Origin of the sequence: Janthinobacterium sp. LPB2021202312-11-4 (assembly GCF_037049705.1) — a bacterium.
Classification (GTDB): Bacteria; Pseudomonadota; Gammaproteobacteria; order Pseudomonadales; family Pseudomonadaceae; genus Aquipseudomonas.
The window spans coordinates 57,672-114,276 of the sequence record NZ_JBAGKV010000006.1 but is presented as its reverse complement, the minus strand read 5'-3'; the positions used below and the strand labels follow the sequence as shown (position 1 = coordinate 114,276).

General features: G+C 59.5%; 59 protein-coding genes (2 of these 59 only partly in view). 6 read left to right on the top strand and 53 right to left on the bottom strand.

Features of this window, described 5'->3' with window-relative positions; genetic code table 11:
• Positions 1-375: the 3' end of a LysR family transcriptional regulator gene (locus V5E99_RS08870; protein ID WP_499802111.1), read on the top strand. 552 nt of this gene lie to the left of the window's left edge; the window shows 375 of its 927 coding nt (coding positions 553-927); its start codon lies off the left edge, out of view; the stop codon is at positions 373-375.
• Here V5E99_RS08870 and V5E99_RS08865 read toward each other — a convergent pair.
• The 3 genes from V5E99_RS08865 to V5E99_RS08855 all read right to left on the bottom strand — a co-directional run bounded on the left by V5E99_RS08865 (position 372) and on the right by V5E99_RS08855 (position 2,416).
• Positions 372-734: a diacylglycerol kinase gene (locus V5E99_RS08865; protein ID WP_046029258.1), complete on the bottom strand. Its 363-nt coding sequence runs from the start codon at positions 732-734 to the stop codon at positions 372-374. The genes V5E99_RS08870 and V5E99_RS08865 overlap by 4 nt on opposite strands.
• A 75-nt stretch (positions 735-809) precedes the next feature.
• Entirely contained in the window at positions 810-1,460 is a 651-nt protein-coding gene (erdR, locus tag V5E99_RS08860) for a response regulator transcription factor ErdR (RefSeq protein ID WP_010462704.1), read from the bottom strand.
• Between the two features lie 197 nt (positions 1,461-1,657).
• Positions 1,658-2,416 carry a tRNA-uridine aminocarboxypropyltransferase gene (locus V5E99_RS08855; RefSeq protein WP_499802110.1) on the bottom strand — a complete coding sequence of 253 codons (759 nt, stop codon included), beginning with the start codon at positions 2,414-2,416 and terminating at the stop codon, positions 1,658-1,660.
• Here V5E99_RS08855 and V5E99_RS08850 point away from each other — a divergent pair.
• On the top strand, positions 2,415-3,032 hold the full coding sequence (locus V5E99_RS08850; protein ID WP_499802109.1) for a PA3611 family quorum-sensing-regulated virulence factor: 618 nt from the start codon (positions 2,415-2,417) through the stop codon (positions 3,030-3,032). The two genes, V5E99_RS08855 and V5E99_RS08850, sit on opposite strands and share 2 nt — an antisense overlap.
• Here the strand turns inward: V5E99_RS08850 and V5E99_RS08845 are convergent, their stop codons facing one another.
• On the bottom strand, positions 3,033-3,227 hold the full coding sequence (locus tag V5E99_RS08845) for a hypothetical protein (protein WP_499802108.1): 195 nt from the start codon (positions 3,225-3,227) through the stop codon (positions 3,033-3,035). It lies immediately after the preceding gene.
• 349 nt (positions 3,228-3,576) lie between these two features.
• On the opposite strand from V5E99_RS08845, the gene V5E99_RS08840 reads away from it, so the two are divergent.
• Complete coding sequence (locus V5E99_RS08840; protein ID WP_499802107.1) at positions 3,577-4,695, top strand: LOG family protein; 1,119 nt, start codon at positions 3,577-3,579, stop codon at positions 4,693-4,695.
• 50 nt (positions 4,696-4,745) lie between these two features.
• Here V5E99_RS08840 and recX read toward each other — a convergent pair whose 3' ends face one another.
• The 22 genes from recX to V5E99_RS08730 form a co-directional block, all read right to left on the bottom strand.
• Positions 4,746-5,213 carry a recombination regulator RecX gene (gene recX, locus V5E99_RS08835; RefSeq protein ID WP_499802106.1) on the bottom strand — a complete coding sequence of 156 codons (468 nt, stop codon included), beginning with the start codon at positions 5,211-5,213 and terminating at the stop codon, positions 4,746-4,748.
• An 8-nt stretch (positions 5,214-5,221) separates the two neighbouring features.
• Complete coding sequence (gene recA, locus V5E99_RS08830; protein WP_007907270.1) at positions 5,222-6,274, bottom strand: recombinase RecA; 1,053 nt, start codon at positions 6,272-6,274, stop codon at positions 5,222-5,224.
• An 83-nt stretch (positions 6,275-6,357) separates the two neighbouring features.
• Positions 6,358-6,858: a CinA family protein gene (locus tag V5E99_RS08825; protein ID WP_499802105.1), complete on the bottom strand. Its 501-nt coding sequence runs from the start codon at positions 6,856-6,858 to the stop codon at positions 6,358-6,360.
• 79 nt (positions 6,859-6,937) lie between these two features.
• Positions 6,938-7,456: a lysis system spanin subunit gene (locus V5E99_RS08820; protein WP_499802104.1), complete on the bottom strand. Its 519-nt coding sequence runs from the start codon at positions 7,454-7,456 to the stop codon at positions 6,938-6,940.
• Positions 7,438-8,001 carry a glycoside hydrolase family 19 protein gene (locus V5E99_RS08815; protein ID WP_499802103.1) on the bottom strand — a complete coding sequence of 188 codons (564 nt, stop codon included), beginning with the start codon at positions 7,999-8,001 and terminating at the stop codon, positions 7,438-7,440. The genes V5E99_RS08820 and V5E99_RS08815 overlap by 19 nt, the downstream gene beginning before the upstream one ends.
• Positions 8,002-8,051: 50 nt before the next feature.
• The gene (locus tag V5E99_RS08810; RefSeq protein ID WP_499802102.1) at positions 8,052-9,068 is read right to left on the bottom strand and encodes a hypothetical protein; all 1,017 of its coding nucleotides are present in this window, start codon (positions 9,066-9,068) and stop codon (positions 8,052-8,054) included.
• A gap of 9 nt (positions 9,069-9,077) precedes the next feature.
• Positions 9,078-9,290, bottom strand: coding sequence for a tail protein X (locus V5E99_RS08805; RefSeq protein WP_499802101.1), 213 nt, complete (start codon positions 9,288-9,290; stop codon positions 9,078-9,080).
• A complete protein-coding gene (locus tag V5E99_RS08800) occupies positions 9,283-9,666 on the bottom strand; it encodes a phage tail protein (protein WP_499802100.1) in 384 nt (127 codons plus the stop codon). The genes V5E99_RS08805 and V5E99_RS08800 overlap by 8 nt, the downstream gene beginning before the upstream one ends.
• Positions 9,666-12,047, bottom strand: a complete 2,382-nt coding sequence (locus tag V5E99_RS08795) for a phage tail tape measure protein (protein WP_499802099.1) — start codon at positions 12,045-12,047, stop codon at positions 9,666-9,668. The genes V5E99_RS08800 and V5E99_RS08795 overlap by 1 nt, the downstream gene beginning before the upstream one ends.
• Before the next feature lie 128 nt (positions 12,048-12,175).
• A complete protein-coding gene (locus tag V5E99_RS08790) occupies positions 12,176-12,775 on the bottom strand; it encodes a phage tail assembly protein (RefSeq protein WP_499802098.1) in 600 nt (199 codons plus the stop codon).
• A 90-nt stretch (positions 12,776-12,865) separates the two neighbouring features.
• Complete coding sequence (locus V5E99_RS08785) at positions 12,866-13,372, bottom strand: phage major tail tube protein (RefSeq protein WP_499802097.1); 507 nt, start codon at positions 13,370-13,372, stop codon at positions 12,866-12,868.
• Positions 13,372-14,538 carry a phage tail sheath protein gene (locus V5E99_RS08780; protein ID WP_499802096.1) on the bottom strand — a complete coding sequence of 389 codons (1,167 nt, stop codon included), beginning with the start codon at positions 14,536-14,538 and terminating at the stop codon, positions 13,372-13,374. Before V5E99_RS08780 ends, V5E99_RS08785 begins: the two co-directional genes overlap by 1 nt.
• A gap of 2 nt (positions 14,539-14,540) precedes the next feature.
• Positions 14,541-14,723 (bottom strand): hypothetical protein, encoded by a 183-nt coding sequence (locus V5E99_RS08775; RefSeq protein WP_499802095.1) that lies wholly within the window; start codon positions 14,721-14,723, stop codon positions 14,541-14,543.
• A 96-nt stretch (positions 14,724-14,819) separates the two neighbouring features.
• Positions 14,820-15,245, bottom strand: a complete 426-nt coding sequence (locus tag V5E99_RS08770) for a hypothetical protein (protein WP_499802094.1) — start codon at positions 15,243-15,245, stop codon at positions 14,820-14,822.
• Between the two features lie 10 nt (positions 15,246-15,255).
• A complete protein-coding gene (locus V5E99_RS08765; protein ID WP_499802093.1) occupies positions 15,256-17,586 on the bottom strand; it encodes a phage tail protein in 2,331 nt (776 codons plus the stop codon).
• On the bottom strand, positions 17,587-18,222 hold the full coding sequence (locus V5E99_RS08760) for a phage tail protein I (RefSeq protein WP_499802092.1): 636 nt from the start codon (positions 18,220-18,222) through the stop codon (positions 17,587-17,589). It lies immediately after the preceding gene.
• Entirely contained in the window at positions 18,219-19,214 is a 996-nt protein-coding gene (locus V5E99_RS08755; protein ID WP_499802091.1) for a baseplate J/gp47 family protein, read from the bottom strand. The genes V5E99_RS08760 and V5E99_RS08755 overlap by 4 nt, the downstream gene beginning before the upstream one ends.
• Positions 19,211-19,543: a hypothetical protein gene (locus tag V5E99_RS08750; RefSeq protein WP_499802090.1), complete on the bottom strand. Its 333-nt coding sequence runs from the start codon at positions 19,541-19,543 to the stop codon at positions 19,211-19,213. The genes V5E99_RS08755 and V5E99_RS08750 overlap by 4 nt, the downstream gene beginning before the upstream one ends.
• Positions 19,544-19,553: 10 nt before the next feature.
• Positions 19,554-20,165 carry a phage baseplate assembly protein V gene (locus tag V5E99_RS08745; protein WP_499802089.1) on the bottom strand — a complete coding sequence of 204 codons (612 nt, stop codon included), beginning with the start codon at positions 20,163-20,165 and terminating at the stop codon, positions 19,554-19,556.
• Positions 20,166-20,168: 3 nt separating this feature from the next.
• Positions 20,169-20,681: a hypothetical protein gene (locus V5E99_RS08740; protein WP_499802088.1), complete on the bottom strand. Its 513-nt coding sequence runs from the start codon at positions 20,679-20,681 to the stop codon at positions 20,169-20,171.
• Positions 20,682-20,728: 47 nt separating this feature from the next.
• The gene (locus V5E99_RS08735) at positions 20,729-21,079 is read right to left on the bottom strand and encodes a phage holin family protein (protein WP_499802087.1); all 351 of its coding nucleotides are present in this window, start codon (positions 21,077-21,079) and stop codon (positions 20,729-20,731) included.
• Between the two features lie 505 nt (positions 21,080-21,584).
• The gene (locus tag V5E99_RS08730; protein ID WP_499802086.1) at positions 21,585-22,397 is read right to left on the bottom strand and encodes an XRE family transcriptional regulator; all 813 of its coding nucleotides are present in this window, start codon (positions 22,395-22,397) and stop codon (positions 21,585-21,587) included.
• A 118-nt stretch (positions 22,398-22,515) separates the two neighbouring features.
• On the opposite strand from V5E99_RS08730, the gene mutS reads away from it, so the two are divergent.
• Complete coding sequence (gene mutS, locus V5E99_RS08725) at positions 22,516-25,095, top strand: DNA mismatch repair protein MutS (protein ID WP_499802085.1); 2,580 nt, start codon at positions 22,516-22,518, stop codon at positions 25,093-25,095.
• A gap of 142 nt (positions 25,096-25,237) precedes the next feature.
• Positions 25,238-25,561 (top strand): ferredoxin FdxA, encoded by a 324-nt coding sequence (gene fdxA / locus V5E99_RS08720; RefSeq protein WP_007908827.1) that lies wholly within the window; start codon positions 25,238-25,240, stop codon positions 25,559-25,561.
• A 540-nt stretch (positions 25,562-26,101) separates the two neighbouring features.
• Here fdxA and rpoS read toward each other — a convergent pair.
• From rpoS to V5E99_RS08680, 8 genes are all read right to left on the bottom strand, one after another.
• On the bottom strand, positions 26,102-27,109 hold the full coding sequence (gene rpoS / locus V5E99_RS08715) for an RNA polymerase sigma factor RpoS (RefSeq protein ID WP_054047143.1): 1,008 nt from the start codon (positions 27,107-27,109) through the stop codon (positions 26,102-26,104).
• A 105-nt stretch (positions 27,110-27,214) separates the two neighbouring features.
• A complete protein-coding gene (locus V5E99_RS08710; RefSeq protein ID WP_499802084.1) occupies positions 27,215-28,105 on the bottom strand; it encodes a peptidoglycan DD-metalloendopeptidase family protein in 891 nt (296 codons plus the stop codon).
• A gap of 212 nt (positions 28,106-28,317) precedes the next feature.
• Complete coding sequence (locus tag V5E99_RS08705; RefSeq protein WP_499802083.1) at positions 28,318-28,995, bottom strand: protein-L-isoaspartate(D-aspartate) O-methyltransferase; 678 nt, start codon at positions 28,993-28,995, stop codon at positions 28,318-28,320.
• Entirely contained in the window at positions 28,995-29,744 is a 750-nt protein-coding gene (gene surE / locus V5E99_RS08700) for a 5'/3'-nucleotidase SurE (RefSeq protein WP_499802082.1), read from the bottom strand. Before surE ends, V5E99_RS08705 begins: the two co-directional genes overlap by 1 nt.
• A complete protein-coding gene (truD, locus tag V5E99_RS08695; protein ID WP_499802081.1) occupies positions 29,732-30,790 on the bottom strand; it encodes a tRNA pseudouridine(13) synthase TruD in 1,059 nt (352 codons plus the stop codon). Before truD ends, surE begins: the two co-directional genes overlap by 13 nt.
• Positions 30,787-31,260, bottom strand: coding sequence for a 2-C-methyl-D-erythritol 2,4-cyclodiphosphate synthase (ispF, locus tag V5E99_RS08690; RefSeq protein WP_499802080.1), 474 nt, complete (start codon positions 31,258-31,260; stop codon positions 30,787-30,789). Before ispF ends, truD begins: the two co-directional genes overlap by 4 nt.
• 43 nt (positions 31,261-31,303) lie before the next feature.
• Positions 31,304-32,143, bottom strand: coding sequence for an S-formylglutathione hydrolase (gene fghA / locus V5E99_RS08685; protein WP_499802233.1), 840 nt, complete (start codon positions 32,141-32,143; stop codon positions 31,304-31,306).
• Between the two features lie 14 nt (positions 32,144-32,157).
• Positions 32,158-33,267, bottom strand: coding sequence for an S-(hydroxymethyl)glutathione dehydrogenase/class III alcohol dehydrogenase (locus V5E99_RS08680; protein WP_499802231.1), 1,110 nt, complete (start codon positions 33,265-33,267; stop codon positions 32,158-32,160).
• Positions 33,268-33,377: 110 nt separating this feature from the next.
• Between V5E99_RS08680 and V5E99_RS08675 the strand changes: the two genes are divergently transcribed.
• The gene (locus tag V5E99_RS08675; RefSeq protein ID WP_499802079.1) at positions 33,378-34,274 is read left to right on the top strand and encodes a LysR family transcriptional regulator; all 897 of its coding nucleotides are present in this window, start codon (positions 33,378-33,380) and stop codon (positions 34,272-34,274) included.
• Positions 34,275-34,386: 112 nt separating this feature from the next.
• On the opposite strand, the gene ispD is transcribed toward V5E99_RS08675, so the two are convergent.
• From ispD to uppS, 19 genes are all read right to left on the bottom strand, one after another.
• On the bottom strand, positions 34,387-35,094 hold the full coding sequence (ispD, locus tag V5E99_RS08670; RefSeq protein WP_499802078.1) for a 2-C-methyl-D-erythritol 4-phosphate cytidylyltransferase: 708 nt from the start codon (positions 35,092-35,094) through the stop codon (positions 34,387-34,389).
• Positions 35,091-35,369 carry a cell division protein FtsB gene (gene ftsB / locus V5E99_RS08665; protein WP_008028992.1) on the bottom strand — a complete coding sequence of 93 codons (279 nt, stop codon included), beginning with the start codon at positions 35,367-35,369 and terminating at the stop codon, positions 35,091-35,093. Before ftsB ends, ispD begins: the two co-directional genes overlap by 4 nt.
• A gap of 171 nt (positions 35,370-35,540) precedes the next feature.
• Positions 35,541-36,830, bottom strand: a complete 1,290-nt coding sequence (gene eno, locus V5E99_RS08660; protein WP_499802077.1) for a phosphopyruvate hydratase — start codon at positions 36,828-36,830, stop codon at positions 35,541-35,543.
• A gap of 156 nt (positions 36,831-36,986) precedes the next feature.
• Positions 36,987-37,832 carry a 3-deoxy-8-phosphooctulonate synthase gene (kdsA, locus tag V5E99_RS08655; RefSeq protein WP_499802076.1) on the bottom strand — a complete coding sequence of 282 codons (846 nt, stop codon included), beginning with the start codon at positions 37,830-37,832 and terminating at the stop codon, positions 36,987-36,989.
• A 5-nt stretch (positions 37,833-37,837) separates the two neighbouring features.
• The gene (pyrG, locus tag V5E99_RS08650; protein WP_499802075.1) at positions 37,838-39,469 is read right to left on the bottom strand and encodes a CTP synthase; all 1,632 of its coding nucleotides are present in this window, start codon (positions 39,467-39,469) and stop codon (positions 37,838-37,840) included.
• 274 nt (positions 39,470-39,743) lie between these two features.
• A complete protein-coding gene (gene tilS, locus V5E99_RS08645) occupies positions 39,744-41,072 on the bottom strand; it encodes a tRNA lysidine(34) synthetase TilS (RefSeq protein WP_499802074.1) in 1,329 nt (442 codons plus the stop codon).
• A 126-nt stretch (positions 41,073-41,198) separates the two neighbouring features.
• Positions 41,199-42,146, bottom strand: coding sequence for an acetyl-CoA carboxylase carboxyltransferase subunit alpha (locus V5E99_RS08640; protein WP_149657372.1), 948 nt, complete (start codon positions 42,144-42,146; stop codon positions 41,199-41,201).
• Positions 42,147-42,297: 151 nt separating this feature from the next.
• Positions 42,298-45,819, bottom strand: a complete 3,522-nt coding sequence (dnaE, locus tag V5E99_RS08635; RefSeq protein WP_499802073.1) for a DNA polymerase III subunit alpha — start codon at positions 45,817-45,819, stop codon at positions 42,298-42,300.
• A 76-nt stretch (positions 45,820-45,895) separates the two neighbouring features.
• Positions 45,896-46,534 (bottom strand): ribonuclease HII, encoded by a 639-nt coding sequence (gene rnhB / locus V5E99_RS08630; protein WP_499802072.1) that lies wholly within the window; start codon positions 46,532-46,534, stop codon positions 45,896-45,898.
• Positions 46,531-47,661, bottom strand: a complete 1,131-nt coding sequence (lpxB, locus tag V5E99_RS08625; RefSeq protein WP_499802071.1) for a lipid-A-disaccharide synthase — start codon at positions 47,659-47,661, stop codon at positions 46,531-46,533. Before lpxB ends, rnhB begins: the two co-directional genes overlap by 4 nt.
• A gap of 2 nt (positions 47,662-47,663) precedes the next feature.
• Positions 47,664-48,440 (bottom strand): acyl-ACP--UDP-N-acetylglucosamine O-acyltransferase, encoded by a 777-nt coding sequence (lpxA, locus tag V5E99_RS08620; RefSeq protein ID WP_499802070.1) that lies wholly within the window; start codon positions 48,438-48,440, stop codon positions 47,664-47,666.
• Positions 48,437-48,877, bottom strand: coding sequence for a 3-hydroxyacyl-ACP dehydratase FabZ (gene fabZ, locus V5E99_RS08615; RefSeq protein WP_008028982.1), 441 nt, complete (start codon positions 48,875-48,877; stop codon positions 48,437-48,439). Before fabZ ends, lpxA begins: the two co-directional genes overlap by 4 nt.
• Before the next feature lie 108 nt (positions 48,878-48,985).
• Positions 48,986-50,041, bottom strand: a complete 1,056-nt coding sequence (gene lpxD / locus V5E99_RS08610; RefSeq protein ID WP_499802069.1) for a UDP-3-O-(3-hydroxymyristoyl)glucosamine N-acyltransferase — start codon at positions 50,039-50,041, stop codon at positions 48,986-48,988.
• 3 nt (positions 50,042-50,044) lie between these two features.
• Positions 50,045-50,548 (bottom strand): OmpH/Skp family outer membrane protein, encoded by a 504-nt coding sequence (locus tag V5E99_RS08605; RefSeq protein ID WP_054047181.1) that lies wholly within the window; start codon positions 50,546-50,548, stop codon positions 50,045-50,047.
• Between the two features lie 45 nt (positions 50,549-50,593).
• A complete protein-coding gene (bamA, locus tag V5E99_RS08600) occupies positions 50,594-52,984 on the bottom strand; it encodes an outer membrane protein assembly factor BamA (RefSeq protein ID WP_499802068.1) in 2,391 nt (796 codons plus the stop codon).
• A 74-nt stretch (positions 52,985-53,058) separates the two neighbouring features.
• Positions 53,059-54,411: a sigma E protease regulator RseP gene (gene rseP / locus V5E99_RS08595; protein ID WP_499802067.1), complete on the bottom strand. Its 1,353-nt coding sequence runs from the start codon at positions 54,409-54,411 to the stop codon at positions 53,059-53,061.
• A 54-nt stretch (positions 54,412-54,465) separates the two neighbouring features.
• Positions 54,466-55,656: a 1-deoxy-D-xylulose-5-phosphate reductoisomerase gene (gene ispC / locus V5E99_RS08590; protein WP_499802066.1), complete on the bottom strand. Its 1,191-nt coding sequence runs from the start codon at positions 55,654-55,656 to the stop codon at positions 54,466-54,468.
• Complete coding sequence (locus V5E99_RS08585) at positions 55,653-56,459, bottom strand: phosphatidate cytidylyltransferase (RefSeq protein WP_499802065.1); 807 nt, start codon at positions 56,457-56,459, stop codon at positions 55,653-55,655. The genes ispC and V5E99_RS08585 overlap by 4 nt, the downstream gene beginning before the upstream one ends.
• Positions 56,459-56,605 carry the final stretch of a polyprenyl diphosphate synthase gene (uppS, locus tag V5E99_RS08580; RefSeq protein WP_499802064.1) on the bottom strand. The gene runs 609 nt beyond the window's last position, so 147 of the gene's 756 nt are visible here — the last part of the coding sequence; its start codon lies beyond the right edge, outside the window; it ends in the stop codon at positions 56,459-56,461. Before uppS ends, V5E99_RS08585 begins: the two co-directional genes overlap by 1 nt.

Sequence of the window (56,605 nt, the reverse complement as noted above, 5' to 3'; positions counted from 1 at the left end):
GAGCTGAGCCACGAGGCGTGGATTCTGCGCGAACAGGGTTCAGGCACGCGCCTGACCTTCGACCAGGCCATGCGTCACCATCGCAGTGCGCTGAACATACGGCTGGAGCTGGAGCACACCGAAGCGATCAAACGCGCGGTCGAATCCGGCTTGGGGATTGGCTGCATTTCGCGGCTGGCGCTGCGTGATGCGTTCCGTCGCGGCAGCCTGGTGGCGGTCGAGACACCGGATCTGGACCTGGCGCGGCAGTTCTATTTCATCTGGCACAAACAGAAATTTCAGACGCCTGCGATGCGCGAATTCCTCGATCTGTGCCGCGCCTTCACCGCCGGGGTTCAGCGCAGCGACGAGATCGTCCTGCCGACCATCGCTTAAAGCAGAATCACCGCCCACACCAGCGCGATCATGCTCAACGCCACGAACTGCGCGGCGCTGCCCATGTCCTTGGCATTCTTGGACAGTGGGTGCAATTCAAGGGAGATACGGTCGATAGCCGCTTCTACCGCCGAATTGAGCAATTCGACGATCAAGGCCAGCAAGCAGACGGCAATCAACAACGCCTGCTCAACGCGACTGACGTTCAGGAAAAACGAAATCGGGATCAGGATGACGTTGAGCAACACCAGTTGCCGAAAAGCCGCTTCGCCGGTGAAAGCTGCGCGCAAGCCGTCCAGGGAGTAGCCGGAAGCGTTGAGAATGCGTTTTAGGCCGGTCTGGCCTTTAAAAGGTGACATAGAGTAGGCAACTGAACCAAAAGGAGTGGGAAAGCTAGAGCAAGCAAAGTCAAAAAAGCGTGAATACGCGGCGCTTTAATGGCTCGAAATTGACTCAAGTTGTTGCAAGAGCAGGGCTGCCTGGGTCCGGGTCCGCACGTTCAGCTTGCGGAAAATTGCCGTTACATGGGCCTTGATCGTCGCTTCCGACACACTCAGCTCGTAGGCAATCTGCTTATTCAGCAACCCTTCACAGACCATCGTCAACACCCGGAACTGCTGGGGCGTCAGGCTCGCCAGCCCTTCGCTGGCCGCCTTGGCTTCAGCCGAAACACTGACCGCTTCGAAGGCCTGGGGTGGCCAGAAGACGTCGCCATCGAGCACCGCACGCACAGCTTTTTGAATAACGCTCAGGTCGCTCGACTTGGGAATGAAGCCACTGGCGCCGAATTCACGGGACTTGACCATGATCGAAGCTTCTTCCTGGGCCGAGACCATCACCACCGGAATCTGTGGGTACTGACCGCGCAACAGCACCAGCCCGGAAAAACCGTAGGCCCCCGGCATGTTCAGGTCCAGCAGCACCAGGTCCCAGTCGGACTTTTCGTCCAGACGGGTTTCCAGTTCGGCAATGCTTGCTACTTCCACCAGGCGCACATCCGGGCCGAGGCCAAGGGTCAGGGCCTGGTGCAAGGCACTACGAAAAAGTGGGTGGTCATCGGCAATCAGGATTTCGTATGTGGCCATTTTTCAAATGATCCTGTTTTTCAAACAACTCGAGGTACAGCCACGGAGCTGCACCAACAGGGCACGTTCAACGCCAATCACATGACAAAACGGCGTTTCAAACATTGGCCGCGCCCTAATCGGCGCCAAGCATGCCCAGCGAAGCCGGGGTGGTCAAGTTGCGTGGCCGGTACAGTTCTTTGCAGTATGGGTGACAATCAGCCGATGACCGGTGCCGGATTTTGCACGAAGGGCAGCAGCTCGGCGTGGGCCGGTGTCGCGACGTTCATATCCAGCTGATGTTTGGCATCCAGATAATGTTGACTGAACACGTCGAAATAAGCGTCCAGGGCCGAGGCTGCGTCGGTATCGCCCGCCAGATCCAGGCACAGTGCCGCCACTTCGGCTGTGCACAAGTGCTCGCTGCGGGTCGAGCGGCGCAAGCGATAACGGGAGAGTTTCTCGGGCAACAGGCTGAGGATCGGCAACCGGTCAAAGTACGGGCTCTTGCGGAAAATCTTCCGCGCCTCGGTCCACGTAGCGTCCAGCAAAATAAATAACGGGCGTTTGGCGCTATCGGGCGCAACCGTGTTGGTCACACGTTCGGCCTCAACGTACTCACCCGGAAACACCAAGTACGGCTGCCATTGCGGGTCGGCCAGCAGATCCAGGAGTTGTTGATCCACCTCGGTGCGCGACCAGATGAACGCATGGTTATCGCGGACCACGTCAGCAATCAGCCAACCGGTATTGCTCGGTTTGAACACTTCTTTATTGGTCATGATCAGGCACACCCCGGAGCGGGCCTCGACCTGGGGGCGCCAGGCGCACAGGCAATGGCTCTCGATCACCCGGCAGGCACGGCAACGCGGAGCTCTCCAGCCCCGGGCCTGAATCGGCTTGATGCCGTCCTCTTCACGCTCGTCGCGCAAGCGAGCCACAGCGTTCAGTGCAAAAGGTGCTGGGGGACGGCTCATGGCAGGCAACGCCGGGCAGGACGGTATATCGACACGAAAACACACTCGGCAAGGCAGAAAGTGCCGGCAGTTTACCAGAGCGGCCGGCGCAAGCCTGTACCGTCCGGGCCTGCTCCCCTATAATTCGCCGCCACTGAACGCACAGTCATGTGGCTGGTCGAACCACCAGTCACTGAACCAGGAGAGTTTCATGCTGCGCCTTATCGTTCCCACCGCTGCCATTTTGCTGGCGTCGTCCTTCAGCGCTCAGGCTGCTTCCTTAAGTGAGCAGAATCTCAACAGAGAGCTGCGAAACGTCGCCGCACAAAGCAGCGCCGGCACGCCCCGGGCGATCAACGAAGACATTCTTGATCAGGGCTACACCGTTGAAGGCAGCACGTTGATCAACCACCTCAGCGTTCAAAGCAGCCATGCCGAACAGATGCGTGCCGACCCGAAAGCGGTGTACTTCCAGCTGGGAGCCTCTGTCTGCAACAACCCATCGTTCCGCAAACTGATGGCCAAGGGCGCGGTCATGCGTTACGACTTCACCGAGGTGAAGACCAACCGCGCGGTCGGCTCCGCCAGCTATCAGGAATCGGATTGCCCGAAAGCAACGCCTGCGAAGAAAAAGTAATCAACGAGCGTTAGCGCGCCGCTGTTCATCCTCGGCGCGCAGCTCTGCCAGCAAGGCCTGCAAGTAACGCGAACGGCGCTCGCCGCCGCCAAGACGTCGGCAGCACTCTTCTTCAAGACTCAAATGATTGGTCTCGGCTGACGACTTCAACAACCGATACAACTGGGTATCGATTTCCAGAATCACTCTGGCCATGGTTTCCCGCCTCCCTGCACCCTCGAATCCCTGAACCGCATGAACCTTGCGCACTGCCGTTGACGCAAAGTTGTCGTGTCACGCCTGTAACTTAGTAAATCAGAGCCGCAGCCACCGGGCTTGCCTTCAGACGAGCGGTGAAACCACCTTGCAAATCGTCAATAACCGGTTGCCAGGAAAGACTTTGCGGCGCAATGATCAAACCAGCGCAATTGATCCCGAGGGACTAGATTTAGCGTATTCACAGGGTCTTTCAGGCCGAAAAGGAGCGGCCCGTTGTACGTTTGTTGTTGCGAAGGTTTTTTTCATGCGATGGAAAAAACACAGCCTGCATGCAAGGAGAAGTTGAATGCCTTACCAACCGAATGACCTCCTCAGCCGTCATTTTGAAGAAAGCGGCCACGACCTCACCAGCAAGGTCGAAGAGCAACTCAACCTGGTTTCCCCCAACAGCCCGAATATCCCGATTTACCGCGACATGATCCTGACCGTGCTGCGCATGGCCCAGGAAGATCACAACCGCTGGAACGCCAAGATCACCCTGCAGGCCCTGCGCGAACTGGAGCACGCTTTCCGTGTGCTGGAACAGTTCAAGGGCCGACGCAAAGTCACGGTCTTCGGCTCCGCCCGGACGCCGGTCGAACATCCGCTGTATGGCATGGCCCGGGAGCTCGGCGCCGCGCTGGCGCGCTCGGACCTGATGGTGATCACCGGTGCCGGTGGCGGGATCATGGCCGCAGCCCATGAAGGCGCCGGCCTCGAACACAGCCTGGGGTTCAACATCACGTTGCCCTTCGAGCAGCATGCCAACCCGACGGTCCAGGGCACCACCAACCTGCTGTCCTTCCACTTTTTCTTCACCCGCAAGCTGTTCTTCGTCAAGGAAGCCGACGCGCTGGTCCTGTGCCCGGGCGGTTTCGGCACCCTGGACGAAGCGCTAGAAGTGCTGACCCTGATCCAGACCGGCAAAAGCCCACTGGTGCCGGTGGTGTTGCTGGATACGCCGGGGGGCAAGTTCTGGCAAGGCGCGCTGGATTTCATCCACCATCAACTGGAGGAAAACCGCTACATCCTGCCGACCGATATGAAACTGGTGAGCCTGGTCTACAGCGCCGAAGAGGCGGTGGAGCAGATCAATCAGTTCTACAGCAACTTCCACTCCAGCCGCTGGCTCAAGCATCAATTCGTGATTCGCATGAACCACAAGCTCAGCGACGGCGCGCTCGAACATATGCAAACGGCCTTCGCCGACCTGTGCCTGAGCGATCACTTCCATCAGCATGCGTACAGCGGCGAGGAGCACGATGAGCCGCAGTTCAGCCATCTGGCCCGACTGGCCTTCACCTTCAATGCCCGTGATCACGGGCGTTTGCGGGAACTGGTGGACTACATCAACCTGCCGGAAAACTGGGCCAAGTCCAAACCCCAGGCGCAGCAGCGCACCCGGGAACCATCCAAGGTCACGTAAACACAAGGCAAAAAAAAACGGCCCGCTATCGAAATAGCGGGCCGTTTTATTTAATCGTCCATCCCTCGACCGCTGAACAAGCGGTTGATCATCTCCATGGAAAAACCCCGATAAGCCAGGAAGCGCCCTTGCTTGGCACGCTCGCGCATGTCTATCGGCAAATGCCCGGCAAATTTGCGTCGCCAGGTATCTTCCAGTTGTTCCTGCCAGTTGATACCGCTCTCGCGTAGGGCGAGCTCGATGTCAGTACGTTGCAGACCGCGCTGACCCAACTCTTCACGAATACGCAAAGGGCCGTAACCGGAACGGGCGCGGTAGGAAACGAAGCTTTCGAGGTAACGGGTTTCGGACAGCAGGCCTTCTTCCGTCAACCGGTCAAGTGCAGTGTCGATCATTTCAGGGAGGGCGCCGCGCTGACGCAGTTTACGCGTCAGCTCGACTCGACCGTGCTCGCGTCGTGCGAGCAGGTCCATTGCGGTTCGCCGCACCGCGACGAGTGTATCGAGTACGGCGGTCATCGGATCAATCAGATATCAGCGTCAGCCAGGTCATCAGCAGTCTCTTTGACTGGCGATGCTTTGACGTCAGGCGCTGGGGTCAGCAACTTGTCGCGCAGTTGCTTCTCGAGCTTCGCGGCGATTTCCGGGTTGTCTGCCAGGAACTTGGCCGAGTTGGCCTTGCCCTGACCGATCTTGGTGCCTTCATAGGCATACCAGGCGCCGGATTTTTCGACGAAGCCGTGCAACACACCCAGGTCGATCATCTCACCGTTGAGGTAGATGCCTTTGCCGTAAAGAATCTGGAACTCGGCCTGACGGAACGGCGAAGCGACCTTGTTCTTCACAACCTTGACGCGGGTTTCGCTGCCGACAACCTCGTCACCTTCTTTCACCGCGCCAGTACGGCGGATGTCCAGACGAACCGAAGCGTAAAACTTCAGCGCGTTACCACCGGTGGTGGTTTCCGGGCTGCCGAACATCACGCCGATTTTCATACGGATCTGGTTGATGAAGATAACCAGGCAGTTGGCGTTCTTGATGTTACCGGTGATTTTACGCAGCGCCTGGGACATCAGACGGGCTTGCAGGCCCACGTGCATGTCACCCATTTCGCCTTCAATCTCGGCCTTTGGCACCAGCGCGGCGACGGAGTCGACGATGATCACGTCAACCGCGTTGGAGCGCACCAGCATGTCGGTGATTTCCAGGGCCTGCTCACCGGTGTCCGGCTGGGACACCAGCAGATCGTCGACGTTGACGCCCAGTTTGCCGGCGTACTCAGGGTCGAGGGCGTGTTCGGCATCGACGAATGCGCAAGTCGCGCCGGCTTTTTGAGCCTGGGCGATCACGGACAGTGTCAGCGTGGTTTTACCGGAGGATTCAGGACCGTAGATTTCAACGATACGGCCTTTTGGCAGGCCGCCAATGCCAAGCGCGATGTCCAGACCCAGAGAGCCAGTAGAGATGGCCGGGATCGCCTGACGGTCCTGATCGCCCATACGCATTACGGCACCCTTGCCGAATTGACGTTCGATCTGACCCAGGGCCGCAGCCAAGGCTTTCTTCTTGTTGTCGTCCATTAAAGTCCTCACGTAATCAATAAGGCCTGACGGCCAACACCTGTATAAGTAGCCAGTATTATTCCACAGCGTTTCAGGATCGCCTACCCCTGATTTGAGATTTCTCCAGTGGCATGGCGCAGCAGCCCCTCTAGCGCGGCCTTCACCGTTTGTCGGCGGACCTCATCGCGGTTGCCGGGGAAGTGCTGGACCTCACTGAACAGCGCTTCCCCGACGCCCCAGGCCAGCCAGACGGTGCCCACCGGTTTGCTCGCAGAACCGCCATCCGGCCCCGCCACACCGCTGACCGCCACGGCAAACCGCGCGTGACTTTTGTCCTGCGCGCCCCGCACCATGGCCTCGACCACCTCGCGACTGACCGCCCCCACCGTCGCAAACAACTCGTCAGGCACATTCAGTTGCAAGGTTTTCTGGCGGTTGGAGTACGTCACATAACCGGCCTCGAACCAGGCCGAACTCCCGGGAATCCGGGTGATGGCCTCGGCGATGCCGCCGCCGGTACAGGACTCGGCCGTGGTGACATGAGCATTGAGAACCTGCAGGCGTCTGCCAAGTTCAGCGGCCAGCTGGGTGATTTCTTTCACGGTCCTCTCCTGATCGGGCTGAATGGAACCACCGTACACGAGCCAATCGCGCTGACAAGCCGCAGGTTCGATCAAAATGTTAGCGCGCCAGGGCCCTGATATAGGCCTGACAGGCCTGCAAGGCAATCAATCCGCTGTCTCCGGCGTCGGTGATGGCGATAATTCGTTGAGCATGCGCCGGGTCAAGTCGGGCACGCGGGGCGCCATGATCCACGCCGCGGGCGTCGGTGGCGGCTGGCATTGCACAGGTTGAGGCAATGTCTTGGGCATCGACGAGGACTGACAGGCGCACATCAGCAGTGGCAAGACGATCGCGCAGGCGACCTTGATCACGTTGGGCATCGCTCAGCGCTCGATAATGGGTTTGTTCACTGGCCGACAGCCGTTGCTCCAGGGCCAGGCGCTTGTCCTGTTCGGCTTGTTGTTGCGTGGCGGCCACCAAGGTCAGTTGATTCAACGTCTCGGCCTGCAAGCGGGCCTGCTCCGCCAGTTGCCGGCCATAGCGCCAGTCCTGAAAGTGCCAGGCCAGCGCTGCCGAAAATCCGGCCAATACCAACAGGCCTATCCCTCGCCAGGACATCAGGCCGAAGGCTGGCATAGCAGCGCCCTCGCCCGCGCCCAGAGTTGCAGGCGATCCTCGAGCCCATTCAGACCGCCGTTGATCCGCCGGGTGATGCTGTTGAACTGATCGCGGTCCGCCAGTTCATTCAAACCGTTGCGCTCCCAGAACCAGGCTGCCGATTCGGCGGCCCACTGCGGTTGCTCCAACAGTTCCGGCAGCGACAGCAAGCGCTCGTCGCCGAACAGGCCGAGGCTGCACTCACGGTAGTTGTTACGCCCGGTGATCTGAATCAGGCCACGGCCCCGGTATTTTTGACCGTCACCGTCGGACTCCGGCGTGTTGCCCAAACGCAAAGCCAGTGCGCCAGTGTCATATTTGCTCAGGTATTGGTCATTGCCCAATTCCCGCACGTAGTGCAACTGGCCCGACTCGTGGCCGACTTGGGCGAGGAAAGCAGCGATGCGCTTGGGGGTGTTGATCGAGCGATGAGTCATTGCGTTATTAAGGGCTGAAATGAAAACGCCCGCTTGGGTGCGGGCGTTGGGAAACAGTTGCTGCAATTGTGCTGAGGTGAGGGGCATGGTTTGAAAGCGCTCCTGAAATCGAAGGACAAGGAATATCGTGCACACCGTTACTGCGCGGGGTCCAGGCAATGGGCTTCAACGATGCACCGATAGCTTTCCTTGCGGGTGCCACTGGCGGTCAATTTGGTGACCGACCATCGGCCCTGCATGATCCGTGGCCAACTGGCGTCGAGGTGAATCACCCCCTCCGCCGCCAAATCCGGATGCCCCGGGCAACTGATGCTCAGGGCGAAAGCATCGCGCTCCAGCCGGCGCAACTCGCCCTCGGCGGCGGCCCTGGCCTGGTCTTCATTCTGGCAGCGTCGAGGAAACGTCTGGAACGGCGCGAGCCCCAAGCGAAACTCACGCTCCTTACCGGCCGCCGCGTCCCACCAGGTGGCGATGCACCCCTTGAATTTCGATCGAGCCTTTTCCTCGATACTGGCGCTGATAAAAGCCTGGTCGCCTGGGCGGTTGTTCTTTGTCACCGAGAGCAATACTTCGGTCACAGGCTTGCCGGAAATCGACTTCAGTTGACCTCCGGTGGCCAACACATATAAGCCTTTCACCGGTTTTGTGAGGGCGCCATTCATGCCGGCGAGGCGGGTCAGAAAGCTCATGTCCGATTCATTGGATTGGTCGATGTGCTCAACCTTTATTGACTCGAGATCAGGTGCCACCCGCGGCGAAAACCCATGTTTCATGGTCAGTTCGCGAAACAGCGCGCCGAGTGTCGTGGGACCGTAGCTGGCGGATCTGCGCTGCCTGAAGCCGGTCTCGTCGTGCTCGCTGAAAGGCGCCGACATGGCGATCAGCGACAACTGCAAGGGATACAGATGAGGGGTGCGCTGGGTGATAACAAACACCCCCTTGTCGACCAACCCCGACTCTTTGTAACCCACCAGAAAGCCAATCCTGCCGCCGAGGCTGGGCAGCCCTTCAAGACCGTCGATATCGATAAGTAGCTTGATCTGATCGGACACGATCCCGGAAGCATCAATGTGCTCCCACTGCACCAGTCGCTCGTTGAGCAGCGCAGCATTGGCCCCGTAGATTTCCACGGCGGGTGTAAATCCAAGCGTCATAGATCCTCCTTAATCCCAGGCCGAAACCGGCACGATGGCGGTCGTTTGCGTCGTGATCTCCGGCAGCACCACCCAGATTCCCGCCGGCAGCACCGCGCCCTGTTCGGCAAGGGTCGGGTTCAGGCGCCAGAGCGCCTCTTCAGCGGTATCGTCACTGCGGCCAAGCTCCCGAAACAGCAATAGATTGACCGAGTCGCCGGCAATGCTCCTGACCCTACGCATTGATGAACTCCGTCAATTCAATGGCCCAGGCATTGAGCATCGCGGTCCCGTCATCGATGATCTCGCTCTGGGTTTCCGTCACGCTGTTGATCCGCCACAGCCCCCAATTGCGCCCGATCCCGTCGACCAACGGCAGCGGCACTCGCAGCGCTTGCAGGGCCCGCAACTCGTCGAGTCGCTCCATGGCCACCGCATACATCGATTTGCCGGTGATGCTCAAGGTCTCCAGCGCCTGTCCGGTCTGACTGGATTTGGGCTTGCTGGTGAGGATGTTCAGATCCACCCATCCCCCGTCCGATTTGCGGACCAGACCGCTGTAAGCGAAATCTCGGGACAACCCGAAAATGAAGCTGCCCAAGGCCATTTGCTGTCGCATCAAACACCTCCATCGGTCAGGGCCGCGCTACGTCGCACGGCGAGTGGGTTGCCCAGCAGCATGGGCACGAATTGCGCCTGAATCGTTTGCGTCACCAGGTTGGCGATCTGCCGGGCCTGGGTCGGGTCCTGGCCGGTGATGTGAATCACCGGGGCAAAGTTGATCTGCCGGTTATTTGCCTGTGCGTTGGTCAGGTTCGTGCTCATCTGATCCGGGGTACTGAGTCGATTGGCGGGTGCGGCAAGCTTTTCGCCCAGCCAATGACTGCTCTGTGCGCCAGACAGGTTCTTGCTCATGTGATCCGAAGGGCCGAGGCGGTCTGCCGGCGCGGCAAGCTTCTCGCCCAGCCATGAACCGGCCTCGCTGCCCGCTTCACTGCCGGCCATGCCGCCCAGCACGCCACCGAGCAAACCGCCGACAACCGTGCCCAGCCCCGGAAAGATGAACGTGCCAATGGCGGCGCCCGCCGCAGCCCCGGCGTAGGAGCCCGCCAACCCGCCAGCCGCCGAACCGAGGCCGGAACCGACCAACTTGGCGTCGCCCGTGCGTACACCCTCGACCACGTCGATGCCGGCATTGGCCAGCATCATCGGCATGGCCAACGGGCCGGCTACGCGACCGACCCTGGCAGCCCGGCCAATCATTGCTCTGCCGGCGCCGGACGTCAGGAAAGCCATCCTGCTGCTGGCAGCAGAGCCGACGGACTTGACGTTTGCCCACACGGCATCAGGAGCAGCCTGGAGCCGACTCACCGCAGAACTGCGCAGCGCGGCCGCTCGGGTCAGTAATCGGCTGCCGAGGCCGCCGGTTTTGGGACCACCGGCATTTCCTTTGCCGGAGCCGTCGCCGCTGGCGTTGCCCAACCAGTCTTTAACCGTGTTGAACACCTTCGCCCCCTTGACGCTCGCGGCGCCGAGGATCAGCGCACCGGTCGCCACCGGGAAGGCTTCGGCAAAACTGCTCAAGCCATTCATGACTGCACCAACAGGTACAAGCAGTTGATTGAACAGGGGCAAAACCGTGTCGCCACTGGAGGTCTTCAGCCGATCCAGCTGCGCGTTGAATACATTCCAGTGCGCCTGCGAACTTGTCGAGCGCGTCAGTGCCGCTTGCTGGACCGCGCTATTTTGGTGCTGTTCAGAATTCGTATAGGTTTCTTTTTTGCTCACTAGCGAAAAGGCGCGTTCGACTTCGCTGAGGTTCTGCAGCAGTTGCAGCACCGGCCGGTCGACCGAGAACAACTGCGTGGCTAGGCCGGCTCGTTCGGCGACAGGTTGTCGCTTGAGCGCTTCGAGTACCGACTGAATGGTCGCGGGTGCATCCGTTTGCATCCCGCTGGCCAGCGCCTTGGGATCCAGCCCCAGTTGCGCCCAGGCCGCTTGCTGGCCGGGGGTCGCCGCCGATCCCCGAGCCAGGGTCGTGGTGATTTTTTCGAAGGCCACTCCGGCATCGGTCGGTTTGACGCCGGCATTGAGCAAGGCTGTCGAGAACGCGGCGGCTTGCTCGGGGGCCAGGCCCGCGTTTGTCCCGGCGGCTCCGTAATTGGAGAGAATCGAGCCGATGTCCGCCTCGGATGCGCTCATGTTGCTGGCGAGCACGCTCGTGGCATCAGCCAGGTCCTGGGTCTGCAAACGATCGAGGTTCATCGAGGTGCGCCAGCCGATCAACAGCTCGGCGGTCTCCTGGACCGGCAACTTGAAAGCCGACGCCGTAATCGCCGCGTCACGGGTGAACTCGACAATCACTCCCTGCCGGGCGACGGTATCGACGTTACCCTGGGAATCCCGCTGCTCATTGCCAATCCCGGCCTTGGCCGCGGTGTACTCGACGCCCGCCAGATCAACGGCCGTCGCCTTGTTCGGGGCCACCAGCGCTTCAGTGGCCATTTTCTCGTTGGTGATCGCCAACGCTCTGCGTTGATCGCCCTCAAAGTGGATCACCAACCCCAGATCGACCATCGCCGCATCCAGGTTGATCGCCGGCTTCAGGCGCTCATAGGGTTGATTGTCGCTGCTCGCGCTCTGACTCTTTTGCTCAGCGCCAGCGCCTGAACGGCTGGCGGGTGCGGGCATGTCATTCATCGCCTGCAACAGCGAACGCTGTGAGGTGAGCGTCGTATTGATCGATTCAAGCACCGCTGTGAGCCGGCCCTGTTCAGCCGACAGCGAACCGATTTGCAGGCTCGCGCCGGCCAGCGCCAGGCCCAGCCCGGCAAACGCCTCATTCAAACCGAGCATTTGCTGGTCCGCGCCTGAAGCGGACGGTTGCGACCAGGCCGAAGCATCAGGGGGTATCAGGTCGGCGGTTTTGCCGGTGCCATTCAACGCCCAGTCGTCTTGATTGACTGCGGTGAACTTGAGCGAATAGGTATCTTCCGCCATCTCGCTCTACTCCTGTTTCACGCCAAGGCGAGTGACCGCGATATCGTAGCGGCGCAATGCCTTGCCAGCGTCCCACTCCAGAATTTCCGCCTCACTTACCGGGTAAATGAGCGGCACCACATCGAGGATTACTTCGATGTCGCGCTCCGAAAGAAGGCCGCCGGTTTGTTTAAAAAATCGTCGATGCGCACCTGCAACTGGGTCCAGTCGGGGACGGTCAGCGACGCCAGGTCGGGGAGCATCAAACCGGTGCAGTGAGCGGTAATGAACTCGGCACGCTCCTTGGCGGTTTTCAGTTTTTTCATCGCTTTGGTGGCGCGCAGCACCGGCATTTCCAGGGTCAGCGACGTCATGCTGCGGCCCGCCACATTGAGCGGTTGCAGCAGTTGCACCTGATCGGGATCGTCCGCCGACTCGACGTCTACCGCCTCGCCAGCCTCGGCAGCCTGTTGCAGAAAATGCGACGTCGGCCGGGTCGACATCTCGTGGACGTACTGCGCGATGCTCACGTAATCCGGGCGTTTGAGCTGATCCAGTTCCTTGATCGACAGGCCCGTGGCCAATTTGGCCAGTTCAAAAAACTGATCGTCCTCATCCTCGCCGGCACGGGCCAACGCTTCTTTCTGTGCGGCGTAAAACAGCGGTTTGAGTTGGATCTGCTCGATCTGCGACTCGTCGTCACCGGTGATCGGCGACAACAGGACATGTTTAGGCGGCATCCAGGACATGAAAGGTTTTCCTCGTAAAACAAAAATGCCGCCCACAGCAAGCCGCATCAGCGGCGGGTGAAGGCGGCGGTACAGGAAGGTGTGGCGGGGTTAAGGCAGCAGTACGGCGCGGCGGGCGTTACCGAGAATGTCGACACCGCCAAGCATGAACTTCTGGGTGCGCACATCGATGTCGATCACGGGGATGCCGTTTTCGATACGGTTATAAGTGCGGCAGGAAAGCTCCAGCGCCGTGGTGGGTTTTTTGCTCATTTCCATCTTGGTTTCGGTCAGGCTTTTCACGAGGCCGCCGACGGTGTGGTAGGTGAACCAGGTGTTGCCTTCCTGGTCCTGACCGGCTTCACGGACATTCAGCAGAATGTCGTCGCCCAGTTTCACGCCGAGCCCGAGCATGATTTCCGGGCCCATGCCCTGCAGGGTCAAGATGCACGTGAGTGCCTTGCCGCTCTTGGCCATGTGCTCGGTGATAAAGCGCCCGCCGCGCATTTCTTCCATGTCGAATTCGATCTTCGGCGGGGTGAAATCTTCAACGGTCGCCGACAACGGCAGGCCCTGCAGGGTGGCCGCAATGGCCTGTCTTACACGGTTGGTAAACATTAGAGAACATCCTCCAGGAACTGCTCGATGATTTCATCGCGGGCGTTGAGTTGATAAACCATGTGTTCGTTCGGCGCGTAGCGGCCGTAGTCGATGACGATGAACCAGGTGCCGTTCTTGTACTTCTCGACGCTGTTCAATTCCGGGTGCAGGTACACGCTGCCGCCCGGGATGGTTTCGTCGGCGACCAGGGTTTGCAGCCAGTCGTTGATGCGCTTGACCTCCTGATCCATGAAGGACTTGGTCAGGTTCTTGGCCATGGCTTTCTGGCCGGCTTTCACCAGCTTGCGGCTGATCGCATCTTCCAGGCCGACGTAGCTCATGAACTTGCCGGTGATCGAGCGGTTACCCAGCAGCGAGAATCCGCCGAGGATGGTCCGGGCGTAATAGCTGATGCCGTAGCGGTTGAGCAGATCGCCTTCGGTGGAGGTGTCGAGGATGTTGTATTCGACGATGCGCGAAACGTCCTCGGCGTAAGTGACCTGGTTGCCCGGGCTCTCCCACTGCTTGACCTTGGCCAGTGCCGCAATGGCCAGGCTCGACGGCGCCAGGAACACGTTTTTCTTCGCAGCCTTGGAGTACACCGACGGCATGTTGTGCACCAGCAGGCAGCGGTCGAAACCGAGGTCCGCGCCACCCAGTTCCTGGCTGTACGTCACTTGGTCAGCGACCGCGGCGTCCTTGCCGTCGAGCACTACCCGCGCCTTGATGCGTTTGCCAAACGAGGCGAATTCGCTGGCCACGGCCTTGGTGCCGGTGAAGCCTGGTGCACCGATGATGGTCAGGTCTTCCGGCACACCGCTCAGCGCCGCCAGCCCCAGTTTGCGACCGGTCACCGGCTCGACGCCGCCGATCACGTTGTTCACGGTGTCTGCCGGGGCCGTGCCCTCTTCGACGATCACCACGTAGACCGGCACCTTGACCACTTTCAGGATCTGATACACGGCGTGATAGAGCGTGCCCGACTCGGCGCCCGTCGGATCAAGCAGCGCCTGAGTGGTGAAACTGTTAATGCGGAACGGCGAATTGCGCGGGATCAGCGGGTCCGCTTTCGGCGCGGTGCCGACCAGGCCAATGACGTTATCACCCAGGCCACCCATGGCCTCGGGGGATTCGGAGGCATTGACGGTAATGCCGTTGTGCTCGAAGTTCAAAACCTCAGCCATGGTTATTCAGCCTTCTTGGCAGCGGCCGGTTCGGCCTGGGTTGGTGTTTTCAGTTCCAGGCGACCGGCGCTGAGCAGTGCATTGGCCTCGACGTCGAGCAGGTCGAGTTCTTGGCCGGTGGTGGACCAGTGACCGCGCCCGACGGGGAACGGGACGAGGACGGTGTAGGTTTGGCGTTCTGCCATTTGGGTTTCTCCAGGTACAAAAAAGCCCCTTTTTTCAGGAAGGGGCTGTTGGGTGTTAATCAGCGGATAAGAAAACGCCCCGGCGGTGCGGGGCGTTTATTGGGTTAGGGTTGAGAGCCAGTCCGGCGCAGGTGGCCGGTGCTCGCTCAAGGGGAACTCGCCGGACTCTGGCCAGTTGCGAAGTGAGCGGCGATACGTCTGCAACTCGGTGTATCGCGCCGAGGTCAGCGTTGTAGGCGAGCCCTCCTCCATTTCGTCGCGGTGACGAGTCACAACGCCGTCAGTTGCTGCAAGTTGGACGTCGCGCCATGCTCGCTCAACCGCCGCGATCTCGGCCGACGACGGTGAGGGTGGATTCATCAGCACCGGGCAGCCATCATCCCTCCAATTAATAACTTGCCCTTGAGCCTGCCCCGCCAGTAGTTCAGCGTGTAGTTCGACAGAGATTTCAATGGCATCTTCCGGCATGGACGTATGAATAGACGCGTCGTAAAAGCCGTGAGTAGATTTTGAAGCAAACATAAGACTCCCCTTAAAAGCCGACGACTCGATACCCACCCGCCTGAGTGGCTACCGTGGCTGACTGGTTCCAGAACCGAACTTGAGTGGCCGACACGTTATAACAGTTGACCCCAGGGATACCTGGGCCAGATGCTCCGCCGGCAATCGAAAACCCGGCGGCGGCGACAGGGAATGCGATTGGGAAGGAAATCAGAATCGAGCCATTGGCAGGAATTGCTGGAATGACTCCCCATTGTTCGATCAAGCCAGATGGGTTCCTCTGATATCCGTTTTGTGAGAATAACGCCTCGAAAATGGATGCACCTCCAAGCGATGCAGACCCACCGACGCAGTACCAGCCCGCAGCGCTGGTCAACATAAACTCGGCGGTGTCATTGGCTCCCAAGGCAATCGACGCACGAGCAACGCCGCTTTGAGTGATGCTCCCGCTCGCCGGGAGCACCGTCAGACCAGCCTGATTTCCGAAAAATTTGATACTCGAGCCCGCACGAATGCCGGCAGTGGGCGGGAGCGTAATAGAAATGCTACTAGGGGATGTCGCAAACACGATGCTCCCCACATGTGCCGCCGTCAGCGCTGTGTTGACACCAATTGGCAAGTACGCTGAGTAATTGCCCAGCGCTCTTTGAACAAATTCGCTATTTACAAGCAACTTGCTACTGTCGAATTGAGCCGGCGTTGATCCAAATACCTGAGAATACTGCAACTGCGCCGACCCTGAAGCCCACCAACTCGCACTGCCATTGCTGACTAACTCGAGTCCAGCACCGGGCTGGAGCACGATAGACACAATCTGCCCGACACCAGAGTTGATGGTGTCGGCACCTCCACACGCAACGGTGACTACCCCGTTCCCGATATTACGAAAATTGATCGCGCCGCCGGATGGCAGTGCATTTGCGGCTGGCAGTGTGACTTGGAATGTCCCGATCACCGTTACGATTGTCCCCACCGCCGCCGTCGTTAGCGTCGTAGCCACCGTTAAACTGGTGAACCCGCGATAGTTACCCTGACCACGTCGAGTGAACTCTGTTGTGGCGAGCGCTTTCGAGTCGTTAAACAGCGGTTGGGTGACAAAATTGGGGCCGGCCATGGTAGAAGACAAAGGCAGCGACAGACTGCCCCCCATTAAGGTCCAAACCGCCCCCATCGCTACCAGCCGAACGTTATCGCCACGACTAATAGAAAGTGTGCCAACTGGTCCGCCTGGTGTCACAAACGTGTCGGCGCCTTGCGTAGCAATGCTAATGCTGCCCGTCCCCACGCTCGACAGATCAACACTCGCCCCGTTAGGAATAGAGTTAAGCGGAGGCAGCGTGACGGTATAGCCCTCCCCGATAAGCCGAATGGCACTACCACACTCCGACGCCTTCACCGTCGTATTCGCCGACAGAATCAACGCGAGGCTGCGATTTCCGATCGAGCGCTGCACAAACTCGGTATTGGCGAGCAACTTACTGCTATCAAACTGTTGCACGGTTGGAGCCGTAGGCGCCCCAAGCAGGGACGGCGAGTTGAGCGGTGCAAACCCCTGGGTCACGTTCTGAAAAGTCAGGTTCGTAGTGCCGAGTACAATCGTTCCATCCGTCACCAATTGCCAAATCGTGTCGGCCTGTGTCGATCCTTGTTCAACAGAGACCGTGAGCGCCGACGTAACCTCAACACTGGTATCGGCATCTTTGGCTCGACTCCAGGCGCCCACGGCGGCAACCCAAATGCCGTTGTCCTTGGCCAGGGACTGGTTTTTAACGAGCACGCGATCACCCGCAACCACCGCCACACCGTCGATCGTTTGAGCCCCGGCCAACGCGACGTTAGCCGTGGTCGCCACGCGCACCGACTGCTTGTTATCCAGCTTCGCAAGCTCATCGGCGACATAAGAACTCACCCACGCCCGCGTCGCCTTAACCACCGTGTCGTCAATCAACAACGTCACCAACGCGGCATTGCTGGTCTCGAAAATCGAGCGAATGTAGAACTCTTTTCCGGAACCCGACGTCGCCAGAATCGGTTTAAACGACTCCGGATATTTGACGATGGCGTACAGAATCCCGGTATCGGTCCAGATCCCGGCTTCACGCACATACCAGCCGCCAACATCCGGCGGGATGGTCACTTCAGCGAGCAGCCAGCTCGGGTTTTTCTCATCCTGGAACAGCGCATTGAGCGGCCCGCGCCACACTTCGCGCTTGAGCGCCGTGTCAGTGGCGGCCGGGTTGTAAACCGCACCGGCGCCGTCACCGACGGAAATCTGAGACAACTTGATCGGCAGGCCCGCCGCTTTGCAGGCCGTTTCGTAGGCGATCCCTGCGTTAGTGAGCAGGGTGTAGTAGTCGGCCATTTAGGACCCCTGAGGATAAATAGTGGAGGTTTCGACGGCGTAGAGCCCGGCGGCCATGAAGACCTGACCCGAGGCTTGCAGCCCTTCGATGACAATCGGGTAAACCGTGGTCAGCTCGCCGCACACGGTGGCGGCGCCGATGACGTGACTGCCGAAAGCGCTCAAGCCGATGGACACGGTCAAGGTGTCCCGTTCGCTTTTGGCGTCCGCCAGGCGTCGATCAAGACGCGCATCGATTGCGTCGCTGTAAGGCTGTTCGGAGAACGCCCGGACAGAAAAGCTGTAAGGCGCGCCGGGCGGCGTCTGCTCGTACCAGGCACGGACATCGGGCGCCAGTTGCAGTCCCTTGGCGGCGTTTTCCAGCGCCTTTCGAGTACCGGCCTGCCGCGCCGTGGGCCAGGCGAGTTCGACGGTCAAACGCTTTTCAGCCTCGACCGACTCGGAACTCCACTCGCTGACTCCGCGATCCGCACCGAGATACGGCAGGAATGCCAGCGGTGTTTCGGCGGGGTTCATCAACGCCGGAAACGGCGGCGCAATGCGATCAAGCAATTTGCCGAAACCCAGATCCAGCGCCCTTTCCAGCGCTGAGCTGTTGGCCGGCAACAAGCTTGGGCGAGGTGTGTCGTCACTCATAACGTATCCACCTCGACCACGACGCCGGTGCAAAACGGGGCCTGGAAAGCGCTGGTCACGATCGGCGCCAGCGGCTCGAGGATTTGCAGTTGCACCGCGCCGGCGCTGTGCAGCGTGTAATCGATCCAACTCGGATCAACCCGCCCTTCCAGGCGATGACACGCATCGGCATACGCCTGCAATTGCTGTTGCGCGGCGACTTTGGTGAGTCCGGAATCCGGGCCGGCATTGATCTTCGCCAACACGCGGATTTTGTAGTTCTTGATTTGCGCGCCCTGCACCGTGACCAGGTCCGTTTCGGGGCGCACATCAGGTCGGGCGAAATGCTGGCGAACACCGTCGAGCAGGTCGCTGGAAGCGCTGCCATCGCCTTCACGGGAAAGCACCGTCACCATCACTTCGCCCGGGGCGGTCCGTCGCCCGTTGCCATCCTTGACCTGTGCCGCATAGCCGTCCGGGTCGAAGGTGTACGTCACCGTCACCACGCCCGCCGCTGCGGTTTCCACTTTGACGGCGGGCCGTTCGCCGAGGGTGAAGACCTCCCGGCGATACTGCATGCGCGATCCGGCTGCCGGGGCATGGGGCGCCAGGTAATAGCGCAACCGGGCGTCGTCGTCGCTTTCATACACTGGGGCAATGGGCGGAAATGCCGCCGGGTCGCCCGGGTCCAGCAACTGTCGCTCAAGGCCCATGTCCGCCAGACGCGCATCGAGGTTGCTGCCGGTGGCCCACCACGCCAGCATCTGCTTGATGCGGGCGTTGTATTTGCGCTCATGGATTTGCAGGCGCACACAAAAGGCCTCAAGGGCCAGGGTCAGCAGCTCGCTTTCATTGTCCAGGCTGACTTTCAGCTTCGCCGCGCTCTCGGGAGAGCGGGCGCCGACGTATTCGGCAACAAAGGTCTTGAACTCTGCGAGCAGGTCCTCAAACACTTCGACGTTGACGATGGCCGGCTCGGCCAGTTGGTTCTGGCCGGGGATCAACATACTCATGCCGCTACCTCAAAGGTCTGTTGACGGTTTTTCCAGGTGCCGGCGAATCGCAACAACAACCCGGCGCCGTGTCGACTAGCCACAATGACCTGGGGCTCAAAATCGTCGATGCCGTTGTGCTTGTTGTAGAACGCCTGGGCGGCGTGGCTTTGCGCCAGGATCAGCAGGTCGTCGCCAAGGTTTTGCCCCAGCAGCTCAGTGATTTGGCAGCCATACAAAGGACGCTTCTGCCGAGTGCCCAACGGCGTGGTCAGCGCCCGGGTCGCGCGCTGCACAAATTGCAGCCAGTCGTCGACGGTGGCGCCGCTGTCTCTATCGATTCCAATCATGGGAAACCCTTTATTTGGGGCTGATGACGCGCCCCTGGTGGTCCACCACCGGGCCGCTCAGGTGCACACCGCCAGCGTCGAGCAACACACCGACCGCACCCAGTTGCAAGGTGATCGCCGAGGGGGTCATCGCCAACCGGGCGGGGCCGATGGTCAGTTCCAGCGATTCGCGAGAACCGCTGAACGCCGCCGGGCCGTTCTGCCAGTGCAAGACATGGCTGGCGTCGTCGTAGCTGCTTTCGCTGCCGTCCTGATAGAGGCGACGCGTCAGCGAAGCCTGGGTCGAGGCCGGCGGAAATTGATTGCCGTTAAGGCCGAACAGTGCGACCGACTGCCCACTGCTATCGCCGCCGCCATGGTTCAGCAGCAGGCATTGCTCGCCCACGGAGGGAATCCGCGACTCACTCTGCGCCCCGGCACTGGGGTTGAAAAACCGGATGGCCGGCGTGAGCAATTCACCGTGACTGACCTTGCAGGTATTGCTGGCCGCATCGACCTCCAGACAAACGCCGATGCGACAAAAGCTGTTGGCGCGTCGATACAGGTCTTCAAGTTCCGTCTCCATCTGCGCCAGTCGTTCGACGATCGGGCCCAGTTGCATCCGTAGCAGCGCATCAAACATGGGCTAGTCCTCCAGTGCGGTGTATTGGTCCGGGTCGTCGATGTTCGACACTTCCCAGGTTCGGGCGAATTTGGGGATGCCCCGCGGGTCGTCCAGCAGCAACGCCCCGAAATACAGCGTCTGGCTAAAGGAAACGGTCCAGGCGCTGTATTCCCGGGTGTCGTGGATGAACGCGGAGGCGATGCCATCGATGCTCCGGGGCAGGTCGCATTGATCCCCCGGCAGTTTCCAACGGTTGTCGGTGACGAGGTTTTTCAACTCGCTGGCCAGGTCGCACGCCGCCAGCCCGGCGGTGGGCAACACGGCTTGCAACGAAACCGTCAGCACATGAGCGATGCGTCCGTTATTGGCGCGCTCGCCCGGTTCATCGTGTTCGATTGCGATCAAGACCCAGGCCTGATCGCCTGTGCCGTCGAAGTCTTGAAGGCTCCCGACGTTCAAGTCGGGAAAAGTTGTGCGCAATGTCTGGGCAATGGCTGAAACCAACTGCGACGGTTTTTCGATGACCGCGGGCATGGATGACCTCCTGTTCCTGTAGCAACGCGAAAACCCGCGCTGCCGGTTCACTGTTGATCGGGGTGAGAGTCGCGGGGCGGGACGTCACAGACGCCAATCCGCTTGGCCGCCCACCGCTCATACAAGCCGATAGCCACGTCCGCCCCGGCCATTGCTGTCAGGCAGCCAAATGCACATGCGGTCCAGATCGACACGCCGGCGGCATACAGCAGCATGATTGCGGAGACTCCGCAGATCACGCAGGCCCCGGAGCGCAGCGCCAGGCGCCGCATCAGCGCCCAGCCTCGGGCGCCCTCTTTGTCGGCGCGCCACATTTCGCCGGACACCCCGCCCACCAGGGCGAGGACGACGACAAGCCAGATCGGCATGTCCAGCAACGCTTGTTGCTCGGTTGTCATGTCACGCCTCCTTGTGCGATTGATGAGTGATGTGTGGTTTTTTCAAACGATGTCTCGTGAAGTGACTGGCGTCAGGTAGGCATTCCAAAAAGCCCGGAACATCCCGGGCTTTTCAAAATGCGGTCCTTCGCAGTGATCGTTCGGCGCTACTGGCGCGGTACGGATCGATTCAAATTGTTTTTCCGACCGCGGTCCCTGCCCGCCGGATAACTGCTTCTGGTGCTTTACGCTGCACACCCGGGTCAGTTGCCAACCCTCTGAACCGTTGAGGCCGGTTCATCGCTGCCTTTGTGGTGGAACTAAAGAGCTTCGTTTCGAGCTGCTTTGTTGAGCGGCTTGAGACAAAGAATATGCATGGATGCATATGCAGTCAATGCATAAATGCATTTATTTAGGCGCAAAGAATGCACTGACGCATGAAAGCCCCGCAGACAAAGGCGCTGGTGGTTTTCGACAGACGAAAAAAAACCCGCTGGAGGGCGGGTTTTATCGCAAAGCGATGAGGTTAACGGGCGTACATGCCCCACCAGAAGACGTGGCCGAGGATGACAATTTGCTCTTCCTGGATTTCCTGGAAGGTGTAGTCCTCGTCCGGGTGCTCATCGCGGTTGAAGCTGCGCAGGCGGATACCGGTGGGCAGGCGATAAAGCTGTTTCACCCGCAACTGGCCGTTATGGTTGATCGCATACAGGTCGCCATCAATGATGTCGCCAATCGCGCATTTGCCAGCGTTCACGCCAACCGTGGCGCCGTCGCGCAGCACCGGCAACATGCTGTTGCCGCGCACCGTCACGCATTTGGCCTGGTCGAACTGCACGCCGTTGTGACGCAGGCTGCGCTTGCCGAAGCGCAAACTTGAGCGCTCGCTTTCTTCGATGACGAATCTTCCTGATCCAGCAGCCAATTCAACCTCGCGAAGAAAGGGCACCGACACCTCGTCATCATCGACAGGGGTATCGTCGTCCCACAGGCTTATGTCCTTGAGTTCGGAATGTATGGGCTCACGCCCCGCGCCCGCGGGCTGCGCAACATCCGCGCGCCCACGCAACTGATCGGTGCTCACAGCGAAGTATTCAGCAATCTTCGAGATGTGCTTATCCGAAGGATCGACGATCTTCCCGCTGAGAATGCGCGAAAGAGTGGATTGAGGCACGCCGGTGCGACGGTGAAGCTCCGTGGGGGAGATCCCGTGTTGATCGAGCAGTGCTCTTAAGACGGTAGATACGTTGCGTTTTTGCATAACGCGAATAGTGCTTGATCTTTTTTCAGAAAACAAATGCAGATATGCATAAAACGCAAAATAGTCGTAACAGGCCACGGGACCTAGATGCCTGCGTCCGGCGGACCGCTCATGTTAACCTTGCGCCCATCGCGGAAAAGCCGGGCCGATGCCCCTCCTTTGCCCTACACCTTTCAACGAGTTTTCCTGATTTCCGATGAATAAAGCTATCTCCGATCTGTCCTCGCACACGCCGATGATGCAGCAATACTGGCGCCTGAAAAATCAGCACCCTGACCAGTTGATGTTCTACCGCATGGGTGACTTCTACGAGATCTTCTACGAAGACGCGAAGAAGGCCGCCAAGTTGTTGGACATCACCCTGACCGCCCGCGGGCAGTCGGCGGGCCAGGCGATTCCGATGTGCGGGATTCCTTACCACGCCGCCGAAGGTTACCTGGCGAAACTGGTCAAGCTCGGCGAGTCGGTGGTGATCTGCGAACAGGTCGGCGACCCGGCTACCAGCAAAGGGCCGGTGGATCGGCAGGTCGTGCGGATCATCACACCGGGCACGGTCAGCGATGAAGCGTTGCTGGATGAGCGTCGGGACAACCTGATCGCCGCTGTTCTGGGTGATGAACGTCTGTTCGGCCTGGCCGTGCTGGACATCACCAGCGGCAACTTCAGCGTGCTGGAAATCAAAGGCTGGGAAAACCTGCTGGCGGAGCTGGAGCGGGTCAACCCGGTCGAGCTGATGATCCCGGACGATTGGCCAAAAGACCTGCCGGCGGAAAAACGCCGTGGGGTTCGTCGTCGGGCGCCGTGGGATTTCGAGCGCGATACGGCGCTGAAAAGTCTCTGCCAGCAGTTTTCCACCCAAGATCTTAAAGGCTTCGGCTGCGAAAACCTGACCCTGGCCATCGGCGCCGCCGGTTGCCTGCTCAGCTACGCCAAGGAAACCCAGCGCACCGCCCTGCCGCACTTGCGCAGCCTGCGCCATGAACGCCTGGACGACACCGTGGTGCTGGATGGCGCGAGCCGTCGCAACCTGGAACTGGACACCAACCTGGCCGGCGGTCGCGAGAACACTCTGCAATCGGTGGTCGATCGCTGCCAGACCGCCATGGGCAGCCGCTTGCTGACCCGCTGGCTAAACCGTCCGCTGCGGGATTTGACCGTGCTGCTGGCGCGTCAGACCTCGATCACTTGTCTGCTCGACGGCTACCGTTTCGAGAAGCTGCAACCGCAGCTCAAGGAAATCGGCGACATCGAACGGATTCTGGCGCGGATCGGTTTGCGTAACGCCCGCCCTCGCGACCTGGCCCGTCTGCGCGACGCCCTCGGGGCCCTGCCCGAGTTGCAAGTGGCGATGACCGAGCTCGAAGCCCCGCACATCATTCAACTGGCCGCGACCACCAGCACCTACCCTGAACTGGCGGCGCTGCTGGAAAAAGCCATTATCGACAACCCACCCGCAGTCATCCGTGACGGCGGCGTGTTGAAAACCGGTTACGACGCCGAGCTGGACGACTTGCAGTCGCTCAGCGAAAACGCCGGGCAATTCCTGATCGACCTTGAAGCCCGCGAGAAGGCCCGCACCGGCCTGTCGCACCTGAAAGTCGGCTACAACCGCATTCACGGCTACTTCATCGAGCTGCCAAGCAAACAGGCCGAGTCGGCGCCGGCGGATTACATCCGTCGCCAGACGCTCAAAGGCGCCGAGCGTTTCATCACGCCGGAGCTGAAGGCCTTCGAAGACAAGGCCTTGTCGGCGAAAAGTCGCGCCCTGGCGCGCGAGAAGATGCTCTACGAAGCGCTGCTCGAAGACCTGATCTCGCAACTGCCACCGCTGCAAGACACCGCCACCGCCCTCGCCGAGCTGGACGTGTTGAGCAACCTGGCCGAACGGGCGCTGAACCTCGACCTGAACTGCCCGCGTTTCGTCAGCGAGCCGTGCATGCGCATCAGCCAGGGTCGTCACCCGGTGGTCGAGCAAGTCCTGAGCACGCCGTTCGTGGCCAATGACCTGAGCCTCGACGACAACACCCGCATGCTGGTGATCACTGGTCCGAACATGGGCGGTAAATCCACCTACATGCGTCAGACCGCATTAATCGTGTTACTGGCGCACATCGGCAGTTTCGTGCCGGCGGCCAGTTGCGAACTGTCCCTGGTGGACCGGATCTTCACCCGGATCGGCTCCAGCGATGACTTGGCCGGTGGGCGTTCGACCTTTATGGTCGAGATGAGCGAAACCGCGAACATCCTGCACAACGCCACCGAACGCAGCCTGGTGCTGATGGACGAAGTCGGGCGCGGCACCAGCACCTTTGACGGCTTGTCCCTGGCTTGGGCCGCCGCCGAGCGTTTGGCGTACCTGCGGGCCTACACGCTGTTTGCCACCCACTACTTCGAATTGACCGTGCTACCGGAAGCCCAGCCGCTGGTGGCCAACGTGCACCTCAATGCGACCGAACACAACGAACGCATCGTATTCCTGCACCACGTGCTGCCAGGGCCTGCCAGCCAGAGCTACGGCCTGGCCGTTGCGCAGTTGGCCGGTGTGCCCAGTGAAGTGATCGTGCGTGCCCGCGAGCACTTGGGTCGCCTGGAAGCCACCGCCCTGCCGCACGAAGTGCCCAAGGCAGCCAAAGGTAAACCGGCCGCGCCGCAGCAGAGCGACATGTTCGCCAGCCTGCCGCATCCGGTGCTGGATGAACTGGCCAAACTGGATCTGGACGACATGAGTCCGCGTCGCGCGCTAGAAATGCTCTATACACTAAAGACACGGATCTAACGCACTTGCCTGCAAGCTGTTAGAATCTCGCGCGGTTTGGGATGCTGCTGGCTAATAGCCTGGCCAGCAGACTATCGCTCCCGAACCTGGCGACCCCAACGTGAAGGGGCTCCGCTGCCGCCGCCTGAGGAGAAAATTAGAAATGACCTTCGTCGTCACCGACAACTGCATCAAGTGCAAGTACACCGACTGCGTAGAAGTCTGTCCGGTGGACTGCTTTTACGAAGGCCCGAACTTCCTGGTGATTCACCCGGATGAGTGCATCGACTGCGCACTGTGCGAACCGGAATGCCCGGCCGTGGCCATCTTCTCCGAAGATGAAGTCCCGGAAGAGATGCAGGAATTCATTCAGCTAAACGTTGAGCTGGCCGAAATCTGGCCGAACATCACCGAGAAGAAAGAATCGCTGCCCGATGCCGAAGAGTGGGATGGCGTCAAAGGCAAGATCAAAGACCTCGAACGCTGATTCACCCCGCGTTCTCGAAAAGGCCCTTAACGGGCCTTTTTGCTTTTCTCCTAAAAAGACTTTGGCGGCGCCACAGGCACGTAGGAGCTGCCGAAGGCTGCGATCTTTTGACTTTTCTGCAGGCAAAAAAAGGGGCGGTTTGACCCGCCCACATTTTTTCCCTATTCCCTGTATTCCTTTTCATCGTCCTGATGAATCGCGTCCTGCGATGTCCTTCCCTTCTTCCTTGAAGGGCGTGTCTATCCGTCGACACAACCCAGATACTAGAGAATCCCCCGGTTCCAGCAACCCGCCTGCGACGCCGAAACTGGCTGTCATATGCACTTAACAAAATAAAATATCTATATAAAACAAATACTTAAAATCAATCAAAAGCAAAAATAGACAACTGCCAACCTGTAAAAATAACGAACACTTACGGCAGAGTAAGCGAAGACTTACAGCACAAGACTACAAATGCGAGCCGGCCTCCGCCCCTTTCCTCAGACAGCAAAAAGCCCCGAACCAGTCGGGGCTTTCTGTTGCCGCGACATGAATGCTTTATTGAAACAGCGACTCACTCGACAGGCCGTTCTTCTCGAGAATCTCTCGAAGGCGTTTGAGCCCTTCCACCTGGATTTGCCTGACACGTTCCCGGGTCAAACCGATTTCCAGGCCTACATCTTCAAGCGTGCTGCTCTCGTGACCGCGCAGGCCGAAGCGGCGTATGACCACCTCGCGTTGCTTGTCGGTCAGCTCCGAGAGCCACTGATCGATGCTCTGGGACAGGTCATCGTCCTGCAGCAGTTCGCATGGATCGGTTGGACGATCGTCGGTAAGGGTGTCGAGCAGGGTTTTATCCGAATCCGGACCCAGCGAGACGTCGACCGAAGAAACCCGCTCGTTCAGGCCGAGCATGCGCTTGACCTCGCCTACCGGTTTTTCCAGCAGGTTGGCGATCTCTTCGGGTGAAGGTTCGTGATCGAGCTTTTGCGTCAGCTCCCGTGCAGCCCGCAGGTACACATTGAGCTCTTTGACCACATGAATCGGCAACCGGATAGTCCGGGTCTGGTTCATGATCGCACGCTCGATGGTCTGACGAATCCACCAGGTGGCGTAGGTCGAAAAGCGGAAGCCGCGCTCAGGGTCGAACTTTTCCACTGCCCGGATCAACCCGAGGTTGCCCTCTTCGATCAGGTCCAGCAGCGACAACCCACGATTGACGTAACGCCGGGCGATTTTCACCACCAGCCGCAGGTTACTTTCGATCATGCGTTTGCGCCCGGCCGGATCGCCACTTTGCGACAGGCGCGCAAAATGAACTTCTTCTTCCGGGGAGAGCAGCGGGGAAAAGCCGATTTCGTTGAGATACAGCTGCGTGGCATCAAGTGCCCGAGTGTAGTCGATGTACTTGTGTTGCTTTAGCGAAGCGGAGTGTTTGGATTTGGCACGAACGGAAGGTGGAGCAGCCCCTTCATCATTCGACATCGAATCCGTAGCGATGCCGGTTTCCATAAGGAGAACCTCATCGTCGATGTCAAACTCCGGCACTTCTTTACTGAGAGCCATTGTTATAGTCCTTTGGTGAGTTCGACCCCAAGCTCAAGCGGCGCCTTTATCCTTGGCAACGCTGGAGCCTGTCCCCTCTACGTGACGGAACAGGCTGACAACAAATCAACGACGTGGCAGGAATTGCAGCGGATCTACAGGTTTACCTTGTCGGCGAATCTCAAAATGCAGTTTCACCCGGTCTGTACCCGTTGACCCCATTTCGGCAATTGTCTGTCCGACTTTGACCTGCTGCCCCTCCCGAACCAACAGCCTGCGGTTATGTCCGTAGGCACTGACGTAGGTGTCGCTGTGTTTGATGATGACTAATTCGCCGTAGCCCCTTAAGCCACTCCCGGCGTATACCACCGTCCCATCAGACGCAGCTAAAACAGGCTGTCCCAAATCCCCGGCGATATCAATTCCTTTATTCAAACTACCGTTTGAAGAGAATTTTCCAATTAATATGCCATTAGATGGCCATCCCCAGCCGGTCGGGGCCGGGCCTGCCGGAGGCAGTGGAGCGGGTGCCGACTTGTTGGCGACGGACGGTGCAACCACCGCTGTAGTGGTAGTTGCGCCATTCGGCTGGCGTCGAATTACCGTGGTTTTCAGCGACGACGACGGCGTTGAATCGGACGTGCTGGCGACCGCTGCCGGCGTTGAATCGGACGTGCTGGCGACCGCTGCCGGCGTTGAACCGGTGCGACCGTCGAAGCGAATTGTCTGACCCGGATGGATCGTATAGGGCGTAGGAATATTGTTCCGGGCCGCGAGGGCTTTGTAGTCCCAGCCGTAGCGAAACGCGATCGAGAACAGGGTGTCTTTAGGTCGAACGACGTACTGACCCGTGGTCACTGCCGGACGCTGGGCGACGGCATTGTTGCGGTCCACCACGCCTACGGAACTCGACTTGGTGCTGGAGCAACCGACCAGCAAGGTGCTCAAGACAAGGCCAGTCACCAGGCGCTGAAAGCTTGTTGTACCCATACGCTGCGCAATGACTGTGAGACTCACCCGCCGCTCCCTTTTGTGGTGGCTGAAATATTGATTTGCCGTGTTTCGGCATGAAATGTCGCCAGTATAACGGGCCGTACAGGCTTTACCTTTAATGAAGCGAAATCGCGTCGCGCACACGTTTGCCGCCTGACGATAAATCCCGTTTAACTGATCGATGCCGCTGTAAGACCCGGGCAATCGAAGAGAATTCAGCGCGCGAAAACAAATGCTCAGGCCAATGGCCCATTGAGCAATGGCACAAAGCGTACCGCCCCCAGAACGCGTCTGGAAAAGCCCTGCTCTTCGCGGATGATCAGCATCAATTGCTGGACCTCACCTGAGCCGACCGGTATGACCAGACGACCGCCCGGGGCCAATTGATCGAGCAGTGCCTGGGGCACGTCGGTGGCCACGGCGGTGACGATAATGCCGTTGTACGGCGCCAGCGCCGGCCAGCCTTCCCAACCATCGCCCCAGCGGAAGACCACGTTGCGCAGGTTCAGCTCCACCAGGCGTTCCTTGGCCCGGTCCTGCAGAACCTTGATGCGCTCCACGGAAAACACCCGTTCGACCAATTGCGACAACACGGCCGTCTGGTAACCCGAGCCCGTACCGATCTCCATCACCTTGTCCAGAGGACCGGCCTCCAACAGCAGCTCGCTCATGCGCGCCACCATATAAGGCTGGGAGATGGTCTGGTTGTTGCCGATCGGCAACGCCGTGTCTTCGTAGGCGCGGTGAGCCAACGCCTCGTCAACGAACAGGTGACGGGGTGTACGACGGATGACTTCCAGCACCTTGGCGTTGGAAATCCCCTCTTCGTACAGTCGCTGAATAAGCCGCTCGCGGGTGCGCTGGGAGGTCATCCCGATGCCGCGACGCAGAATATCGTCTTGTTCACGTCCCATTACTGCAACCCCTCCAGCCAGCCGTCGAGACTACTGAAGGCATCATTAAAGGTGCGATCCAGTTGCAGCGGGGTGATCGAGACATAGCCCTGCATCACCGCATGGAAGTCGGTGCCCGGGCCGCCGTCTTCCGCGTCCCCGGCGGCTGCGATCCAGTAACCGGATTTGCCCCGAGGATCGACCACTTTCATCGGCGCCGCCGCACGGGCGCGATGCCCCAGGCGGGTCAACTGAATGCCGCGGATATGATCCAGCGGCAGGTTCGGAATATTCACGTTCAGTACCGTGCGCGGTGGCAGCTGAAGGTCAGCGTGGGCTTCGACCAGTTTGCGCGCAAAGTAAGCGGCTGTGGGAAGGTTCTCCACTTGCCGTGAGACCAACGAAAAGGCAAACGATGGACGCTCCAGGAAACGACCCTCAAGGGCCGCCGCCACGGTGCCGGAGTACAAAACATCGTCCCCCAGGTTAGCGCCCAGGTTGATCCCGGAAACCACCATGTCCGGTTGGCGCTCCAGCAAGCCGTTAAGGCCCAGGTGCACGCAATCGGTGGGTGTGCCGTTGAGGCTGATAAAGCCGTTGGCCAGGGTTTGCGGGTGCAACGGACGGTCGAGCGTCAGCGAGCTGCTGGCGCCGCTTTTGTCCTGGTCCGGGGCGATAACCACGCACTCGGTGTAATCCGCCAGCGCAGCATAAAGCGCGGCAAGACCGGGTGCGGTTACCCCATCGTCGTTAGAAATCAGAATACGCATGGGCTGTCCGTCTGCCCCACCGGCACCAGATCAACGAGCTCGCGCACCAATACGGTGGCAAAGCATCCGGCCGGCAGGACGAATTCCAGTTGCAGAATGTCAGGCTCGGGATAATGCCACGTCAACCCGGCAATGGGCAGCCGCAGGATGCGACGTTCGTGGCTCATACCGGCGTTAATCAACCAGTCGCGCAAGTCTGCTTCGCGGCTGGCGATTGCCTGCTCCAGTTCATGGACAGCGCCCGTGGCCGGCGAGTCACCTTCGCCCCACTGCGGGCCGGTCGGGTGCAGGTCGAGAATCGCCAGGCGCGGATCGCTGCACTCGGCCTCACCGGCCGGGAAAAAGCTGCGGCTGTCGGTGAAGGCCAGCAAATCACCCACCAACGCACGCTGCCAGGTGCCATCGGCGACCCGCGCCGCCAGTACCTGATTGAACAGAAAACTGCGCGCCGTGGAAAGCAGGCGCGAACGCACATTGCGCTGCTCCGGCAACGCCTTGCGTGCCGCCCAGGCGCGGGCATCGACGACGTTGCCGCCATCAAAGCCAAAGCGCTGGGTACCGAAATAATTGGGAATACCTTGCTGGGCGATCAATTGCAGACGCTCTTCGATCGCCGACTTGTCGCCAGCAAATTGGGTCAGGCGCAAGGTAAAGCCATTGGCCGAATGGGCACCGCGTTGCAGCTTGCGTTTGTGCCGGCCAGTCTTGAGGATTTTCAGCGTGTCGTTTTCCGCCGACGACAGATCAGGATCAGCCTTGCCCGGCAGTTGCACGCTGAACCACTGACGAGTCAGCGCCTGGCGATCCTTGAGCCCCGCATAACTCACGGTGCGCAACGGCACACCGGCAGCCTTGGCGATTCGCCGCGCCGCTTCCTCGGTGTTCAGACCGCGTTTTTCCACCCAGATCCACAGGTGCTCGCCGTCACCACTGAGGGAAATATTGAGCACTTCATCGACCTGGAAATCTTCCGCCGTGGCTTTGAGTACCGCCGTGCCGAGGGCTTCGCCATAGGCTCGCGGGCCGAGCAATTGCAATTCGTTCATGCGCGCAGCAACAAGGCAACGGAATGCACGGCAATGCCTTCTTCGCGACCGACAAAGCCAAGCTTTTCGGTGGTGGTAGCTTTCACGTTCACTTGATCCAACTCAACTTGAAGATCCGCGGCAATCAGCGCGCGCATCGATTCGATATGCGGGGCCATTTTCGGCGCCTGGGCAACGATGGTGTTATCGACGTTGCCGATTTTCCAGCCCTTGGCGTGGATCAGTGCGACGACGTGACGCAACAGCACACGGCTGTCGGCGCCTTTAAATGTCGGGTCGGTGTCCGGGAAGTGCTTGCCGATATCACCCAGCGCAGCCGCGCCGAGCAAGGCATCGCTCAAGGCGTGCAGCAGGACGTCACCGTCGGAGTGAGCGAGCAGCCCGAAGCTGTGTGCAATGCGCACGCCGCCCAGAGTAATGAAATCGCCTTCAGCGAAACGGTGCACATCATAGCCGTGGCCAATACGCATAAAAAAACGCCCCGATTTTTGTCAGGGCGTGATTCTACCTGCATTACACGCCTAGGGCGCGTGCGTGATGCTGTAAGTGGTCGTCTATAAAACTGGCGATGAAGAAATAGCTGTGGTCATAGCCCGGTTGCAGGCGCAACGTCAGCGGATGACCGGCCAGTTTGGCCGCCTGTTGCAAGGCTTCAGGCTTGAGCTGGGTGGCGAGGAAATCGTCGCGATCACCTTGATCGACCAGCAGCGGCAGCTTCTCGTCAGCCTCGGCGATCAGCGCGCAAGCGTCCCACTCACGCCACTTCGAACGGTCTTCGCCCAGATAACGGGAGAAAGCCTTCTGACCCCACGGGCAATCCATCGGATTGTTGATCGGCGAAAACGCCGACACCGACTGATAGCGCCCCGGATTGCGCAGCGCACAGACCAACGCACCGTGGCCACCCATGGAGTGACCGCTGATGCCGCGTTTTTCCGAAGCCGGGAAATGTGCTTCAACCAATGCCGGCAATTCCTGCACAACATAGTCATGCATCCGATAGTGCCGCGACCACGGTTCCTGCGTGGCATTCAGATAGAAGCCCGCGCCGAGGCCAAAGTCCCAGGCGCCATCAGGATCACCCGGCACATCGGCGCCGCGCGGACTGGTGTCCGGCGCAACGATGATCAAGCCCAACTCGGCGGCCATGCGCAGGGCGCCGGCCTTGTGCATGAAGTTCTCATCGGTGCAGGTCAGGCCGGACAACCAGTACAGCACCGGCAACTTGCCGCCCTGCTCCGCCTGCGGCGGCAGGTACACGGCGAACACCATGTCGCAGCCCAGCACCTCGGAGCGGTGCCGGTAGCGTTTGTGCCAGCCGCCGAAGCTCTTCTGGCAAGAGATATTTTCCAGGCTCATGACCGACCTCAAAAATGGATGACGGAACGGATGCTCTTGCCTTCATGCATCAGGTCAAACGCCTTGTTGATGTCTTCCAGGCCCATGGTGTGAGTGATGAAAGTGTCCAGCGGGATTTCGCCGGTTTCGGCCATTTCCACGTAGCTTGGCAACTCGGTACGACCACGCACGCCGCCGAACGCCGAACCGCGCCAGACGCGGCCGGTCACCAGTTGGAACGGACGGGTGGAAATTTCCTGGCCAGCACCGGCCACGCCGATGATCACCGACTCGCCCCAACCCTTGTGGCAGCACTCAAGCGCGGCGCGCATCAAGTGGACATTGCCGATGCACTCGAAGGAAAAGTCGACGCCGCCATCGGTCATGTCGACGATGACTTCCTGGATCGGACGATCGAAGTCTTTCGGGTTCACGCAATCGGTTGCACCCAGTTGCTTGGCGATCTCGAACTTGGCCGGGTTGATGTCGATGGCAATGATCCGTGCAGCCTTGGCCTTCGCCGCGCCGATCACGGCCGACAAACCGATACCGCCGAGGCCGAAAATGGCGACGGTGTCACCCGGTTTCACCTTGGCGGTGTTGAGCACCGCGCCGATGCCGGTGGTGACACCACAGCCCAGCAGGCAGACTTTTTCCAGCGGTGCTTCTTTAGGGATCTTGGCGACGGAGATTTCCGGCAGCACGGTGTACTCGGAGAACGTCGAAGTGCCCATGTAGTGGAAAATCGGCTGACCTTTGTAGGAAAAGCGCGAAGTACCGTCCGGCATCAAGCCTTTGCCTTGAGTGGCACGAATCGCCTGGCAGAGATTGGTTTTACCCGACAGGCAGAATTTGCACTGGCGGCATTCCGGGGTGTACAGCGGGATCACATGATCGCCAACAGCCACCGAGGTCACGCCTTCGCCGATGGCTTCAACCACAGCGCCACCCTCGTGACCGAGGATCGACGGGAAGATGCCTTCCGGGTCAGCGCCGGACAAGGTGTAGGCGTCGGTGTGGCAAACACCGGAAGCGACGACGCGCAGCAGGACTTCGCCGGCCTTGGGCAGGGCGACATCGACTTCAACGATCTCAAGGGGTTTCTTGGCCTCGAAGGCAACGGCGGCGCGCGACTTGATCATGCTGACTCTCCAGTGAATAAAAACGAGACAGGGAGTGTAATACATAGCGCCACGATCAATAATCCAGGCAAAAGCAAAACATTATTGCCACATAGGGATAATCCTCGATGTCCGAGAACCGCTGGGAAGGGATCGACGAATTCGTCGCCGTCGCCGAGTGCAGCCAATTCACGGCGGCGGCAGAACGGCTTGGGGTTTCTTCATCCCATGTCAGTCGACAAATCGTACGACTGGAAGAACGCCTTCAGACACGCCTGCTGTACCGCAGCACCCGACGGGTCACGCTGACCGAGGCCGGGCAAACCTTTCTGCAACATTGCCAGCGGTTGCAGGATGGTCGTGAAGAAGCGTTACGCGCGGTCGGCGACCTGACCAGCGAGCCCAAAGGCATGCTGCGCATGACCTGCGCCGTGGCCTATGGCGAACGGTTCATCGTGCCGCTGGTCACGCGGTTCATGGGGCTTTACCCGCAACTTCGAATCGACATTGAACTGAGCAACCGCCAACTCGACCTGGTGCATGAAGGCCTCGACCTGGCGATCCGACTCGGCCGACTGCAAGACTCACGGTTGGTCGCGACGCGCCTGGCGCCGCGACGCATGTACCTGTGCGCCTCGCCGTCCTACCTGGAACGGTACGGTCGGCCACACAGTTTGTCGGAATTGAGCCGACATAATTGCCTCATCGGCAGTTCGGACCTCTGGCAACTGGAACAGAACGGGCGGGAATTTTCCCAGCGGGTGCAGGGAAACTGGCGCTGCAACAGTGGGCAAGCGGTACTGGACGCCGCGCTGCAAGGTGTCGGGTTGTGTCAGTTGCCGGATTATTACGTGCTGGAACATTTGAATAGTGGCGCGTTGATTTCGCTGCTGGAGGCGCATCAACCGCCGAATACGGCAGTGTGGGCGCTTTATCCACAGCAACGGCATCTGTCACCGAAGGTGCGCAAGTTGGTGGATTTCTTGAAGGAAGGATTGGCGTTAAGGCCGGAGTACAGGGTGTGAGGGTTTGAAGATCAAAAGATCGCAGCCTCGTTGCACTCGACAGCTCCTACATTATCCACGGCCACCGTACGGCACCTGTAGGAGCTGTCGAGTGCAACGAGGCTGCGATCTTTTAAAGGCGGTTAGCCCAACGCTGGCGCAACCATTCAAGGTCTTCGGGACGAGTCACCTTAATGTTATCGGAACGCCCTTCGATCAAACGTGGCGCCAAACCTGACCACTCCATCGCCGACGCTTCGTCAGTGATCACCGCATCGGCCACCAGACTGTCCGCCAACGCCCGATGCAACGCCCCCAGGCGAAACATCTGCGGCGTGTAAGCCTGCCAGATTACGCTGCGATCCACGGTTTCAACAACACGACCGTGCTTATCGACCCGCTTCAAGGTATCGCGCGCCGGCACCGCCAGCAGTCCGCCGACCGGATCGTCCGCCAGTTCACTCAGCAATTTATCGAGATCATCCCGAGCCAGATTCGGCCGGGCGGCATCGTGGACCAACACCCAATCCTCATCATCAGCACCCAATGCATGCAGATGCAGCAAGGCATTGAGCACCGACCCGGAACGCTCGGCACCGCCGTCTACTCGCTGGATACGCGGATCAGATGCGGACACCAGTTTCGGCCAAAAAGGATCATCGACAGCAAGACAGATCACCAACCCCTTAAGCGAGGGATGATCAAGGAAACAGCCGAGGCTGTGTTCGAGAATTGTGCGCCCACCCAGTTGCAAGTATTGCTTGGGACGGTCCGCGGCCATACGGGCACCGACGCCCGCGGCAGGAATCACGGCCCAGAAGGCCGGTAACGAATGGATCATTGAGCCAACTGGTAAAGGGTTTCACCGTCCTTGACCATGCCCAACTCATGACGAGCCCGTTCTTCAACGGTCTCCATGCCTTTCTTCAACTCACTGACTTCGGCGTCCATCACCCGATTGCGTTCCAGCAAGCCTTCGTTCTCAGCGTGTTGATCCGCGATCTGCTGAGTCAGCTCGGCCACTTGCGCCAGACTGCCATTTCCCACCCACAGGCGGTATTGCAGGCCAGCCAGCAGCAGGAGCAAGACGAGGAACAACCAATTGGGACTGCGCATCGAATATCAGGTATCCAGTGAAAAAAGACAGCCATGCCAAAACTATGAAGCTTCTGATAGCACGAAGCCTGGAAGACCCAGGCTTGTGCTCTTAAGGCATCAGATTAGTGGCAAAAACGTCGCTGTCACGATTTTTCCGACACAATCCGGTGTCTTTTTACCAATTACCGATCAGCCGCGAAACTCGCTGCGACCGTTGTACTTGGCTTTACCGTTCAACTGCTCTTCGATACGCAGCAGTTGGTTGTACTTGGAAACGCGATCGGAACGGCACAGGGAGCCGGTCTTGATCTGGCCAGCCGCAGTGCCCACGGCCAGGTCGGCAATGGTCGAATCTTCGGTTTCGCCGGAGCGGTGCGAGATCACGGCGGTGTAACCAGCGGCCTTGGCCATCTGGATGGCTTCCAGGGTTTCGGTCAGGGTGCCGATCTGGTTGAACTTGATCAGGATCGAGTTGGCGATCTTTTTATCGATGCCTTCTTTCAGGATCTTGGTGTTGGTCACGAACAGGTCGTCGCCCACCAGTTGGATTTTCTCGCCGATCTTGTCGGTGAGGACTTTCCAGCCAGCCCAGTCAGACTCGTCCAGGCCATCTTCGATGGAGATGATCGGGTAGCGTTCGGTCAGGCCTTTGAGGTAGTCAGCAAAACCTTCGGAGGTGAATACATGACCTTCGCCGGACAGGTTGTATTTACCGTCTTCGTAGAATTCGCTGGCGGCGCAGTCCAGGGCCAGGGTCACGTCGGTGCCCAGCTTGTAACCAGCATTGGCAACAGCTTCGGAGATCACTTTCAAAGCGTCTTCGTTGGAGGCCAGGTTTGGTGCGAAACCACCTTCGTCACCGACCGCAGTGCTCAGGCCACGGGCCTTCAACACAGCTTTGAGGTGGTGGAAAATCTCGGTGCCCATGCGCAGACCTTCCGAGAAAGTCTTGGCGCCAACCGGCTGAACCATGAATTCCTGGATGTCGACGTTGTTATCGGCGTGCTCGCCACCGTTGATGATGTTCATCATCGGAACCGGCATCGAGTAAACACCCGGCGTGCCGTTCAGGTTGGCGATGTGAGCGTACAGCGGCAGGTCCTGGTCCTGTGCTGCTGCCTTGGCCGCAGCCAGGGAAACGGCGAGGATCGCGTTGGCGCCCAGGGAACCTTTGTTTTCAGTACCGTCGAGCTTGATCATCGCGTGATCGAGGGCTTTCTGGTCGCTTGGATCTTTACCTAACAGCAGGTCGCGAATCGGACCGTTGATGTTGCCGACGGCTTTCAGCACGCCCTTGCCCAGGTAACGGCTCTTGTCGCCATCACGCAGCTCGAGCGCTTCACGCGAGCCAGTGGAAGCACCGGACGGCGCGCACGCACTGCCGATGATGCCGTTATCGAGAAGCACGTCCGCTTCGACAGTAGGATTGCCACGGGAGTCGAGAACTTCACGACCTTTGATGTCGACGATTTTTGCCATTGTTGTAAACACTCCAAAGTTGACGAAAACGACGCAGCTGAAGGAAATCTTTTATCGCCGGCAAGAGATGTGCAACGGGCAGACTTGCGGACGATAAGGCTCAGGCCCGAGGGCCTGAACATTAAATCGTGCGGTACTTTACCGGAGAAAAGCGGTTTACGCGGTTTCTACCGTCGGAAAACTCTTAACCAGTTCGTCCAACGCTTTGAGCTGGGCCAGGAATGGCTCCAGTTTGTCCAGACGCAAGGCGCAAGGGCCGTCGCATTTGGCGTTGTCCGGGTCCGGGTGGGCTTCGAGGAACAAGCCCGCCAGCGACTGGCTGATGCCGGCCTTGGCCAGGTCGGTGACCTGAGCGCGACGACCGCCAGCGGAATCGGAGCGACCGCCTGGCATTTGCAGCGAATGGGTCACGTCGAAGAACACCGGGTATTCGAACTGCTTCATGATGCCGAAGCCGAGCATGTCGACAACCAGGTTGTTGTAGCCGAAGCTCGAACCGCGCTCGCAGAGGATCAACTGATCGTTACCCGCTTCCACGCACTTGCTCAGGATGTGTTTCATCTCGTGCGGTGCGAGGAACTGGGCTTTCTTGATGTTGATCACCGCGCCGGTCTTGGCCATCGCGACCACGAGATCGGTCTGGCGCGACAGGAAGGCCGGCAACTGGATGATGTCGCAGACTTCAGCAACGACCGCAGCCTGTTCAGGCTCGTGGACGTCGGTGATGATCGGCACGCCGAAGGCTTGCTTGATGTCCTGGAAAATCCGCATGCCCTCTTCCAGGCCGGGGCCACGGTAAGAGGTCACGGAGGAACGGTTAGCCTTGTCGAAACTGGCCTTGAACACGTAAGGGATACCGAGCTTCTGGGTAACCTTGACGTACTCTTCGCAGACCTGCATCGCCATGTCGCGGCTTTCCAGCACGTTCATGCCACCGAAAAGCACCATTGGCTTGTCGTTCGCAATCTCGATATCGCCTACACGGATGATCTTCTGCGCCATCGGAGTTATGCCTTCTTCTGGTGTTGAGTCAGCGCTGCTTTGACGAAACCGGTGAACAACGGGTGACCGTCGCGCGGCGTCGAGGTGAACTCAGGGTGGAACTGGCAAGCGACGAACCAAGGATGATCCGGTGCTTCAACCACTTCGACCAGCGCGCCATCACCGGAACGACCGGAGATTTTCAGCCCGGCTTCCATGATTTGCGGCAGCAGCTTGTTGTTCACTTCGTAGCGATGACGGTGACGCTCGACGATCACGTCCTTGGCGTAGCAATCGTGAACCAGCGAACCCGGTTCCAGCAGGCAATCCTGTGCGCCAAGGCGCATGGTGCCGCCCAGGTCGGACGCTTCGGTACGGGTTTCGACGGCGCCGGTGGCATCTTCCCACTCGGTGATCAGACCCACGACCGGGTGACCGCTTGCACGATCGAACTCGGTGGAGTTGGCGTCTTTCCAGCCCAGCACGTTACGAGCGAACTCGATCACGGCCACTTGCATGCCCAGGCAGATGCCGAGGTATGGAACCTTGTTTTCGCGAGCGTACTGAACGGCGGTGATCTTGCCCTCCACGCCACGCAGACCGAAGCCGCCCGGTACGAGGATCGCGTCAACACCTTCCAGCAGCGCAGTGCCCTGGTTTTCGATGTCTTCGGAATCGATGTAGCGCAGGTTGACCTTGGTGCGGTTGCTGATGCCGGCGTGACTCATCGCTTCGATCAGCGACTTGTAGGCGTCCAGCAACTCCATGTACTTGCCGACCATGGCGATGGTGACTTCGTGCTCAGGGTTGAGCTTGGCGTCGACCACGGCTTCCCACTCGGACAGATCGGCGCCGCCACATTGCAGGCCGAAACGCTCGACAACGAAATCATCCAGGCCCTGGGAGTGCAGGATACCCGGGATCTTGTAGATGGTGTCGGCGTCTTCCAGCGCGATCACCGCACGTTCTTCAACGTTGGTGAACTGGGCGATCTTGCGACGGGACGAGATGTCGATCGGGTGATCGGAGCGGCACACCAGCACGTCAGGTTGCAGGCCGATGGAACGCAGTTCCTTGACCGAGTGCTGGGTTGGCTTGGTTTTGGTTTCGCCGGCAGTGGCGATGTACGGCACCAGCGTCAGGTGCATCAGCATCGCGCGCTTGGCGCCGACTTCGAAACGCAATTGACGGATCGCTTCGAGGAACGGCTGCGATTCGATGTCACCCACGGTGCCACCGATCTCGACCATGGCCACGTCGGCATCGCCGGCGCCCTTGATGATCCGGCGCTTGATTTCGTCGGTGATGTGCGGAATCACCTGGATAGTGGCGCCCAGGTAATCACCACGGCGCTCTTTGCGCAGGACGTGTTCGTAGACACGGCCCGTGGTGAAGTTGTTGTTCTGGGTCATGGTCGTGCGGATGAACCGCTCGTAGTGGCCCAGGTCCAGGTCGGTCTCGGCGCCGTCGTGGGTGACGAACACTTCACCGTGCTGGAACGGGCTCATGGTGCCCGGGTCAACGTTGATGTACGGGTCCAGCTTCAGCATGGTGACCTTAAGTCCCCGCGCCTCCAGGATGGCCGCCAATGAAGCCGAGGCAATGCCTTTCCCCAATGAAGAAACAACACCGCCCGTGACGAATATGTAGCGCGTCATGAAAAATCCTAGAAGTCTGCGTTAAAGCGGTCCGAGCCGCCGGGGAAAGCGAAGGAAGGCCGAAGCCCCCGATCACCTGCATTAATCACAGTGCATCTTTCAAAAAAACCGCCGCGTTGGGACAGACCGGAAGGTGAAACACCGGTGCGTTGCTCGCTACACATTTTTTGGAATCGCCCAGCAAAGACTGCTTGGTAATCGGCAACTCCTGCAATTCAGGCGAATCCACAGAAGTTGTATCAAGAAGGGAGCGTAGTCTACCGGAAAGCCCCTTTCAGCTCAAACCTTGATCTTCGCTCGGTGGCTGCCAGTGTAAATTCCAGCCATTCAGCTCAGTGCCGTTTAACCCCCGCAGCCCCGCCACCGCCAGCAATTGCTCGGCGCGATAGAGCAGCGGCAATCTGCCACGGGCAAACGCCGGCACCCCCCTTTCGTTAAGCAAACGCTTAAGGTCACGGTGGCCACGGTCAGGCAAATGCATGATCTCGCCTCCTTCACGATAGCGGATATGCAGCGGACCATCGGGGATTTGCCCGGTCAGGGTAAGCCGGCCATTGTCCGGCAACGTCAACGGCTTCAAGGGATCTGCCCAGGGTCCGGCCACCGCCGGCGTACGCAACCAGGCACCGGACAACCACCAGATTCGCCCGCCCGCGCGATGCAATTCGCCGTCGGCCAATCGCCAGATCGGCGAGGCATCACCGGTCGCATCGCGCAGGTCCTGCCAACCCGACCAATGGTCACTGTCCGGTAGACGTGTCCGTGGTGCGAGCCAGTGGCTCAAAGCATTGCGTTGACGCCCAGCCGACAATTCCTCCAGCGAGCGCAGCTCCAGCGACGGCAACCCCAGCCAATCGAAATCATTGCGACTGCCCGCCTCGGCCAGATCGAGTTGCGCCAGTTCATCGAGCAATCCCTGGGCTTCGCGCAGATGCGCCGCACTGCGCGCCATGGTCGCCAGCGCTTGCGGCCAGCGCTCGGTGAGCATCGGGAACACCTGATGCCGCAGGTAGTTGCGCGAAAACTGCCGATCCTGATTCGACGGGTCTTCAACCCACTTCAGTTGATGCAGGTTGGCATACGCCTCCAGCTCCGCCCGAGTGACATCCAGCAGCGGCCGCAGCAAGTGCCCCTGCCCCAACGCACGCTCACCCGGCATCCCCGACAATCCTCTGACCCCGGCGCCGCGCAACAGTCGGAACAACAGGGTTTCGGCCTGATCATCACGGTGCTGGGCGGTCAGCAGTACTTCGTTGGCGTGAGTGGCCTCAACGAAGGCGGCATAACGCGCCTCCCGGGCGGCCCGCTCAAGACTGGCGCCAGGCAGGACCTGGACGCGAACCACCTTCAGCGGCACGCCCAGCGCATCACAGACCGACTGACAATGCTCCGGCCACGCATCGGCCACAGCCTGAAGACCATGATGGACATGGATGGCACTGAGTGCCGGCAGGGATTCGGTTTTGGCTAGATGGGCGAGAAGGTGCAGCAGGGCGGTGGAGTCAAGGCCGCCGGAGAAGGCGATGCGCCAGGTGGTGGCGGTGCGCCAGGGGCTCAGGTTCAGCAGGAGCCTGACAGACAGATCGATGTTGGAAGGATTCATAGAGATCGATCACTTCACTTAAATCCTCTGTAGGAGCCGCCGCAGGCTGCGATCTTTTGATCTGGCAATTTCAAGATCAAAAGATCGCAGCCTGCGGCAGCTCCTACAGGGGTATTGCGAGCTCGGTTACAGGCCGTAGCTCATCAGACGCTCGTAACGACGCTTGAGCAGCGCTTCGTTGTCGAACTTCTTCAGCATCGCCAGTTGCGAGCTCAGCTCGGCGCGGATCGATGCAGCGGCAGCAGCCGGGTCGCGGTGGGCGCCGCCCAGCGGCTCGCCAATCACTTTGTCAACGATGCCCAGGCCTTTGAGGCGTTCGGCGGTGATGCCCATGGCTTCAGCGGCATCCGGTGCTTTTTCTGCGGTTTTCCACAGGATCGATGCGCAACCTTCCGGCGAAATCACCGCGTAGGTCGAGTACTGCAGCATGTTCAACTGATCGCAAACACCGATCGCCAAGGCACCACCGGAACCACCCTCACCAATTACGGTGGCGATGATTGGGGTTTTCAGACGTGCCATGACACGCAGGTTCCAGGCAATCGCTTCACTCTGGTTGCGCTCTTCAGCGTCGATACCCGGGTAAGCACCCGGAGTGTCGATGAAGGTCAGGATCGGCATTTTGAAACGCTCGGCCATTTCCATCAGGCGGCAGGCCTTGCGGTAGCCTTCCGGACGCGGCATGCCGAAGTTGCGGCGAACTTTCTCGCGCACTTCACGGCCTTTCTGGTGACCGATGATCATCACCGGCTGGTCGTCCAGGCGAGCGATACCGCCAACAATGGCGGCGTCGTCGGAAAAGTGACGGTCACCGTGCAGTTCGTCGAACTCGGTAAAGATGTGTTCGATGTAGTCCAGGGTGTATGGACGCTTCGGGTGACGCGCCAGACGCGCGATCTGCCAGCTGGTCAGCTTGCCGAAGATGTCTTCGGTCAAGGTGCTGCTTTTGTCCTGCAGGCGGGATATCTCATCGCCGATATTCAGCGAATTGTCATTACCGACCAAGCGCAACTCTTCGATCTTGGCTTGCAGGTCGGCGATCGGCTGTTCGAAATCTAGAAAATTCGGGTTCATAGGCGTCCGTCTTGGGTCGACATCCAAGGGAGCTTGGGCCGGCCGGTTGTCTATTCGCGCCCTACCTTAAGGGAGAGGCGCGTTCAGGTCGAGATTAAAAATTGGGTCGAGATCAGGCTCTGCTCTTAATCACAAGAATGTCGCCTGACCGTCAACGGTATTGGAGGAAGACGTTGTCTCGCCCGAACTGGTCACGCAGGGCTTGAATCAAGGCATCCGCCGGGTCGATTCGCCAGGTCTCGCCGAACTGCAGCAAGGCCTTCGCATCCGGGCTGGTGTACTCCATGGTGATCGGGCACGCGCCGCGATGACGCTTGAACAACTCACCCAGCCAGCGTAGCTGATCGCCCTTCAAGTCCTGGGTCTGCAGCTTCAGGCGCAGGCTTTCGGCCAGGTTGGTGCGTGCATCTTCCATGCTCATCACCCGCTTGACCCGCAAGCGCAAACCACCGGAAAAGTCGTCGTTGCTGACTTCGCCTTCGACCACCACCATCGCGTCGGTCTGCAACAGCGACTGCGCGGAATGGAACGCCTCGGCGAACAGCGACGCCTCGATCCGGCCCGAGCGGTCATCAAGGGTGATGAACCCCATCTTGTCGCCCTTTTTATTCTTCATCACCCGCAGGGCGATGATCATGCCGGCAACGGTCTGGGTATCGCGCGCCGGTTTCAGGTCGATGATGCGCTGACGGGCGAAGCGGCGGATTTCGCCTTCGTATTCATCAATCGGGTGACCGGTCAGGTACAGGCCCAGGGTGTCTTTCTCCCCTTTCAGGCGTTCCTTGAGGGTCAGCTCCTTGGCCTTGCGGTGATTGGCGTAGACATCGGCGTCTTCTTCGACGAACAGGCCGCCAAACAGATCGACGTGACCGCTGTTCTTGGTGCGCGCGGTTTGTTCGGCAGCCTTGATCGCCCCTTCCATGGCATTCAGCAAGACCGCGCGGTTGCGGTCGATGTTGGCCTGATAGGCTTTCTGCTCGTCATGGAAATAAGGCCCCAGACGATCCAGTGCACCGCTGCGGATCAAACCGTCGAGGGTGCGTTTGTTGATGCGTTTGAGATCGACCCGGGCGCAGAAATCGAACAGATCCTTGAAAGGACCGGCCTGACGCGCCTCGGTGATCGCTTCCACCGGGCCTTCGCCCACACCCTTGATCGCGCCGAGGCCGTAGATGATCCGGCCTTCGTCATTCACGGTGAACTTGAATTCCGACGTATTCACATCCGGCGCGTCGAGACGCAGCTTCATGGTGCGAATTTCTTCGATCAAGGTCACGACCTTGTCGGTGTTGTGCATATCCGCCGACAGTACCGCAGCCATGAACGGCGCCGGGTAGTGGGTTTTCAGCCACGCCGTCTGGTACGACACCAGGCCGTACGCGGCGGAGTGAGACTTGTTGAAACCGTAACCGGCGAATTTTTCCACCAGGTCGAAAATGTTACCTGCCAGGTCCGCATCGATGTTGTTAGCCGTGCAACCTTCAATGAAGCCGCCGCGCTGCTTGGCCATTTCTTCGGGCTTTTTCTTACCCATGGCCCGACGCAGCATGTCCGCACCACCGAGGGTGTAACCGGCCATGACCTGGGCAATCTGCATCACCTGTTCCTGATACAGGATGATGCCGTAAGTCGGCGCCAATACCGGCTTGAGGCCTTCGTACTGGTAGTCCGAGTGCGGGTACGCCAGTTCGGCGCGACCGTGCTTACGGTTGATAAAGTCGTCCACCATGCCAGATTGCAGCGGGCCCGGACGGAACAGGGCCACCAGTGCGATCAAGTCTTCCAGGCAGTCGGGCTTGAGCTTTTTGATCAGCTCTTTCATGCCCCGGGATTCAAGCTGGAACACGGCCGTGGTTTCGGCTTTTTGCAGCAGCGTGTAGGTCGGTTTGTCATCCAGCGGAATGAACGCGATGTCCAGCGGTGGCTGATCGACCTTGGCGCGATCGCGGTTGATGGTTTTCAGCGCCCAGTCGATGACCGTCAGGGTCCGCAGACCGAGGAAGTCGAACTTCACCAGACCGGCAGCCTCAACGTCGTCCTTGTCGAACTGGGTTACCAGACCGTCGCCGGCCTCGTCGCAATAGATCGGCGAGAAGTCAGTCAATTTAGTCGGCGCGATCACCACACCACCGGCGTGCTTGCCGACGTTACGCACCACGCCTTCGAGCTTGCGGGCCATCTCCCAGATTTCCGCAGCTTCTTCGTCAACCTTGATGAAGTCCCGCAGGATTTCTTCCTGCTCGTAGGCTTTTTCCAACGTCATGCCGACTTCGAACGGAATCATCTTCGACAGGCGATCCGCCAAGCCGTAAGACTTGCCCTGTACCCGCGCCACGTCGCGGACCACAGCCTTCGCGGCCATGGAACCGAAGGTGATGATCTGGCTTACGGCGTTGCGGCCGTACTTCTCGGCCACGTATTCGATCACCCGGTCACGACCGTCCATACAGAAGTCGACGTCGAAGTCGGGCATCGAGACCCGTTCCGGGTTAAGGAACCGTTCGAACAGCAGGTCATATTCCAGCGGATCAAGGTCGGTGATTTTCTGCACATAGGCCACCAGCGACCCGGCACCCGACCCCCGGCCCGGACCTACCGGCACGCCGTTGCTCTTGGCCCACTGGATAAAGTCCATCACGATCAGGAAGTAACCGGGGAAGCCCATCTGGATGATGATATCCAGCTCGAAATTCAGCCGGTCGACATAGACCTGACGCTTGGCGTCGTAATCTTCGGTGGTGTCCTTGGGCAGCAGAACGCTCAGGCGCTCTTCCAGACCGTCGAACGACACCTTGCGGAAATATTCGTCGATGGTCATGCCATCGGGGATCGGGAAGTTGGGCAGGAAGTGCTTGCCCAGCTTCACTTCGATGTTGCAGCGCTTGGCGATCTCGACGGTGTTTTCCAGCGCCTCGGGAATGTCGCTGAACAGCTCGGCCATTTCCTCGGCGCTTTTGAGGTATTGCTGATCGCTGTAGTTTTTCGAACGCCGCGGATCGTCGAGGGCCCGGCCCTCACCGATGCAAACGCGGGTTTCGTGGGCCGCGAAGTCTTCCTGTTTGATGAAGCGCACATCATTGGTTGCCACCAGCGGCGCGCCGATTTTCTCGGCCAGGGCCACGGCGCCGTGCAGTTGTTCTTCATCGTTAGGGCGGTTGGTGCGCTGGATTTCCAGATAGAAGCGATCCGGGAACACCGTCATCCATTCACGCGCCAGTTTTTCTGCTTCGGCCGGGTTGCCGCTGAGCATGGCCAGGCCAATCTCGCCCTCTTTCGCCGCCGACAGCATGATCAAGCCTTCGCTGGCTTCGGCCACCCACTCGCGCTCGATGATGATCGAACCATTGCGCTGGCCGTCGATGAAGCCGCGTGAGATCAGTTCGGTGAGGTTGCGATAACCCACGGCATTCATGGCCAGCAGGCTGATCCGGCTCAGGGCGTTGTCCGGGTCCTTGTTCGACAACCACAGGTCGGCGCCGCAGATCGGCTTGATGCCTGCGCCCATCGAGGCTTTATAGAATTTGACCAGGGAACACATGTTGTTCTGGTCAGTGACCGCCACGGCAGGCATGTTCATGCCGACCAGGGTCTTGACCAGCGGTTTGATCCGCACCAGACCGTCGACCAGGGAATATTCAGTGTGCAGGCGTAGATGAACGAATGAAGCCGGCATAGTGATCCTGTCTAGAAACGTGAAGACAACAAGGCCCGGATTGTACCGGGCCTTGGAAAAAACATCAGCCTTGCGACTAACTCTCGATCAGGTTTTCCCGCGCCTCGTAAGCCAGGCGTACCGGGGCGAACGAGCGGCGGTGGATCGGCGTCGGCCCCAAACGGGCCAAGGCTTCCAGATGAACGGGCGTCGGATAGCCTTTGTGGCCGCCGATCCCGTAACCCGGGTAAATCAATTCGAAGGCGGCCATTTCCCGGTCGCGGCTGACCTTGGCCAGGATCGACGCGGCGGCGATGGCCGGCACCTTGCTGTCGCCCTTGACCACGGCTTCGGCGCGCATGGACAGTTTCGGGCAGCGATTGCCGTCGATCATCGCCAGTTTCGGCTGAATGTGCAGGCCTGCGATGGCGCGCTGCATGGCCAGCATGGTGGCGTGGAGAATGTTCAGTTCGTCGATTTCTTCGACTTCAGCCCGGGCGATGTGCCAGCTCAGGGCTTTCTCGCAAATTTCGTCGTAAAGCTTTTCGCGACGGGCTTCGGTGAGTTTCTTCGAATCGTTCAGGCCCAGGATCGGGCGATTCGGGTCGAGGATCACCGCAGCGGTGACCACGGCACCGCAGAGCGGGCCGCGACCGACTTCGTCGACACCGGCCACCAGATCTTCCACTTCGGCGACCAGCGTGAAGTCGAGGCCCATCTGCATTGTTTTGCTCATTGTGTTTTGCCGATCAGATTCAGGACGGCGTCCGCCGCTTGGTTAGAGGCATCCAGACGCAGGGTGCGGTGAATTTCATCGAAGCCACGGGTCTGTTCTTCACCGCCGTCGATAAGCGGCGACAAGGTCTGGGCCAAGGCTTCGACCGTCGCATCGTCCTGTAACAACTCGGGCACCAGCAGGCGCTGGGCCAGCAAGTTCGGCAGTGAAACGTAAGGACTTTTCACCATGCGCTTGAGAATCCAGAACGTCAGCGGCGCCAGGCGATAAGCGACCACCATCGGCCGTTTGTACAACAACGCTTCGAGCGTCGCCGTGCCAGAGGCGATCAGCACCGCGTCGCACGCGGCCAGGGCCAGATGGGATTTGCCGTCGAGCAAGGTCAGCGGCAGATCGCGACCGGCCAGCAACTCTTCGAGTTGAGCCCGACGCTCGGGATTAGCGCACGGCATGACGAATCGCACCCCGGGGCGCAATGCGCGCAGGCGCTGGGCCGTATCGAGGAACAACGCACCGAGCCGGCCCACTTCACCGCCACGACTGCCAGGCATCAACGCGACCAGCGGCCCGTCGGGCAAGCCCAGTTCGGCCCGCGCGGCGGCGCGATCGGCCTGCAGCGGAATCGCATCGGCCAGGGAGTGCCCGACAAACCGCACCGGCACGCCCTTCTCTTCGTAGAATTTGGCTTCGAACGGGAACAGCGTCAGCATCAGGTCGCAGCCTTCGCGAATCTTCAGCACGCGCTTCTGTCGCCACGCCCAGACGGACGGGCTGACGTAATGCACCGTCTTTATCCCGGCCTGACGCAGCTTGAGTTCTATATTGAGGGTGAAGTCCGGCGCATCGATGCCGATGAATACATCCGGTTTCTCGGTGATCAGGTCGGCGATCAGCTTCTTGCGCCGAGCCAGCAGCTCACGCAAGCGGCCCAGCACTTCCACCAGCCCCATGACCGAGAGGCGCTCCATCGGGAAGTAAGACGTCAGGCCCTCGGCCTGCATCAACGGACCACCCACACCGATGAATTCCACCGCAGGATGCCGTGCCTTGAGCGCACGCATCAGACCTGCGCCCAGAATGTCACCGGAAGCCTCACCCGCTACCAGCGCAATACGCAGATTAGCCATGATTAACGAGTGATGCCGCGGGTCGAAGACTGGATGGAATCACGGAACACCGCGACTTCCGGAAACTGTGCCGAGGGCTCGACCAGTTCGGCGAGCGCCTGTTCGACCGTCAAGCCCTGGCGGTAAACGACCTTATAGGCACGACGCAGGGCATGGATCGCATCTTCGCTGAAACCGCGACGGCGCATGCCTTCGAAGTTCATGCTGCGGGCCTCGGCGGGGTTGCCGAACACCGTGACATACGCAGGAACGTCCTTGCCGATGGCGGTGCCCATGCCGGAAAAGCTGTGAGCGCCGATATGGCAATACTGGTGAACCAGGGTGAAACCGGACAGGATCGCCCAGTCTTCAACGTGCACGTGGCCGGCCAGCGCAGTGTTGTTGACCAGAATGCAGTGGTTACCAATGACGCTGTCGTGGCCGATGTGGGCATAAGCCATGATCAGGTTGTGATCGCCCAGGGTGGTTTCCGAACGATCCTGCACGGTGCCACGGTGAATCGTCACACCTTCACGGATGATGTTGTGGTCACCGATGACCAGACGGGTTTCCTCGCCTTTGTACTTCAGATCGGGGGTGTCCTCGCCTACCGAGGAAAACTGGTAGATGCGGTTGTGCTTACCGATTCGGGTCGGGCCCTTGAGAATCACATGCGGCCCGATCACTGTACCCTCGCCGATTTCCACACCTGCGCCGACGATCGACCAAGGGCCGACCTCAACGCCCTCGGCCAGAATGGCCGACGGATCGATGATTGCGCGAGGGTCAATCAAACTCATACCTTTTGTTCCGCACAAATGATCTCGGCCGAGCATACCGGCTTGCCGTCCACCGAAGCCTGGCACTCGAACTTCCAGATCTTGCGCTTGCAGCTGATGAAGGTGGCTTCCAGGATCAACTGGTCGCCAGGCTTGACCGGCTGACGGAAACGCAGCTTATCGGAGCCGACGAAGTAGTACAGGGTGCCATCAGCCGGTTTCACGTCCAGCATCTTGAAACCAAGGATCCCGGCAGCCTGGGCCATTGCTTCGATGATCAACACGCCTGGCATGATTGGGTGCGCAGGAAAGTGACCATTGAAGAACGGCTCGTTGATGCTGACATTCTTGTAGGCGCGAATGCGCTTGCCTTCCACATCCAGATCCACAACCCGGTCTACCAGCAGGAACGGGTAACGGTGAGGCAGGTATTCGCGAATCTCGTTGATGTCCATCATTTCGGGGGGAAGCCTATGTAAAGATTGGGAGCGCGCGACTGACGCGCACCCCTCTAGCAAATCAAGGAGGCAGTCTTGCGGCTGTGCACACTTGATATGAAAATGGTATCAGCCATCTGATGAAGCATTACCGTCAGGGGTCACTTCCCCTACACGCTTTTCCAACTGTCGCAGACGCCGCGCGATGTCATCGAGCTGACGGATACGTGCCGCGCTTTTGCGCCACTCGGCAGCCGGTTGCATGGCTGTACCGGAAGAATAGGAACCTGGCTCGGTAATCGAGTGGGTCACCATGGTCATCCCGGTCAGGAAAACGTTGTCGCAAATATCGATATGCCCCACCAGCCCCACACCGCCCGCGAGCATGCAATGCTTGCCGATCCTGGTGCTGCCGGAGATCCCCACGCACGCCGCCATGGCGGTGTGATCACCGACCTGGACGTTGTGGGCGATTTGAATCTGATTGTCGAGCTTCACGCCATTGCCAAGGATGGTATCGGCCAGCGCGCCGCGGTCGATGGCGGTATTCACGCCAATTTCCACATCGTCGCCAACCAACACACCACCGATCTGGGCAATCTTCTGCCAGACACCTTTCTCGTTGGCAAAACCAAAACCTTCGCCACCGAGCACCGCACCCGACTGAATCACGACACGTTTACCAATGCGCACGTCGTGGTACAGCGTGACCCGTGGAGCCAGCCACCCGCCTTCGCCAATCTCGGAACGCGCACCGATGAAGCAATGCGCCCCAACGGTCACACCCGCAGCAATACGCGCGGCACTCTCGATCACCACAAAGGCGCCAATGCTCGCCGCCGGATCAACCACCGCATCCGCCGCCACTACCGCGGTCGGGTGAATACCGGCAGCCGCCTTAGGCTTGGGATCGAACAGATGGGAAACTCGAGCGTAAGCCAGGTACGGGTCCGGCACGATCAGCACATTACCGGCAAAACCTTCAGCATCAGCAGCCTTCAGCAACAGGGCTGCAGCCTGACTGTCCGCCAGGTATTTGCGGTATTGAGGATTTGCCAGAAAGCTCAACTGAGCTGGGCCAGCCTCTTGCAAAGTGGCTAGCCCAGTAATTTCTTTCTCCGGGTCGCCACTCAGGGTGGCGCCGAGGAACTCGGCCAATTGGCCGAGCTTTATAGTCGCTGTCATGGATTACTTCAGCTGATTCATGCGCTCGATAACCTGGCGAGTGATGTCGTACTGAGGTTTGACATCAATCACTGCGCCACGCTCGAAGACCAGGTCAAAAGCACCTTTCTTGATGACTTCTTCCACAGCGCTGTCCAGTTTCGGCTTGAGCTGCTTCAGCATTTCACGGTCGGCAACGGCTTTGGCTTCGTTCAGCTCCTTGGATTGGAACTGGAAGTCACGGGCCTTTTGCTTGAACTCAAGCTCCAGGCGTTCGCGTTCGCCTTGCTGCATTTTGTCGCCACCGGCTACCAGACGATCCTGGATGCCCTTGGCACTGCTTTCCAGTGTCTTGAGCTTGGTCAGTTGCGGACCGAACTTCTTCTCCGCATCCACGGCGTACTTCTTGGCCGCGTCCGACTCCAGCAGAGCCATCTGATAGTTCAGAACGGCGATTTTCATGTCGGCAAAAGCCGGACCTGCTACCAGTACGGTCGCCAGGAGAACCAATTGAGTCAACTTACGCACGATGCACTCCTACAAAATCCATTGTCATTATCTTGGGTCAGACGCTTAGAACGTCTGGCCGAGGGAGAATTGGAAAACCTGTGTTTCAGCGTTATCCGGTTTCTTGACCGGCATGGCCAATGCGAAGCTCAAAGGACCCAGCGCGGTAACCCAGGTCACGCCGACACCGACGGAGCTGGCCAGGTTGCTCAGGCTGATATCGTTGCACTGCGTATTGGACTTCGAAGTGGCAAAGGTGTTGGAAGTCTGCTCGCACTTGGAGTCGAACACGTTACCCACGTCCCAGAATACCGAAGTACGCAGCGAGCGCTGATCCTTGACGAACGGCAGCGGGAACAGAAGCTCAGCACCACCTTGAATCAGGACGTTGCCACCAAACGGCAGTGGGTCCTGATCCGGGTCAGCCAGGGTGCCTTTGTTACCGGTTTCACCAATGCCTCGGCTCGGCGTACTGCGCGGACCCAACGTGCTGTCCTTGAAGCCACGAACCGAGTTGAAACCACCAGCATAGTAGTTTTCATAGAATGGCAAGCCATCGGTCGAACCGTAGCCGTCGCCATAACCCAATTCAGTGTGCAGACGCACGGTGTAGTTATCGCTCAGCGGCTGGAACAACTGGCCGCGATAGTCGAGTTTGAAGAACGACAGGTCGCTGCCTGGCGTGGTGGCTTCCAGGGTCAAGCTCTGGGAGTGGCCACGGGTCGCCAACACACCTTTGTTCAGGGTGGACTCGGACCAGCCGGCCGATGCCTTGAAGTTCAGGTAGTTGTCGCCTTCACGGTTAACGAAGTCGAAGATTTCGTCGACTGTGTACTGACCAGTCTTGATCTTGTCTTGTTGCGCCGTCAGACCGAAGGTCAGACGCGACGTTTCGCTGATCGGGTAACCGACGCTTACGCCAGCACCCAGGCTGTCTACCGCATAGCTTGCTACGTCGACGTCGAGGTCTTTGTAGTCAGTGGTGCGATAGAAAGCGTTGTAGCCCAGACTCACACCGTCAGCAGTCCAGTACGGGTCGACATAACCGAAGTTATAGCGGCTTTGGTATTCGCTTTTGGTCAGGCCGATGCTGACCTTGTTACCCGTACCCAGGAAGTTGTTCTGGGTAATCGAACCACCGAGGATCAGGCCGGCGCTCTGGGCGAAACCGACACTGGCGGTAATCGAACCGGAAGCCTGCTCTTCAACGCTGTAGTTCACGTCAACCTGGTCGTCTACCCCTGGCACCGCCGGGGTTTCAACGTTCACTTCTTTAAAGAAGCCCAGACGCTCCAGACGGGTCTTGGATTGGTCGATCAGGTAGGTCGAAGCCCAACCGCCTTCCATCTGGCGCATTTCACGACGCAGCACTTCGTCTTCAGACTTGGTGTTGCCGCGGAAGTTGATGCGGTTCACGTAGGCGCGCTTGCCCGGATCAACAGCGAACGTGATGTCTACCGTGTGATCGTCATCGTGAGGCTGAGGCACACCGTTGACGTTGGCGAAGGTGTAGCCCTCGTTACCCAGACGACGGGTGATCAATTCAGAGGTGGTGGTCATCAGCTTGCGCGAGAACACCTGGCCTTTCTGAACCAGCAGCAGGGACTTGACCTGGTCTTCAGGCACTTTCAGGTCACCGCTGAGCTTCACGTCACGAACGGTGTACTTCTCGCCTTCGTTGACGTTAACGGTGATGTAGACGTGCTTCTTGTCCGGGGTGATGGACACCTGGGTCGAAGCGATATCCATGTTGATATAGCCGCGGTCCAGGTAGTAGGAACGCAGACGCTCCAGGTCACCGGAAAGCTTTTCACGAGCGTACTTGTCGTCGTTCTTGAAGAACGACAGCCAGTTGGTGGTCTTGAGCTCGAACAGGTCGATCAGGTCCTCATCAGGGAAGACCGTGTTACCCACCACGTTGATGTGCTGGATAGCAGCAACGGTGCCTTCGTTGATGTTGACCTTCAACGCCACGCGGTTACGCGGCTGCGCCACCACTTCAGTGTCGACGGTTGCCGAGTAGCGACCCTGAGCGACGTACTGGCGCTGAAGTTCGTTACGCACACCTTCGAGGGTGGCACGCTGGAAGATCTCGCCTTCGGACAGGCCGGATTGCTTGAGGCCCTTCATCAGGTCTTCAGTGGAGATGGCCTTGTTACCTTCGATCTCGATACTGGCGACCGACGGACGCTCGACTACCGTGATAACGAGGACATTGCCTTCGCGACCCAGCTGGATATCTTGAAAGAACCCGGTTTTGAACAACGCACGAGTGGATTCCACCAGGCGACGATCATCCGCCTGTTCGCCGACGTTCAACGGCAAGGCACCAAAGACACTACCCGCGGAGACCCGCTGGAGGCCATTGACGCGAATATCAGAGATAGTGAAGGACTCGGCGTGAACTTCGGCGATCATCAATACGGTGAGAACCGCAGTTAGCAGCAGACGTTTCATGAAGTCCTTTCTTATTCCAACTGGCAATAAACAAACTGCCGCAAAATGCGGCAGATTCGCAATTCAGCGAAGCGTTACAGTCGACCCAGATCATTGACCAGAGCAAGCAACATCACCCCGACCACCAAACTGATGCCGATCTGTATCCCCCAACCCTGCACCCGATCCGACAAGGGGCGACCACGCGCCCACTCGATCAGATAAAACAACAAATGTCCCCCATCCAGTACAGGAATGGGCAACAAATTCAGAACTCCCAGGCTAATACTCAGATAAGCAAGGAAATTCAGGAAATCAGCGACACCCGACTGGGCAGAAGCGCCCGCCACTTTAGCAATGGTTATCGGTCCACTCAAGTTTTTTACCGAGAGCTCGCCGAACAACATTTTCTTGAGCGAATCGAGGGTCAGTACGCTCATGGTCCAGGTGCGTCGGGCACCCTCCCCAATTGCTGCCACAGGACCGTAGCTGACCTCGCGAATCATCTCTGGTGGCCAATCGACTGCTTTGACCCCGGCCCCTAGATAACCCGTGGGCGCTTTGCTCTCGCCGCGTGCCGCCAGCGTCACAGGGACGTCGATTTGAGCACCATCGCGCTCAATGCGCAGCATGATTTTGGTATCCGGATGCATACGCACGGTATCCACCACTTGCTGCCAGTCATCGAGTGACTTGCCATCCAGGGCCAGCAAGCGGTCTCCGGTCTTCAGGCCCGCAGCTTGCGCCGGCCCTTTTGAATCAAGTTCCGCCAGGATCGGCGGCAACGCCGGACGCCATGGACGAATACCCAGTGAGCGAATCGGGTCTGGCTCATCGGCCCCCTTGAGCCAGTGATCCAGCACCAGCTCTCGGGGCGAATCGGCGGTTGAGCCCTGTTCACGCACCTGCAACTGCAAAGTGCCGCTCTCACCCAGACGACGGACCAACTGCAAATTCACCGCAGCCCATCCGGTCGTCGGCTCGCCATCAATGGCGACGATCTCCTGATTCGGGCTCAAACCGGCCTTGGCGGCGATGCTCCCCGACTCGACCGCACCGATGACCGGGCGCACCTGCTCGCTACCGAGCATGGCCAGGACCCAGAAAAAAACCATCGCCAGCAGAAAGTTGGCGATCGGGCCCGCAGCGACGATGGCAATACGCTGCCGTACGGATTTTCGATTAAAGGAGTGATCAAGCTGATCGGCCGGTACTTCACCTTCGCGCTCATCGAGCATCTTCACGTAGCCGCCGAGCGGGATCGCGGCCAGCACGAACTCGGTACCTTGCTTGTCGTGCCAGCGCAGCAACGGCATGCCAAAGCCCACGGAGAAACGCAGCACTTTGACCCCACAGCGACGCGCGACCCAAAAATGGCCGAACTCGTGGAAGGTGACCAGCACGCCCAAAGCTACCAGGGTGCCGACAATCATATAGAGCGCGCTCATCTACTTTCTCCGCAATCCTATCCGGTGCTGCATTGGGCCTGCGTACTGCAGCACTTATCGCCCGTGACGACTCAACCATTGCTCAGTCAGCACACGCGCCTTTGCGTCCGCCGTGAACACCGCCTCGAGATCGTTTACCGCAACCACAGGCTCAAGATTCAAGACTTCCTCGATGATACTCGCGATTTCCGGGTAACGAACCCGTCCGTCGAGAAAGGCCGCTACCGCCACTTCGTTTGCTGCATTGAGCATGGCCGGTGCGCTGTTACCGGCTTCTGCCGCCTGACGCGCCAGGCGCAGGCAGGGGAAACGTTCTTCATCGGGGGCCTGGAAGTCCAGGCGTGCGATGGCAAACAGATCCAGCGGCGCAACACCCGAGTCGATTCGCTCCGGCCAGGCCAAGGCATTGGCGATCGGCGTGCGCATGTCCGGGTTACCCAACTGCGCCAATACCGAACCATCGACATAGTCGACCAGCGAATGGATAACGCTTTGGGGATGAATCACCACTTCGACCTGGGATGGCTTGGCATCGAACAGCCAGCAGGCCTCGATCAATTCAAGCCCCTTGTTCATCATGCTGGCCGAATCGACCGAGATCTTGCGCCCCATGGACCAGTTCGGGTGAGCGCACGCCTGATCAGGGGTAACATGCGCCAGCTCAGCCATTGGTGTCTGTCGGAACGGGCCGCCAGAGGCTGTCAGTAAAATCCGACGCACCCCCACTGCACCCAAACCACGGGCGAAATCCTGTGGCATGCACTGGAAAATCGCGTTGTGCTCGCTGTCGATCGGCAACAGCACCGAGCCGCTTTTGCGCACGGCCTGCATGAACAGCGCGCCGGACATCACCAGCGCTTCCTTGTTGGCCAGCAGGATCTTCTTGCCCGCCTCGACCGCCGCCAGGGTCGGGCGCAAGCCCGCCGCACCGACGATGGCCGCCATGACCGCATCGACTTCCGGATCGGCGGCGACCTGACACAGGCCCTCCTCCCCCACCAGAACGCGAGTAGCCAGGCCTGCCGCGCGCAGGTCGTCCTGCAGACCACGGGCCGCCGCGGCTTCCGGCACAACCGCGAATCGCGGCGTATGTTTTACACACAGGGCCAGCAGCTCACTCAGCCGAGTGAAACCACTCAACGCAAATACCTGGTAGCGATCAGGGTGACGAGCGATGACATCCAGGGTGCTCAGGCCAATAGAACCGGTCGCCCCGAGAACGGTAATCTGCTGCGGGCGGCTCACGGCGCCGCCATCCACAACAGCACCGCGAAGACCGGAATCGCGGCCGTCAGGCTGTCGATCCGGTCCAGCACGCCGCCATGGCCCGGCAGCAGATTGCTGCTGTCCTTGATTCCGGCCTGGCGCTTGAACATGCTTTCGGTGAGGTCGCCCACCACCGAAATAAACACGATCAACGCGGCGCCGATCAGGCCTTTAAACAGTTCTGCCACCGTCCAGTCGCGAACCAGGCCGACAACCAGCGTGATGACCAGGCTCAGCGCCAGGCCGCCATAGACGCCCTCCCAGCTCTTGCCGGGGCTGACTTGCGGCGCCAGCTTGCGCTTGCCGAACTTGCGCCCGGAAAAGTAGGCACCGATGTCGGCACCCCAGACCAGCACCATGACGGCCATGATCAGCCAGTTGCCCAGAGGCTCCTGCTTGATCTGGACCAGACCTTGCCAGGCCGGCAGCAGGATCAGCAGACCAATGACCAGTTTGCAGGCGGCGCTGGCCCAGTGTTCGCTGGATCGCGGGTAGGTCAGCACCAGATACGTCGCCACGCCCCACCAGAGCACGGAGGCGCCCAACACCCAAGGCGCGAGCCCGGGAAGGATATGCATGACAAACAGCATCAGCGCGACCACAGCGGCATAGGCAACGCGAATCGGCTGGGCGGTGAAACCGGCCAGGCGAGCCCACTCCCATGCACCCAGGGTCACGACCAGCCCGATGAACAGCGCAAAACCGGAACCTTCGAGCAGGAAAAACCCGCACAGGGCAATCGGCAGCAGGATCAGCGCAGTGATGATTCGTTGTTTAAGCATTAAACCCGGGCTCCAGCCTCGATCTGCTCGCTCGTTTTACCGAAGCGGCGCTGCCGAGAAGCGAAATCGGCCAGCGCGGTGCGCATGGCGTCGTGTTTGAAGTCCGGCCAGAACAGGTCGGAGAAGTACAGCTCGGTGTAAGCCAG

Coding starts and splice junctions, on each gene's coding strand:
- V5E99_RS08865 (WP_046029258.1), bottom strand. CDS start 734: ATGTCACCTTTTAAAGGCCAGACCGGCCTAAAACGCATTCTCAACGCT.
- erdR (WP_010462704.1), bottom strand. CDS start 1,460: ATGGCCACATACGAAATCCTGATTGCCGATGACCACCCACTTTTTCGT.
- V5E99_RS08850 (WP_499802109.1), top strand. CDS start 2,415: ATGGCAGGCAACGCCGGGCAGGACGGTATATCGACACGAAAACACACT.
- V5E99_RS08855 (WP_499802110.1), bottom strand. CDS start 2,416: ATGAGCCGTCCCCCAGCACCTTTTGCACTGAACGCTGTGGCTCGCTTG.
- V5E99_RS08845 (WP_499802108.1), bottom strand. CDS start 3,227: ATGGCCAGAGTGATTCTGGAAATCGATACCCAGTTGTATCGGTTGTTG.
- V5E99_RS08840 (WP_499802107.1), top strand. CDS start 3,577: ATGCCTTACCAACCGAATGACCTCCTCAGCCGTCATTTTGAAGAAAGC.
- recX (WP_499802106.1), bottom strand. CDS start 5,213: ATGACCGCCGTACTCGATACACTCGTCGCGGTGCGGCGAACCGCAATG.
- recA (WP_007907270.1), bottom strand. CDS start 6,274: ATGGACGACAACAAGAAGAAAGCCTTGGCTGCGGCCCTGGGTCAGATC.
- V5E99_RS08820 (WP_499802104.1), bottom strand. CDS start 7,456: ATGCCAGCCTTCGGCCTGATGTCCTGGCGAGGGATAGGCCTGTTGGTA.
- V5E99_RS08815 (WP_499802103.1), bottom strand. CDS start 8,001: ATGCCCCTCACCTCAGCACAATTGCAGCAACTGTTTCCCAACGCCCGC.
- V5E99_RS08810 (WP_499802102.1), bottom strand. CDS start 9,068: ATGACGCTTGGATTTACACCCGCCGTGGAAATCTACGGGGCCAATGCT.
- V5E99_RS08805 (WP_499802101.1), bottom strand. CDS start 9,290: ATGCGTAGGGTCAGGAGCATTGCCGGCGACTCGGTCAATCTATTGCTG.
- V5E99_RS08800 (WP_499802100.1), bottom strand. CDS start 9,666: ATGCGACAGCAAATGGCCTTGGGCAGCTTCATTTTCGGGTTGTCCCGA.
- V5E99_RS08795 (WP_499802099.1), bottom strand. CDS start 12,047: ATGGCGGAAGATACCTATTCGCTCAAGTTCACCGCAGTCAATCAAGAC.
- V5E99_RS08790 (WP_499802098.1), bottom strand. CDS start 12,775: ATGTCCTGGATGCCGCCTAAACATGTCCTGTTGTCGCCGATCACCGGT.
- V5E99_RS08785 (WP_499802097.1), bottom strand. CDS start 13,372: ATGTTTACCAACCGTGTAAGACAGGCCATTGCGGCCACCCTGCAGGGC.
- V5E99_RS08780 (WP_499802096.1), bottom strand. CDS start 14,538: ATGGCTGAGGTTTTGAACTTCGAGCACAACGGCATTACCGTCAATGCC.
- V5E99_RS08775 (WP_499802095.1), bottom strand. CDS start 14,723: ATGGCAGAACGCCAAACCTACACCGTCCTCGTCCCGTTCCCCGTCGGG.
- V5E99_RS08770 (WP_499802094.1), bottom strand. CDS start 15,245: ATGTTTGCTTCAAAATCTACTCACGGCTTTTACGACGCGTCTATTCAT.
- V5E99_RS08765 (WP_499802093.1), bottom strand. CDS start 17,586: ATGGCCGACTACTACACCCTGCTCACTAACGCAGGGATCGCCTACGAA.
- V5E99_RS08760 (WP_499802092.1), bottom strand. CDS start 18,222: ATGAGTGACGACACACCTCGCCCAAGCTTGTTGCCGGCCAACAGCTCA.
- V5E99_RS08755 (WP_499802091.1), bottom strand. CDS start 19,214: ATGAGTATGTTGATCCCCGGCCAGAACCAACTGGCCGAGCCGGCCATC.
- V5E99_RS08750 (WP_499802090.1), bottom strand. CDS start 19,543: ATGATTGGAATCGATAGAGACAGCGGCGCCACCGTCGACGACTGGCTG.
- V5E99_RS08745 (WP_499802089.1), bottom strand. CDS start 20,165: ATGTTTGATGCGCTGCTACGGATGCAACTGGGCCCGATCGTCGAACGA.
- V5E99_RS08740 (WP_499802088.1), bottom strand. CDS start 20,681: ATGCCCGCGGTCATCGAAAAACCGTCGCAGTTGGTTTCAGCCATTGCC.
- V5E99_RS08735 (WP_499802087.1), bottom strand. CDS start 21,079: ATGACAACCGAGCAACAAGCGTTGCTGGACATGCCGATCTGGCTTGTC.
- mutS (WP_499802085.1), top strand. CDS start 22,516: ATGAATAAAGCTATCTCCGATCTGTCCTCGCACACGCCGATGATGCAG.
- fdxA (WP_007908827.1), top strand. CDS start 25,238: ATGACCTTCGTCGTCACCGACAACTGCATCAAGTGCAAGTACACCGAC.
- rpoS (WP_054047143.1), bottom strand. CDS start 27,109: ATGGCTCTCAGTAAAGAAGTGCCGGAGTTTGACATCGACGATGAGGTT.
- V5E99_RS08705 (WP_499802083.1), bottom strand. CDS start 28,995: ATGGGACGTGAACAAGACGATATTCTGCGTCGCGGCATCGGGATGACC.
- surE (WP_499802082.1), bottom strand. CDS start 29,744: ATGCGTATTCTGATTTCTAACGACGATGGGGTAACCGCACCCGGTCTT.
- truD (WP_499802081.1), bottom strand. CDS start 30,790: ATGAACGAATTGCAATTGCTCGGCCCGCGAGCCTATGGCGAAGCCCTC.
- ispF (WP_499802080.1), bottom strand. CDS start 31,260: ATGCGTATTGGCCACGGCTATGATGTGCACCGTTTCGCTGAAGGCGAT.
- V5E99_RS08675 (WP_499802079.1), top strand. CDS start 33,378: ATGTCCGAGAACCGCTGGGAAGGGATCGACGAATTCGTCGCCGTCGCC.
- ispD (WP_499802078.1), bottom strand. CDS start 35,094: ATGATCCATTCGTTACCGGCCTTCTGGGCCGTGATTCCTGCCGCGGGC.
- ftsB (WP_008028992.1), bottom strand. CDS start 35,369: ATGCGCAGTCCCAATTGGTTGTTCCTCGTCTTGCTCCTGCTGCTGGCT.
- eno (WP_499802077.1), bottom strand. CDS start 36,830: ATGGCAAAAATCGTCGACATCAAAGGTCGTGAAGTTCTCGACTCCCGT.
- kdsA (WP_499802076.1), bottom strand. CDS start 37,832: ATGGCGCAGAAGATCATCCGTGTAGGCGATATCGAGATTGCGAACGAC.
- pyrG (WP_499802075.1), bottom strand. CDS start 39,469: ATGACGCGCTACATATTCGTCACGGGCGGTGTTGTTTCTTCATTGGGG.
- tilS (WP_499802074.1), bottom strand. CDS start 41,072: ATGAATCCTTCCAACATCGATCTGTCTGTCAGGCTCCTGCTGAACCTG.
- V5E99_RS08640 (WP_149657372.1), bottom strand. CDS start 42,146: ATGAACCCGAATTTTCTAGATTTCGAACAGCCGATCGCCGACCTGCAA.
- dnaE (WP_499802073.1), bottom strand. CDS start 45,819: ATGCCGGCTTCATTCGTTCATCTACGCCTGCACACTGAATATTCCCTG.
- rnhB (WP_499802072.1), bottom strand. CDS start 46,534: ATGAGCAAAACAATGCAGATGGGCCTCGACTTCACGCTGGTCGCCGAA.
- lpxB (WP_499802071.1), bottom strand. CDS start 47,661: ATGGCTAATCTGCGTATTGCGCTGGTAGCGGGTGAGGCTTCCGGTGAC.
- lpxA (WP_499802070.1), bottom strand. CDS start 48,440: ATGAGTTTGATTGACCCTCGCGCAATCATCGATCCGTCGGCCATTCTG.
- fabZ (WP_008028982.1), bottom strand. CDS start 48,877: ATGATGGACATCAACGAGATTCGCGAATACCTGCCTCACCGTTACCCG.
- lpxD (WP_499802069.1), bottom strand. CDS start 50,041: ATGACAGCGACTATAAAGCTCGGCCAATTGGCCGAGTTCCTCGGCGCC.
- bamA (WP_499802068.1), bottom strand. CDS start 52,984: ATGAAACGTCTGCTGCTAACTGCGGTTCTCACCGTATTGATGATCGCC.
- rseP (WP_499802067.1), bottom strand. CDS start 54,411: ATGAGCGCGCTCTATATGATTGTCGGCACCCTGGTAGCTTTGGGCGTG.
- V5E99_RS08585 (WP_499802065.1), bottom strand. CDS start 56,459: ATGCTTAAACAACGAATCATCACTGCGCTGATCCTGCTGCCGATTGCC.